The organism is Streptomyces sp. NPDC046557 (assembly GCF_040645975.1).
GTDB lineage: Bacteria > Actinomycetota > Actinomycetes > Streptomycetales > Streptomycetaceae > Streptomyces.
Genome location: NZ_JBEYZH010000004.1, coordinates 166792 through 223234 on the forward strand (window position 1 = coordinate 166792; position 56443 = coordinate 223234).

The window sequence follows — 56443 nt, forward strand, 5'->3', positions numbered from 1 at the left end:
TCTCCTGGGTTGCCAGTTCCCACGTCAGCCTCTCCGTCGACCGTGTGCCGTTCTGGCGCAACTTTACAGGCGCCGGTGGCGCCGGCGGGAGGCCCGGGGGCCGGCTCCGCCGGCGCGGTCACGTGCCGCTGACGTGGAGGCGCAGGGTGAGGCCCGTTTCGAGGGCCCGGATCTCGACGAGGTCACAGAGCTGGTGGATCATCCACAGGCCGCGGCCGCCGTTGCCCGACGCCAGGGAGGGGCGCCGACGGCCCGCGAGGGCGTTGGAGAGGCGGCCGCTGTCCTGGACCTCCGCCACGACGCCGCCTTCGGCCGTGCGCCACAGCCGCAGCGTGCCCTTGCCGCCGCCGTGGGCGACCGAGTTGGCGGCCGCTTCGCTGACGGCGAGGACGAAGTCGCCCCGCCTGGCCGCGTCGAGGGCCGCCCCGCGGACCCAGTTCTCGGTGTGTTCGCGGACTTGGGCGAGTTCGCCGCCGGCGTATTCCACAAGGAGGAGGTCGCGGGCGGGTTGGGGGAGGGGAAGATCACAGTCGGAGCAGACGACGGCGGCGTCGGTGTAGAGGGGGCTGACGCCGTCCAGGCCGTCCTCGATCACCGTGGGGTGGGTGCGCCGGGCGTCGGCCACCACGTTCGCCGGCAGAGCGGAGAGGTCGTACGGACAGAGGATCGTGGCGGGCCGACCGGCGAAGGCGGTGTTGATGAGGGCCTCGTGACGGGTGGCTTCGAGGATCTCTCCTTGGGAGCGGCCCGCCCAGATCGGCTCGCCGACGATACGGGCGGGCCGGCCGGGTTCGCGGTCCGCGAACCCCTGGAGGGCGGACAGGATGCGGCCGGGGTTGCGGCCCAGCTCCCGCATGTCCACGCAGTCGATGCCGTCCGCGTCGCTGCCCAGGCTCTGGCGCAGGGCGTCGAGGTGCGGGCCCGGCACGGCCAGGAGGACCGGCTCCTGCGCTTCGAGGGCCGCGCGCACGAAATCGCCGATGCCGACCGTGTACTCCTCCAGGTCCCGGTAGAAGAGGGCGGGGTGGATGAAGTCCGCGGGCTCCGCGGGGGCCGGAACAGGGGTGACCATCATGCTGCGACCTCCAGCGCGGCACATTCCTCCGGAAACAACTCGGCTACCTTGCGCAGCGAGTACGGGGGCTTGTGGAGAAGGAGGCTCCGGCCCTTCCCGGTCAGTGAGTTCGAGACGTCCACGAGCACGGCGACCGCGCCCGGGTCGAGGTAGGTCACCGCCGACAGGTCGAGGTGGACGATGGGGCCGGGCATCCGCGCGAGGGCGGCGAGCGCCGAGTGCAGGATGTGACGGGTGTCGATGTCGCCGCTGCCGCTCAGCCGGATTCCGGCGCGGTCCCGCATGGGGACGGCGGCCAGGGCCGCGGGCGGCGCTGTGGGCAGGGGGCGGGGGTCGCCGGCCGGGGGGCGGGGCAGTTCGGCACAGGTGGTGTGCGCCCGGGTCAGCAGGTCGGCGGTCGGCGCCGGGATCAGCCGGCGGTCGAACAGGCACAGCCCCGTCAGGGGGAGGTCCGCGTACACCTCGCGGTCCAGGCGCAGTTCCGCTTCCAGGATGCGGTCGATGCCCGCCACCTGACGCGCGGACCAGGACATCTCGCCGAGGACGCGCAGCCCCGTGCAGCCGTCCGCGAGGGCCTCGGCGCAGGCCGCGCGGAACATGGAGATGACCCAGTCGGGGTCGAAGGGGACGCGACGCAGGTACGACAGGTCCGTTCCGGTGACACTCAGGCGGGCGTCCCGGCGCGCCGTGTCGACGTCGACGGCGCCGCGGCGCAGGACGTCGATCACGGCACTCGGCTCGGTGCTGTCGGCGCTATACCAGACGCGTTGCCCGCGTTCGAGGCCGTTGCTCACGAAGCGGACCACGGTGTCCGCCCACGCCAGGTCGTTGTCGTAGGAGAAGAAGGAATGCTCGCCACGGGCGGCCGGAGGCAGACGGTGCTGCGGGAGCGAGGTCACGTTCTTCCCTCCGAGGGGCGGGCGGTTGGCCGGTCGACTGACAAGGCTACAGCCGGCCCGTGGCCGGCACCGGCCCGCCCGCCGGCTCGACGGGAGTATGGGTTACAAGGCGAGCATCCCTGTGCGCAGGCGCGCCAGGGTGCGGGAGAGGAGGCGGGAGACCTGCATCTGGGAAATGCCCAGCTCGGCGCCGATCTCCGCCTGGGTCTTCTCCTGGCCGAAGCGCATCTGCAGGATGCGGCGGTCGCGTTCGTCGAGTTCGGCCAGCAGGGGCGCGAGGGTGTGGAACTCCTCGAAGAGTTCCATCCCGTAGTCGGCTTCGCCGAGGGTGTCGGCCAGCGACCGGGTCCTGCGGCCCGACGCGGAGTCCTCTTCCGAGCCGGAGGAGGCGTCGAGGGAGTCGCTGGTGTAGCCGTTGGCGGCGACCAGCCCCTCCACGACCTCGTCCTCACCGAGTTCGAGGTCCTGGGCGAGTTCCTTGACGGTCGGGGCCCGGCCCAGGAGGTCGGTGAGGGCCTCCCGGCTCTTGGCGAGTTCCGTCCGCAGCTCCTGGAGGCGGCGCGGGACGTGGACGGCCCAGGTGGTGTCGCGGAAGTACCGCTTGATCTCACCGGTGATGAAGGGGAGCGCGAGGGTGGCGAACTCCACCTCCCGCTCGGGGTCGAAGCGGTCGATCGCCTTGATCAGGCCGATCGTGCCGACCTGGAGGATGTCGTCCATGTCGACACCGCCGCCGGCGGAGCGGGCGCGGAAGCGGCGGGCGGCGAAGTGCACCAGTGAGATGTTCATCTCGATGAGGGTGTTGCGCGCGTACTGGTATTCCCGGGTGCCTTCTTCCAGGGACCGCAGGCGCAGCAGGAAGATCCGCGAAAGCTGCCGGGCGTCGGCCGGGGCCACCTCCCGGGCGTCGACGATCTGCGGCAGTCGGCCTTCCGCCTCTTCGGTCGTACGGCCTGTGGCCGGTGCGGCCTTCATGTCTGTCTTGCGGACAGGTTCTACAACTGCGGCGGAGCGAGGCATGGGGGACCTTTCCTCCCGACGACGGACGGCTGACGAGACGCGCTTGCCCCGAGAATCGGACCTCACACGGGCCCATGGGGATTTTCTTCGGGAGACGGTGCTCACGCTCCCGCCGAGGACCTGCGGCGGCCCCGGATGTGGTGGACTACGTCCCGGCGCGAGACGGGAAGACCTCGTCCCGTCCGTGCGAGGTGTCGGGAGATGGTGGGGAAGAACATGACGAACGCTACGGTCACGCAGGACCCGGACCCGGACGCCCCGGTGGCCCCGGGCGCGGTGGGCGAGCCGGAGCTGCGCCAGTTGCTCGCCGGGTTGACGGCGGTGCGTGACGGCGACTTCGGCACCCGGCTGCCCGACGGGGCCGACGGTCTCCTGGGCGAGATCGCGACCGTCTTCAACGGCATGATCGACCAGCTGTCGCTGTTCACCTCGGAGGTCACCCGCGTGGCCCGCGAGGTCGGCACCGAGGGCACCCTCGGCGGTCAGGCCGAGGTCCCGGGCGTGTCCGGGAGCTGGGCGGACCTGACGGACTCCGTCAACGCGATGGCGGGCAACCTCACCACGCAGGTCCGCGACATCGCGCAGGTCGCGACCGCGGTCGCGCGGGGCGACCTGTCGCAGAAGATCGCCGTGGACGCCCGCGGGGAGATCCTGGAGCTGAAGGACACCGTCAACACGATGGTCGACCAGCTCTCCGCCTTCGCCGACGAGGTCACCCGAATGGCCCGCGAAGTGGGCACGGACGGCATCCTGGGCGGCCAGGCCGATGTCAAGGGCGTCTCCGGTACCTGGCGGGACCTCACCGATTCGGTCAATTTCATGGCCGGAAACCTCACCGCCCAGGTGCGCTCCATCGCCCAGGTCGCGACGGCCGTCGCCAAGGGCGACCTCTCGCAGAAGATCCGGGTCGACGCCCGGGGCGAGATCCTGGAGCTGAAGGACACCATCAACACGATGGTCGACCAGCTCTCCGCCTTCGCCGACGAGGTGACCCGCGTCGCCCGCGAGGTCGGCACCGAGGGCAATCTGGGTGGTCAGGCCACGGTGCGCGGGGTGTCGGGCACCTGGAAGGACCTCACCGACAACGTCAACGTCATGGCGTCGAACCTGACCGGGCAGGTGCGCTCCATCGCCCAGGTCGCGACGGCCGTCGCCAAGGGCGACCTCTCGCAGAAGATCACGGTCGAGGCGAAGGGCGAGGTCGCCGCGCTCGCCGGGGTCATCAACACGATGGTGGACACGCTGTCCGCGTTCGCCGACGAGGTGACCCGTGTCGCCCGCGAGGTGGGTACCGAGGGCCGGCTCGGCGGCCAGGCGCGCGTCCCCAACGTGGCGGGCACGTGGAAGGACCTCACCGACAACGTCAACTCGATGGCCAACAACCTCACCGGCCAGGTCCGCAACATCGCCCTCGTGACCACCGCCGTCGCCAACGGCGACCTGTCGAAGAAGATCGACGTGGACGCGCGGGGCGAGATCCTGGAGCTGAAGACGACGATCAACACGATGGTGGACCAGCTCTCCTCCTTCGCGGCCGAGGTGACGCGCGTGGCGCGCGAGGTGGGCAGCGAGGGCCGGCTCGGCGGTCAGGCGGAGGTCGAGGGCGTCGAGGGCACCTGGAAGCGGCTCACGGAGAACGTGAACGAGCTGGCCGGGAACCTGACGCGCCAGGTGCGGGCCATCGCCGAGGTCGCGAGCGCCGTGGCCGAGGGCGACCTGACCCGTTCCATCACCGTGGACGCCTCCGGCGAGGTCGCCGAACTCAAGGACAACATCAACTCGATGGTCGGCTCCCTGCGGGAGACCACCCGCGCCAACCAGGAGCAGGACTGGCTCAAGTCGAACCTCGCGCGCATCTCGGGCCTGATGCAGGGCCACCGCGACCTCTCCGCCGTCGCGGAACTCGTGATGGACGAGCTGACTCCGCTGGTGGACGCCAGCTACGGCGCCTTCTACCTCGCGGAGGAGGCCGACGGCGAGACGTGGCTGTCCCTCATCGGCTCCTACGGCCGACCCGCCGGGAGCCCCGCGTCCGTGCGCCTGCGGCGCGGCGAGACCCTCGTGGGCCAGGCGGCACGCAGCCGGCGGATCATCGTGGCCGACGAGGTGCCGCCGGGCTACGTGGTCTCCTCGGGGCTGGGCCGCTCGGCCCCGGCGGGGCTGATCGTGCTGCCCATCGTCGTGGAGGAGCAGGTGCTCGGCGTCATCGAGCTGGCCACCTTCAAGACCTTCACGCCGGTGCACCGCGACTTCCTGGGCCGTCTGATGGAGACCGTCGGTGTCAATGTCAGCACGATCGTCGCCAACGCCCGTACCGATGAACTCCTCGGCGAGTCGCAGCGGTTGACGGTCGAGTTGCAGGCGCGCTCGGAGCAGCTCCAGGTGCAGCAGGACGAGCTCCAGCGCTCCAACGCCGAGCTGGAGGAGAAGGCCGCCCTCCTCGCGACCCAGAACCGGGACATCGAGACGAAGAACCTGGAGATCGAGCAGGCGCGACAGGAACTGGAGGACCGCGCACAACAGTTGTCGTTGGCGTCGAAGTACAAGTCCGAGTTCCTGGCGAACATGAGCCACGAGCTGCGCACACCGCTCAACAGCCTGCTCATCCTCGCCCAGCTCCTGGCGCAGAACCCCACCCGCAACCTCACGGCCAAGCAGGTCGAGTACGCCGGGATCATCCACTCGGCGGGCTCGGACCTGCTCCAGCTGATCAACGACATCCTCGACCTGTCCAAGGTCGAGGCGGGCAAGATGGACATCAACCCGGAACGGGTGTCCCTCAAGCAACTCCTGGGCTATGTGGAAGCCACCTTCCGGCCGCTCACCACGCAGAAGAGCCTCGAATTCGAGATCGTGACCTCTCCGGGGGTGCCGGTCGACCTGTTGACCGACGACTCGCGGCTGCGTCAGATCCTGCGCAACCTCCTGTCCAACGCGGTCAAGTTCACCGAGCACGGCCGGGTGGAGCTGCGGATCGAACCGGCGGTCGCCGACGAGCTGCCCGTCCACCTGGACCGGGCCGGATCGGTGGTGGCCTTCCGGGTCGTCGACACGGGCATCGGCATCGCCGAGCAGCACCTGGAGTCGATCTTCGCGGCGTTCCAGCAGGCCGACGGCACCACGAGCCGCAGATACGGGGGTACGGGGCTCGGCCTGTCGATCACGAGGGAGATCGCACGGCTCCTCGGCGGTGTGGTCACGGCGCGCAGCGTGCCCGGCGAAGGCTCGGTCTTCACGTTGTACCTGCCCGTCTCCTACGACGACTTCCACGACCGCGTCCTGGAAGGGTCGGCCCTGGAGGCGGGACCGACGGGCGACGCCGAGGCGATCGGCGGCCCCGTCGACGGTGCGGTGGCCGCGTTGCCCGCCGCCGGCGAGGACACGCGCCATCCCCGGCGGCTCCTGGTGATCGAGGAGCGCAACAACGGCCTGCTCAGCCTGGTCGCGGAGAGCGCGGCCCGTGATCTCGCCGCGGGGCGGGCCGCGTCGGGCACGGAGGAGCAGGTGGAGGTGGCGACCGCCGTCACCGCCGTGGAAGCGGCCACCGTCCTCGCGCAGGCTTCCTTCCACTGCGTCGTCATCGACCTGGGCAGCGACGGGGAGGCGCTGCGCTTCCTGGACGCCATGGCGGGCGACTCGGCCCTGGCGTCCCTGCCGGTGCTCGCGCACGACGGGCGCCGGCTGACCGCGGCCCAGCGGTCGGACCTGGCCCGGCACGCCGCCCACCAGCCGCTCGAAGTCCTCTCCAGCCTGGACGAGCTGCGCGAGCGCATAGCGCTGCATCTGTCCGCCGAGCGGCCCGGAGCCGTACCCCCGCTGGTGCGCACGGGCGCGCCCTCGCCGGCTTCCGGCCCCGCGGCGCGCGTCGACGACCGCCTGGCGGGCCGGTCGGTCCTCGTGGTCGACGACGACGCCCGCAACCTGTACGCGATCAGCGGCATCCTGGAACTCCACGGGATCGAGGTCCTGCACGCCGAGAACGGCCGCAAGGGCATCGAGGCACTGGCCGCGAACCCGGGCATCGACCTGATCCTGATGGACGTGATGATGCCGGAGATGGACGGGTACGCGGCGACGGCCGAGATCCGGCGGATGCCCGCCTACGCGGAGCTGCCGATCATCGCGGTCACCGCGAAGGCGATGCCGGGCGACCGGGAGAAGAGCTTCGCCTCCGGCGCGAACGACTACGTGACCAAGCCGGTCGACGCCAACGACCTTATGGCCCGGGTCCGGCGCTGGCTGCTCCCGCAGGAGTCCGCACAGGGGGCCGAGGGTGGCGCCGGTGCCTGACGTCCGACCCCCCTCCCCCGCCGAGAAAGCCGGTCAGCGGTGAACAGCCCCACCTACGCAGGAGACGAGCACGGTGACGTGCCGACCGCGCCGGAACTCCCCCCGCGCCGGGGCGGCGACGGCCCCGGTCCCGGCTTTCCGCCGGCCCGGACCGGCGGCGCGTCCCCGGCGGTGACCGACGCCGGGCGGCTGGCCGCGACCGTCGAGCGGCTGCGCCAGGAGGTCCGGGAGGCCCAGGCCGCCGCGGACGGCCGGGCGCTGGTCGAGATGGCCAAGGGCGTGCTCGTCGGGCGCCTCGGGTGCGGACCGGCGGAGGCGGCACGGCAACTGGCCAAACTGGCCGAGCAGTCGGGGGCGACCCTGCTCGCACTGGCCGTCGACGTGGTCAACCAGGCCGCGCGTGATCACGTGAGCGAGGTCGCGCGGGAGTTCCTGGAACACACCGCCCAGCCGGCTTCCGTGCCGGGCGCGAGCACGCCTGCGGTGCGACTGCGCGCCGCCGAGAGCGGGCTGCTGGCCGCCGCCGACTCCCAGGCGGTGGCCGCGGCCCTGCTGGAGAACGCCTTGGTCCCGTTGGGGGCACAGGGCGTCGCGATCTGGGTGGCGGGCTCGGATTCCTCGCTGACGTTGGTGGGCCACGCGGGCTTCCCCGAGGAGGAAGCGAGCCGCTGGCGCTACGTTCCCCCGGAGGTCGCGACCTGCGCCCATCTGGCCTTGGACAAGCGCGAGCTGACGGTCGTACCTCGACTGAGCGACTCCGGCATCCCCTCCATCGGCCGGCGTCAGCACCCGTCGGGTGGCCGCGTCGTGGTGCCCGCCGGCACCGGCGGTCGGATCCACGGCGTGCTGGAGGTGTGCTGGCCCGATCCGCTCGAACCGCAACCCCCGCAGGTGTTGCGCCAGTTGGAGGCGTTGGCCGAGCTGTGCGCGCACACCCTGGGCGACCAGGACGTGACCCCGTCCGCCGAGCCCGCGGTCAAGGAGCAGGCTTGCGCCGGGGTGGCCGAGATGGTCAACCTCGCCGACAACCTGTATGACCCGGCCCTGGTGTTGACGCCCTGTCTGGACCCGGGCGGCCGGCTCGCGGACTTCCGTGTCCACCACGCCAACGACCGCTTCATCGACCCCGCCGGGCGGCCGCGCTCCTCGGTGTGCGGCTCGTCGTTCCTGGAGGCGTACCCGGCGGCCGCAGAGGACAACGGGCTCTTCGACAAACTCGAACGGGTCTACGCGACGGGCGAGCCCTGCCGGACCCAGCGCATGGCGCTGACCGCGTTCGTGGACGACGTGCCCCTCACGGCGATCGCGGACGCCAGCATCAGCCGGCACGGTTCGGCCCTGCTGCTCATCTGGCGGATAGAGGACGAGACGGCGCGGCTGGCCAGCCTCCTCCAGCACGCCCAGCGCCTCGGTCGGGTCGGCGGCTTCGAGGAGAACATCACGACGGGTGAGATCACCTGGAACGGGCAGTTGTTCACCCTCTACGGGCGGCCCATGACCTCCTCCCCCGTCCCCCTGGAGGAGCTGCGGAGCCACGCCCACCCCGACGACGTGGTCTCCATCAACCGGTTCCTGCGCACGCTCCTGCACCACCTGCGCCAATCCTCGGTGGACTTCCGGCTCCAGCGCCCCGACGGCATCACACGGCACATCCGTCTCGTCGCGGAACCCGTCCTCGACGATCGGGGCAGTCTCCACGCGGTGCGCGGCGCCTACCAGGACATCTCCTCCCAGCACTGGACGGAGGTGGCCCTCGCCGCGACCCGGGACCAGCTCGCCCACACCGAGGCGGAGGCGGCCGAGCGCAGCCGGCTCGCCCTCCAGCTCCAGCACGCCATCATGCCGCCCGCGCCCGCGCCCTTGGAGGTGCCCGGCATCCGCATCGCGGTCCGTTACCGGCCCGCCGAGTCGGAGGCGATGGTCGGCGGCGACTGGTACGACTCGGTCGTCCTGCCCAACGACAAGGTGCTGCTGTCCGTCGGGGACGTCGCCGGACACGGCATCGAGGCGGCCACCGGCATGGTGATCCTGCGCAACGCCCTGCGGGGTCTCGCGGTGACCGGGGCCGGCCCCGCACAGCTGCTGTCCTGGCTCAACACCGTCGCCCACCACCTGACCAGCAACGTGACGGCCACGGCTGTGTGCGGTGTCTACGATCCGCGGACGCGGGTCCTGCGCTGGGCGCGCGCCGGGCACCTGCCTCCGGTCCTGGTGCGGGGCACCGAGGCCCGGGCCTTCCCGATGGCGCAGGGGCTGCTGCTCGGGGCCCTGCCGGAGGCCGACTTCGAGGAGGAGGAGGAGGTTTTGGAGCCCGAGGACACGTTGCTGATGTATACCGACGGGCTCGTCGAGCGCCGCGACGTCTCGGTGACGGACTCCCTGTCGCAACTCCTGTCCCTCGCGGGGCGGGAGGCGGACTCGCTGGACCGGCGGCTCGACCGGCTGCTGACGCACAGCCGGTCGGACACCGACGACGACACCTGCCTCATCGGCATCCAAGTGCGCTGAGGGTCACTCCCGGCGACCGGCCAGTGCCCCGATCCGGGGGAGGACCGGTCGCCGTGTTCATTCGGGGACGGGCTCGGCGTGGGGGGCGGTCACCCCGGCCGGGTGGAAGCAGGCGCTGATGGCCTTGCCGCCGTGGAAGGCGTGGACGTCCAGTGTGTCGGCGAGGGCGTCGACGATCCCCAGGCCCCGGCCGGAGGTGGCGCTCGCGTCGGCCTCCCGGGGCCGGGGCAGCCGTGGATCGGCGTCGGCGACGCTCACGTGCAGGCACTGGCCGTCCCACGTCAGGACGAGGTGCGCGGTCTCGGCCGCGTGCACGTGGGCGTTCGCGACGAGTTCGGAGACGCTGAGCAGGATCGAGTCGACGGTGTCGGGGGCGTGGGGGGCCCAGTCCAGCGTCGCGAGGTGCTGCGCGGTCCACTGCCGGGCCGCGCGAACGCCGTTCGACACCGGAAAGGAACGGGCCCACCCCACTGCCCTCATCGCCATCATCCTCACCGTGTCCCTTCCTCCGTCGGGGTGCCGTTCGCTGCCGACGCGGTTACCCAGCGCAGACCGTGACATCCCCGGGTGCCATCGCCGGAGTCGATGCGCGGGCCAGGTGTAGGGCCGGACAACGGGGGCAACCGAAGGCCAAGATCGTCCGGCTTCCCGAAAGGATCCGCCCATGCTGATGGCCCACCCGGCCGTGCTGTCCGGTCTCGTCGAGCGCTACTGGGCGCTGGCGGTCCTGTGCGCCCACGATGACACCGCGGAGACCCGCGGTCGTATGGAAGACGTCGCGCACACCCTCTGCGTCGCGACGGGCACCTCCAGCGTGGACGCCGCGCTGGCGGCCGCCCGCTACCGGCTCCCCGGCGCCCGCACCTTCGACGACTCGATCCTGGCCGGGTGACGCGCACCCCGTCGGGCGCTCCGCCGTCGAGCGCGCGCCCCGCATGCCGGTGCCCCGCCCCTCGTCGGAGGGGCGGGGCACCGGCATATGGAGGGGCCAGGGCCCGGGGCTACGCGGTGGAGGGGGCGGAGGAGGTGGTGATACGGGCACATTCCCGTACGACCGCCGCCAAGTCCCCGGTGCTGCGCAGGAGTTCCCGTTGGACGCGCGCTCCGTTGCCGCGCGCGAAGAGCTCCTCGACGCCCTGTCGGACCGCCACGGCGTCCCCGTGGTCCTCCAGGGCTTCGCGGACGTGCTCGAACAGCGCGTCCACCACCGCGCGGGCAGGCGCCTCCAGCATCGTCGCCGGGTGGACCAGGGGCCCGTCGATGCCCGAGCGGGCCGCCCGCCACGACGCCAGCCGCAGCAGGCTCACCCCGATGCGCGCCGGGGGTTCGCCGGCCTGCCAGGAGCGCGCCGCCGTCTCGACGAGTCCGCGGACGAGGCTCGCGAGGAGGACCGTGGTGGAGGGCTCCAGACAGACGTCGGCGACGCGGATCTCCACGGTGGGGTAGTTCGCCGCCAGCCGGGCGTCGAAGTAGATCATCCCCTTGTCCCGGAGCACCCCGGTGGCGACCATGGCGGACACCTGCTCGTGGTACCGGTCGGCGCTGCCGAAGAGCTCCGTCGGCCCCGCGGAGGGCCACCGGTTCCACACCCGGCTGCGGTAGCTGCCGTACCCACTGTCCTGGCCCTGCCAAAAGGGCGAGTTCCCGCTGATGGCGGTGAGGACGGGCAGCCAGGGCCTGATGCGGTCGATCACGGCCACCCCCTCCTCGTCGGAGTCGACTCCCACGTGCACGTGACAGCCGGAGGTCAGCTGTTCCTGCGCCGTGAGGCCGAACCGCTCCGCGACCCACCGGTAGCGTTCCCCGGGGCTCGTCGAAGGCAGTACGGCCAGCGGCGAAGTGGCGAGGGCTGCCACCTCGGCGCCGGCCTTCGCCGCGTGCCGGGAGGCCTCCGAACGCCATCGGACGATCTCCTCGGCCAGCTCGCCCATCTCCGTCACCGGTTTGGTGGAGAACTCCAGCTGCTCGCGCATCAGCTCCTTCTCGAAGGTTCCTTCCTCCTCCCCCACACCGTGCCGCTCCGCCTCGGCGAGAACCGCGCCCGACACCGAGAGGGGCTCGCCGCTCTCCGATCCGACCAGGAGGAGTTCTTCCTCCACCCCGACGCTGCGCAGACGCACCCGCACCACTTCCGTTCGTTGCCGCTGTACCGATGGTGGGCGGCTGCCCCGGCTCGTGGCTCCCATGCGCGGCCCGCGGGTGCGGGTGGAGCGACTACGGCTTGTTGGCGATGGCACCGAGGTACTGGTTCACGGCCTCCAGGCGGGCGTCGAGGCGCTCGGCGGTCCCGGCCAGGTCCTGGAGTTCCCGCGCGGCGGCGAGCACCGCGAGGACCAGGGCGCGGGTGGCGGGGTCGCCGACGTCGCGCAGCGCGGTCCTGGCTTCGTCGAGGAGGGGGGACGGGACGGGAACAGTCGATTCCATGTCTGTCTCCTGTGGGTGGTGAGCGGGTGCGCGCCGTCCCTCGCGGGTCAGCGACTGCTCCGCTTGAGGTTGTAGACCAGGATGAGCAGGGCCACGGCCATCAGTGCCAGGTGCAGCCATACCGGGCCTGCCGGGACGTGCTCACCGGCCGTCGTCGTCCACATCCGCGCCGCCTTCCGCCGGGCTCGGCGTTCTGTCATCGCCCTGCCGTTGTCGTGTACCCGCGTATGCCCGCAAACGCGGGGGTGACGCGGCCGGCGACCCCGTACGGGTGAGGTTTCGCCCGTGCGCGAGTGGACATCCGCCTGGCATGAACGACACTCCAGCCGCAAGCGACAGGGGCGACCACGACGGGCGCGGCCGGCCGGCGGCCCCCGCTCCGGGCGACGGCCGCCGGAACGGCCCCGGTGACCGCCTCGGTCACGGCGGCCCCGGTCCCGGCCCCGAGGTGGAGCGCAGGGCGCCGGACGAGCCGACCGACCTGCCCGGCAAGTCCTGGGTCGCCGTGCTGAAACGGACGGTCCGGGAATTCGGGAACGACGAGCTCGCGGACCGGGCCGCCGCCCTCACGTACTACGCCGTCCTGTCGCTGTTCCCGGCGCTGCTGGTGCTGGTCTCGCTGCTGGGCCTGGCGGGCAAGTCCGCCACCCAATCGGTGCTGGACAACCTCCAGAAACTGACGCCCGGCTCGGCGCGCGACATCATCTCGGACGCGGTGCGCCAGCTCCAGGGCGGCGCGGGGCTGGGGTCTGTCGTCGCCGTCGTCGGCCTGATCGCCGCCCTGTGGTCGGCGTCCGGGTACGTCGCCGGGTTCATCCGCGCCTCCAACGCCGTCTACGACGTGCCGGAGGGGCGGCCCGTGTGGAAGGTGCTGCCCCTGCGGTTCGCCCTGACGGTGGGGCTGCTGGTCATGGCGTGCGCGAGCGGGCTGATCGTGGTGTTCACCGGCAGTCTCGCCCGACGTGCGGGGGACGCCCTGGGACTCGGGCAGACCGCCGTCACGGTGTGGTCGATCGCGAAGTGGCCCGTCCTGGTCCTCCTGGTCACGATCATGATCGCGCTGCTGTACTGGGCGGCGCCCAACGCCAAGGGCCGCGGTTTCCGCTGGATCACCCCCGGCAGCTTCCTCGCCCTGCTGATCTGGATGGTCGCGTCCGCCGGCTTCGCGCTGTACGTCGCGAACTTCGGTTCGTACAACAAGACGTACGGCACGCTGGCCGGTGTGATCGTCTTCCTGATCTGGTTGTGGATCACGAACCTGGCCATCCTCCTCGGCCTGGAGTTCGACGCCGAGATGAGCCGGGCGCGGGCGATCGCGGGCGGCCTCCCGCCGGACCGGGAGCCGTACGTCGAACCGCGGGACACCCGTGAGTGGAGCGACGAGGACAAGCGCCGCGCGGAGTGACGCCCCGCTCCGTCCCCGCCGGGATCGGCGTGACGGGGGCGCGGCTCAGCGGGTGTCGGCCAGGGACGCCGTGACGGTGAACAGCGCGCCGTCCGGGTCGCGGAGGGCGGCCCAGCGTTCGGAGGCGTTCTGCTCGATGTCCGACATGATGCGTCCGCCGAGCGCGGCGGCCGCCTCCAGGGCGGGTTCCAGCGCGGGGACCCGGAAGTGGACCCGCCAGCGGGGCCGGACCTGCGGCTGGAGCGCCGCCATCTCCACCGGCCCGCTGTTGAGCCGGGCGACGGGCTCGCCGAGGTGGCGCAGGACGACCTGGTCGTCCTCGTAGGAGATCTCGCAGGGACCGTTGGTCCACTGGAGCACCTCGCCGTAGAACAGAGCCGCGTCGAAGGCGTTGAGGGTGAGCAGTTCCAGCCAGGCCGGGGCGTGGCCGGAGCCCACGCGCCAGCCGGAGAAGACGATGCCCTCCCAGATCCCGAAGACGGCGCCGTCGCGGTCGGTGGCCAGGGCGCCGCGTCCGCCTGTCTCGAAGGAGACGGGCCCGACCCCCACCGTCCCGCCGCGCTCGCGGATGCGGGCCACCGTCTCATCGGCGCTCTCGACGGCGAAGTAGGCCGTCCACGCGGCGGGCACCTCCAGTTCCCCGGCCAGAGCTCCGATGCCCGCGACGGGGGCGCCCTCCACCTCGGCGACGGCCAGGCCCTCGCCGAGTCCGCCCGGGCGGAACGACCAGCCGAGAACCGCCCCGTAGAAGCGCTGGGCGGCCTCCAGGTCCCGCGTCGCCAGGCTCACCCAGCACGGAGCGCCCAGCGCGTCACCCGTCGAATCCCGCACAGCCGCGCTCCGTCCCTCGCCCGATGTGGGGGCGCCGTGGCGGCGGCCCCCCACCAAGAGGTACAGTCCCGGCCGCGCCGGCGCCGTGATGACGCGCCGCATGGCACCCGGGCCGGGGTGCGATCAGCGCACCTGGCCGCGCTCGGGCAGGTCGGCGTCGGCGGGGAGTGCGGCGAAGCCGCGGCGGGGGGCCTGGCCTTCGGTGGCGGCGGGTCGGGTGCCGCAGAAGGCCGCTTCGAGGGCGCCGCCGAGCGCCGTGTTGGCTTGGCCCCGGTTGGAGGTGTTGGCCATGGCGGCGAGGGTGCGGGAGCCGTCGCGGGTCGCGAAGGCGTACGTGTAGAAGCCCTGGACCGTACCCGTGTGCCCGTACACCGAGGTACCGCAGGACAGGTCGTAGCGGCGCAGGCCCAGACCGTAGAAGCGGCTGTTCGTCGCGTCGGTGGGCGTCATCGCGAGCATGGCGTCGAGCGTGCGCGCCGGCAGCAGCCGGCCGCCCAGCAGGGCGGAGACGAAGGTGTTCAGATCGGCCGCGTTCGAGATCAGCGCGCCGGCGGACTGCGCCCAGGAGACGGTCTGCTCGGTGGCGTCGACCGGCTGCGCCCCGGCCTCGTCAGGGTACAGGTAGCCGTGCGCGTGCGGGCCTTTGATCTCGGTTCGGGGGTGCACATAGGAGGTGTTCCGCAGTTTCAGCGGCTTGATGAGACGCCGTTCGTACTCTTCGGCGATCGGGTTCCCGGTGGCCTTCTCGATGAGCATGCCGACGACGACGAAGTTGGTGTTGGAGTACGAGTAGGCCGCGCCGGGCGCCGAGGTGCGCGGCTCGCGCAGGGAGAGGTTCACCAGTTCGCGGTAGTCGAACACCTTGTTCCGTACCGCCTCGAAGCCGGGGACGGTCCGGTCGAACATCGCGTTGGTGTAGTCGGCGAGGCCGCTGCGGTGGGTGAGCAGGTGACGGACCGTGATCCGGGCGTCGGGCAGCAGACCCGGCAGGTAGTGGTCGACGGGCACGTCCAGGCCGATCGCCCCCTCGTCGACGAGTTGCATCAGCACCACGGTGGAGAACGTCTTGGTGACGCTGCCGATGCGCCAGCGGGAGTTGGGGTCCATCGCGGCCCCGGTGGACCGGTCCTGGACTCCGACGGCTCTCGTCCGTACGCCCGAGGGGCCGGTGAAACGGGCCATGGCGCCGGGGGCTCCCGCGGCGGTCGTGTTCCCCAACGCCCGGGTCAGGGCGTCGAGATCGGGCGCCGCCCCGACGCCGCGGAGCGTCGGCGCGGTCGGGACGGCGTGGGCGGTGGTGGCGGGAGCGAGCCCGGTCACCAGCGCGATCAGGGCCGCGCTGACGGCCAGGCGACGGTCCATGGTCAGGGGCACGTTGCTCCTCAACTCGGTTCGCGGGGCGAAGTGGCGGGGGCAGCCTACGGGGGCTCGGCACCCGTTGTGGCGCGCGTGGCCGTGCGGCGCGGGGCGCGCCGCAGGACGCGGGGGGACGTCTCGGGCCGGTACGTTGACGCCCTGCCCGGCGGCGGTCGTCGGTGGATCGTCGGGCCGTGCACCACCGGAGCGGACCAACTCGTTCCCGTTTCAGGCGTACGTTCCGCCCGCGAGGGAAGGTAGGCCCCGTGCCGACGGACGACGAGACCCTCGATGGATTCGCGGCCGAGCTGCGACGCCTGCGCCGGCGGCGCGACGTGTCGCTCTCGGACCTGGCCCGCACCATCCACTACAGCAAGGGCTACCTCAGCAAGATCGAGAACGGGCGGAAGCCGCCCACCCCCGATGTCGCCCGCAGGTGCGACGAGGCCCTCGACGCCGGCGGCGAACTGGTACGCCTCATCCCGCCCGTACCGGCCGTCCCGCCGGCCCGCACCGGGGACGACGGGCCCGACGCGGAGGGTTCCGGCGCGGTCTGCCCCTACCGGGGTCTGGCCGCCTACGGGCCCGGGGACGCCGAGTGGTTCTTCGGCCGCGAGAGCGCCACCGCCGAGTTGACCGGTCGGCTCGCCGAGCGGATCGGTCGGGGCGCGGTGGCGGTGGTGGCCCCGTCCGGCGCGGGCAAGTCCTCGCTGCTGCGCGCCGGGCTGCTTCCCGCAGTGCGCCGCGGGGCGCTGCCGGTCGCCGGGTCGCGGGACTGGCCGGTGGTGGTGTGCGCGCCGGGCGCGCACCCGCTCAAGGAGCTGCTGCGCTGTGCGGCGGACGTGCTGGGGGCGCCGGCGGCGGGGATCACCCCCGAGGAGCTGGTCGACCGACCGGACCGGCTGCCGGAGGCGGTGGCGGGCTCTCTCGGCCGGCCCGGGCTGGTGCTCCTCGTCGACCAGTTCGAGGAGGTCTTCACGCTCTGCGAGGACGACCGGGAACGCGGCGCCTTCGTCCGTGTGCTGCACTCGCTGGCCGGCCGCTCCACCATCGCCGTCGTCATCGGGATGCGGGCCGACTTCTGCGGGCAGTGCCTGGACCATCCAGAACTGGTGGAGGTCTTCACGCACGGCCTGTTCGCCCTCGGCCCGATGTCCGAGGTGCAACTGCGCCAGGCCGTCTGCGAGCCCGCGGCGCGGGCCGGGCTCACCCTGGAGGTCGGCCTGGTCGAACTGCTGCTGCGCGATCTCGGGGACCGCTCGGCGGCGCACGCGGGTTCCCTTCCGCTCCTTGCCCACGCGCTGCTCGGCACCTGGCAGCAACGCTCCGGCAGGACGCTCACGGTGGCCGGTTACGAGATGACCGGCGGGATCCACGGAGCGGTCGCGCGCACCGCCGAGTCCGTCTTCGCCCGGCTGGGGCCCGTCGAGCGGCGCATCGCACGGCACCTGCTGATCCGGCTCGTGCACCTCGCGGACGGTTCGGGTACCCAGACGCGCAGGCCGGTCGAGCGGGAACGGCTGTTGCGGCAGGTGGCGGACGCCGGTGCGGGCGGACGGGTGCTGGACGCGTTCATCGAGGCCCGGCTCGTGACCGCCGACGGGGCCTCGGTGGAGATCACCCACGAGGCGCTGCTGCACGCGTGGCCGCGCCTGCGCGAGTGGATCGAGTCCGACCGGGCGGCCCTGGTGCTGCGCCAGCGGGTCTCCGACGCGGGCGCCGAGTGGGTACGGAGCGGGCGCGACCCCAGCCTGCTCTTCCGGGGCAGCCGGCTCGCCGGGGTCCGGGAGTGGGCCGAGCGGCAGGACCCGTCGCAGCTGGGGCCCGAGGAGAGGGAGTTCGTCGCCGCCTGCGAGGCCGAGGAGGAGCGGCGGCGCCGGGCGGTGCGGCGCCAGAGCCGGATCCGCCGGGCCCTGGTGATCACGTTGGCGGGGTTGCTCGCCGTGGCGCTGGCGGCCGGGGCGCTGGCCTTCCAGCAGCGTGCGCGGGCGCTGGACCAGCGGCGAACGGCGCAGTCGCAGGCCATGGCGGTACGGTCGCGGGCCCTCGCGGCGGGACAGCCGGAGGCGTCCATGCTGCTCGCGGCCGCCGCTTACCGCACGGCGCCCACCGCGGAGGCCCGGGGGGCGCTCCTCAGCAGCCAGGCGCAGTTCTTCGCGGGGCGGCTGCGCGGGCACACGGGGGCGGTCAACTCCGTCGCGTACAGCCCGGACGGGAAGGTGCTGGCCTCGGCGAGTTCGGATGCCTCGGTCCGTCTGTGGGACGCGGACGGGCACCGGCCGCTCGGCACGCTCACCGGGCACACCGGGGCGGTGCAATCGGTGGCGTTCGCGCCCGACGGCAGCCGGCTGGCGACGGCGGGGGCGGACGGGACCGTGCGCTTGTGGGACGTGGGCGCACGGCGGCTCGCCGCCACCCTGATGGGGCATCGGGGGTCGGTCCGTTCGGTGGCGTTCAGCCCGGACGGCCGCACCCTGGTCTCCGGCGGCCTCGACCACACCGTGCGGCTCTGGGACCTGCCGGGCGGCACGGCGCGGGCGGTCCTGACCGGGCATGAGGACGCGGTGATGGCCGTGGCGTTCAGCCCGGACGGCTCGCGTGTGGCCTCCGCCGGCGCCGACCGGAGCGTGATGCTGTGGGACGCGGCCGACCCGGGACGGCCGCAGGTGCTCACCGGTCACACCGACCAGGTGCTCGGGATCTCCTTCGGCCCGGACGGCAGGACACTCGCCTCCGGCGGCGCCGACCGGACCGTACGGCTGTGGGACCTGCCGGGCGGCACGGCGCGGGCGGTGCTCACCGGACACGGTGACGATGTGAACGCGGTCGCGTTCAGCCGGACGGGGGACACCGTGTTCAGCGCCGGCGGTGACGGCACGGTCAAGTCCTGGGACCCGGCCACCGACAAAATGATCAGCACATGGTCGGGTCATACCGACTATGTGCTCGCCGTCGCGGCCGGCCCCGGAGAGCGGCTCGCCACCGGCGGGTTCGACCAGTCCGTGGTGCTCTGGGACCCCGGCCGGGGCGCCCTGGCCACCCGGCCGTTCAGCGAGGCGTGGCAGTCGGCGTTCTCCCCGGACGGCCGGCTGCTGGCGTCGGCTCAGGCGGACCACACCGTACGGGTCTTCGAGCCCGACCGGCGCCGGCTGCGCACCACCCTGACCGGCTCGGGGGGTTCGGTGTTCGCCGTCGCGTTCTCGCCCGACGGGCGCCTGATCGCCGCCGCGGGGGCCGACCGTATGGTCCGGACCTGGGAGGCGGCGAGCGGGAAACCGGCCGCCGTGCTCTCCGGTCACGGCGGCTCCGTCTTCGCGGTGGCGTTCTCCCCGGACGGCCGGACGCTCGCCTCGGCCGGAGCGGACCGCACCGTGGTGCTGTGGGACGTGGGCACGGGCCGGCGGGAGGCCACCCTCGATGCCCACCAGGATTTCGTCAACGCCGTCGTGTTCAGCCCGGACGGCCGGACGCTCGCCTCCGGGAGCGATGATCTGACGGTACGACTGTGGGACGTGGCGGACGTACGGGCCGCCGGACGGGCGCCGCGGGCCGTGCTGCGCGGCCACATCGGCTCCGTCCGCGGCGTGGCGTTCTCACCGGACGGGCGGACCCTCGCCAGCGGGGGGAACGACGGGACGGTCCGGCTGTGGGACACCGCCCGGCTCACCTCGGCCGGTACCCTCGCCGGACACAGCGGGTCGGTGCGGGCGGTGGCGTTCAGCCCCGACGGCACGGTGTTGGCGAGCAGCGGCAGTGACCAGAGCGTGAAGCTGTGGGATCCGCGGCGCGGCGAGCAGACGGCGACGCTGGGCGGCCATACGGGAGCCGTGTGGGGCGTCACCTTCGACCCGGCGCGGCCGGACACGCTGGCGAGCAGCAGCAACGACGGCACGGTGCGGCTGTGGAACACCGGCGTCTCGGAGCGCACGGCCGCGCTGTGCCGCCTCCTGGGGGACACCGGCCCCGCGCGCTGGTCCGAACTGCTGCCCGGGCTCCCCTATCTCCGTGTGTGTCCGGGGGCGGCCGACTGAACCCCCGGGAAAACGAACCCCCCGGGGAAACGGCCCGTTTCCCCGGGGGTTTCCCGTTTCCCGACGGCAAGGGCGACGCGTGGCGTCTCGACAGCGACGCCGGGCACGGCCCAGTCTCGAACCACCGCAGCCGGTGGGCGTGTTCCGACCGAACCACAGTCACCGGCCGACCTGGCGGAGGGTCACGACCCGTCAAGAAGACACGATCCGTCAAGAACTACTACGGGGAACGGGGAACCGGGCATGCGCACCATCCTTGACAGAACGAGGCGGTCCGTCGCGGCGGTCGGCCTGTTGGCGCTCTGCGCCGTGGGGGCCACGGCGCCCCCGGCGGGAGCCGCTCCGGCGGCGCGGGCCGAGCGGGCCGGCCCGGCGGCGGGCGCCCGACCGGCTGCCGCCGAAGCCGGCTGCGACGTCCTCGCGCCGGGTGCGTCCGCCGCCGCTCAGGCCGCGGTGCGGGCCGCCTGCTCGCAGATCGGCGTCTGGTACACGTGGGGAGGCGGCCACGGGCCGCAGCCGGGCGCCACCTACGGGCAGGTGGATCCTTCCGATCCGGCCAGTCAGCACGACCCGGAGCGGCGCGGGTTCGACTGTTCGGGCCTGGTCCGTTACGCCTACGCCCAGGCCACCGGTCAGGACATCCTGGCCGGTACGGCGAACGGCCAGTACCACTCGTCGCGGGTGACGGCGCGGTTCGGCGCGTCCCAGGGCACCGGACCCCTGCTGCCCGGTGACCTGCTGGCCTGGGGCGGGGACAACAGCATCCATCACATCGCCGTCTACCTGGGCGCGGGGAAGATGGTCGAGGCCCGGCAGTCCGGCACCCACGTGATGGTCAGTGACGTCCGGCTCGGCGGCGACTACAACGGGGCCGTCCGCATCGGTGCCGACCCGGGGCAGGGCGGCAACTTCTCCACCTGGGGCACGGACGTGTGGACACATTCCGAACCGTCCACGACCAGCGCGCGGGTCAATAAGTTCGACGGCCCGACGCGGGTGCGGATCGGCTGCCAGAAGCACGCCCAGCCCGTGGACGCCGAGGGCTACCACAACGACGCCTGGTCCTACCTGCCGGACTACCAGGCGTGGATCACCAACATCTACATCCAGGGTCCCGCCTGGCTGGATGGCGTCCCCACCTGCCCCTGACACACCTTCACCCACATCGACACGCCGACTGATCGACACATCCGAGGATACGAGGAGTACACGGTGAACGTACGCAAGAAGATCGCCCTGTTGACCGGTGCGGCCGCCCTCACGGCCACCCTGACCGCCACCGGACTGCCCGCGGCGAGTGCCGCGCCCGCCGCCCCCGCGAAGCCCACCGCCGACTGCGGCGTCCACTCGGACGGCCGGCTCTACTGCGGCAACAAGGTCGGGGCCAAGGGGTACGCGGACCGCTCGTACCGCTCCGCGACCCGCGGCACGCTCACCACCGGCTACAACTGGTTCGTGTGCTGGGGCCACGGCGACCCGCACCAGGGGCAGAACGACATCTGGTACTGGACGCAGCTCGACAACGGCGCCTGGGGCAACGTGCCCGCCGTCGACGTCAACACGAACAACGACCCCGCCTACGGCCTGCGTCAGTGCTGAGCCGCGCCTGAGCCGGACAGCGGAGCCGGACAGCGCTGTGGGGCCCCCTCCCGGTCGGGAGGGGGCCCCACTCGTGTGCGCGTGTGCGGCGGTGCGCTACCAGCGGTACCAGCGTCCGCCACCGCCCGCGGGACGGGCGACGAAGCCGATCAGCCACAGCACCAGGACCGCGATCGCGACCCACCACAGCACCTTCAGCGCGAAGCCCGCGCCGAACAGGACGAGAGCGAGCAGAAGGACGAGAAGCAGGGGAACCATAGTTATCAACCTCCGAAGGAGCCAGTGCCCCGGCCGGCCCTCCCCATGCGCGAGAACCACTCGGTTCTTCGGGCGCCTCCATCCGTTGCCGAAGACGCTGAGCCATGCCCCGAACCACACGCTCGGTCACCGAAAAGGTGCGCCCCGTAGCACGCCGTGGCAGCGTCATGGGCGTGGAGGCCAATGAGGACCTCCGACGAGATCAAGGAGCGTGAACCGTCATGGGCGGTATGCGGGACAAGAACCAGCAGCCGGGCAAGGGCCGCGAGGAGCAGGGGCAGTCGCGCCGGCAGCAGCCCGGCCAGGACCCCGGGTCGATGCGTCCGGGCGGCGGCGGACGCCGGCGCAAGCCGGGTGAGGTGTCGCACGACCGCGCGCTCGGCGACGACATGACGGGCGACGAGGGCATGGAGATGCCCCGCGACGACCGCTGACCCCGCGGCCACACGCACAGGTCTCCGGCCGGTGGCCGACCACCCGCCGGAGTCCGCCGTTCCGGGGCACCGGTGGCGGAAGGCAGAGCGACGGGCCATGCGGACGGGCCTTCCCGGGTAGACGCACCCTCGGGGACCGCGCGCGAGGCCGAAGGAGGCACGCCATGGCCCGGCTGTCGGTGGAAGGGACGGACGTCGTGGTCCGGCTGTCCTTGCGCGAGCGGCTGGCCGTGCGCCGTCGGCGGGACATCCGCGTCCCGGTGGCGGCGGTGCGCGACGTGGCGGTCGAGTCCAGTTGGTGGCGCGTGCTGCGCGGCGTGCCGGCCGCGGGCATCTGGCGCCCCGGCCGGTGTGTGGGGATCAGGCGTTCCCCGGAGGGCGATGACTTCGTCTCCGTACGGGCCAAAGGCTCGGTACTCCGGCTGGACCTCTCCGGCGACGCGGGATTCCGTCGCCTCGCGCTGACGCTCCCCGACGCGGAGACGACGGCCCGCGAGCTGCGCTCCCTGCGCCCGGCGGACCCGCAGGCGGGCGGGACGGAAAGGACGGAAGGGGGCAACGAGGGGCGGGCGGCGCCCCCGCACCGGCCCGCGCTCCAGCACGAGGGCGGAACGGTGGACGACCACGGTCGCGCGCCCGGGGCTCCCTCGCGGACCGGGACGGGCGCGCAGCCCAAGGCCGATGACGAGCGGGTCCGCCGGGCCAACGAGCGCGAATGACCCGAAGGGGCGCCCCCCGCGCCGGACCGTCACAGGCCGGACAGGATCTGCGGCGAAAGGTTTTTGATCATCGTGTTGGCCCAGCGGACCTGCCGCAGCGTCTGCGGATGACAGGAGGACGCGAGCTCCAGGAGGCGGGCGTCCCGGGTGGCCTGCGCCGTCTGCGCCAACATCTCCCAGTACAGCGAGTTCTCCGCGGCGGCCAGGTAGAGGTCCTTCAGGTCGTGCAGCAGGAGCAGGCCGGGTTCGGGTCGTCTGCCCAGGGCTTCCGCCGCCCTCTCCCGCAGCGCCGCGAGGGGACCGCCCGAACCGGGGTGGTCGGGCGGCGCGTCGAGGTCGAGCGAGTAGTGCCGGGCCGCCTCCGACAGACGGGCGGCGTGCTCGCGTGACCACCGGGCGAGGTCGAGGGCGATGTGGTGGACCTCGTGTTCGGTGCGGTGCCGCTCGGCCGCGGCCAGCAGTTCCTTCTCCAGGTGCCGTTCCCCGTGGTGCAGGGTGCGAAGGGTCAGGGTGGTGCCGTTCATGACCGGGCCGCCTCACTCCGTGTGACGTCAGGTCGGGGGCCGTCCGTGCTCTGGTTCGCGTGGGCCTCGGGGCCGCCGCTGGTGGGGCTGATCCCGCGCGGGTCGACCGGCGCGGACGCGGTGGTGGTGGGGGCCGGTGCCGGTACCCCGTCGCCCCGCCGGACCAGGGTGAGGCGGGCCGCGGCGGTCTTGAAGAGCGGCTGCTTGGACACCGGGTCCCAGTCCGTGACGGTGGTCTCGTTCGCCGCTCTGCCCGGCCCGTCCCCCGAGGGGCCATAGCCCTCGGCGGTGTCCCAGTAGCCGTAGTGGAACGGGACGAAGAGCAGGCCCTCGCGGATCGCGGTGATCCGCAGCGTGCCGCGCAGGGAGCCGCGGGGCGTGGTGACGTCCACCAGGTCGCCTTCCGCGAGTCCGCGGGCGGCCGCGTCCACGGCGGACAGTTCCACCCACACCTCGGGCGCCGCCGCGTTCAGTTGGGGGACCCGGCCGGTCTTGGTGCGGGTGTGGAAGTGGTAGAGGGTCCGACCGGTGGTGAGCTGGAGCGGGTACTCCCGCGAGGGTTCCTCGTGGGCCGGCTGGTACTCGGCCGCCTTGATGACGGCCTTGCCGTCCGGGTTGAGCGAGCGGTACTCCACCACTTCCACGGAAGCCCCGGTGACGAGGTCCTTGCCGTAGCTCTCGCAGACGTCCGGGTGGGCCCAGGTGATGCCGTCCGTGTAGAGCCGCTCGGTCCCCTCGGGACGGGCCGCGTCGCACGGCCACTGGATGCCGCTGCCGCCGCGCAGCTTGTCGTAGGTGACGCCGGTGTAGTCGCAGGGCCGTCCGGCGCTGCACCGCTTCCACGCCTCGAACGCCTCCTCCGGCCCGTCCCAGGTCACGAGCGGGCCGCCGTCCTTGTCGCGGAAGTCCATGCGGCGCGCGTAGTCGAGGAAGATCGCGAGGTCGGGGCGGGCTTCGCCAGGGGGCTCCACGGCCTTCTCGCTCAGGTGGACGGTGCGGTCCGCGTTGGTGAAGGTGCCCGTCTTCTCGCCCCAGGTCGCGGCGGGCAGGACGACGTCGGCCAGTTGCGCGGTCTCGGTGAGGTACAGGTCCTGTACGACGGTGAACAGCCGGTCCTGGCCGAGGACGGAGCGGACCCGGGCGAGTTCGGGCAGCGAGACCGCCGGATTGGTGGCGCTGATCCACAACATCCGGATCGAGCCCTGCTCGGCGTAGCGGAAGATCTGCATGGCGTGCGTGGGGGGCGCGTAGTGCGGGATGGTCGACGGTTCGACGTTCCACACCCGGGCCAGGTCCGCGACGTGCCGGTCGTTCTGCCAGTTCCGGAAGCCGGGCAGGTCGCCGTCGGCCCCGCATTCGCGGGTGTTCTCAGCGGTGGGCTGTCCGTTCATCTGGAGCACTCCCGCGCCGGGGCGGCCGAGCATGCCACGGACCAGGTGCAGGTTGTTGACCTGTACGGCGGCGGCGGTGGCCTGGTGGGACTGGTAGACCCCCTGGAGGACGGTGGACAGCAGCCGCTCGGCGGAGCCGAGGAGTTCGGCGGCCTCGGTGATGGCCGTCGCGGGGACGTCGCAGATGGCGGCGGCCCACCGGGGGGTGCAGGAGGCCACGCGTTCTCGGAGTTCCTCGAAGCCGACCGTGTGCGCCCCGACGAACCCGTGGTCGACGCGGTCGGTGCGGATGATCTCGTGCAGCAGGGCGTTGAGCAGGGCCACGTTCGTCCCTGGGCGCGGCGCGAGGTGGACGTCGGCCCTGCGCGCGACGGGGGTGGGGCGGGGGTCCACGCAGATCAGCCGCGGCGGATCGGCTCCGTCGAGGCGATCCAGTACGCGCATCCACAGGACGGGTTGGGTCTCGGCCATGTTGTGGCCGAAGAGCGCGAGGGTGTCGGCGTGGTCGACGTCCGCGTAGGAGCCGGGCTGGCCGTCACAGCCGAAGGACTCCTTCAGGGCCTCCGCCGCGGTGGCGGTGCACAGTCGGGTGTTGCCGTCGAGGTGGTTGGTGCCGATGCCGGCGCGGGCCAGGATCGCCAGGGTGTAGTACTCCTCCAGGTACAGCTGGCCGCTGGTGTAGAAGCCGATGGAGCCCGGGCCGCGCCGGTCCAGGAGGTCTTTGGAGCGGGCCACGATCCGGCCCATCGCGGTGTCCCAGTCGCACGCGACCAGCCGGCCGCCCTCGCGCACGAGGGGGCTGGTGAGGCGGTCCGCGGAGGCGTTGGCCTGCCAGCCGAACAGGTCCTTCGGTCCGAGCCGGCCCCGGTTGACCCGGTCCGCGGCGCGCCCGCGGACGCCCACGATGTGCCGACGCCGCCTGGACCCAGTGGTCGACGTCGTCGACGCCGGTCCCGGACGCCAGGTGCGTGTCGGTCCGTACCGGCCACTCCGCTCCCCGCGCGTAGGGGGTGCGGCCGCCCCACGGGACGGCGATCCGGTCCACCGAGGCTTCCATGGCCCACCTCCGCCGATCTCCGGTGTGTCGATCGGCGCCTACCCGGGGAGTGACGGCTCAAGCAGGGCTTCCGCGCCTTTCGCCCGGAGGGCCGGTGCCCGGCCCGGCCGCCGGGCACCCCTCTTCATGGGGCAGGATGGCACTCCCGTTCCCGAGGCGTCCATCCGCCCGAACCGGGGCCCCCGCACGACGAACTGACAGGTGACAAGGTGACGACACACCCCATACGACGGCCTGCGGCGGCCGTCGCCGCTCCCCCGGTCCGGCGCGGAGCGGAGGGACCGCGTTGACCCGGGGTCTGGTCCTGCACGACTGGCTGGTGGCCGGTATCGCGCTGGCCGCCGGAGGCGTGGCCGCGCTGCTGCTGCGCGGGCTGCTGCGCTGGCTGGCCAAGCACGCGCTGCGGACCAAGTGGACCGGGGACGACATCATCGTCGACGCCCTGCGTACGCTCGCGCCGGGAGCGGCCGTCATCGCCGGCGCCGCGGTGGCCGCCGGGACGCTGCCGCTGACGGCCCGGATCGCGGGACTCGTGAACCAGTCCCTGACCGCCTTGCTGATCCTCTTCGCCACGTTCAGCGCCGCCCGGGTCATCGCGGGCCTGGTCCAGTCCGTGGCGCAGTCGCGGACCGGGGTGGCCGGCTCGGCGACGATCTTCGTCAACATCACGCGCATCGTGGTGCTGACCATGGGCGTGCTCGTCGCGCTCGAAACGATGGGCGTCTCCATCGCGCCGCTGCTCACCGCGCTCGGTGTGGGCGGTCTGGCGGTGGCCCTCGCCCTCCAGGACACCTTGGCCAACCTCTTCGCGGGCGTGCACATCCTGGCCTCGAAGACGGTGCAGCCCGGCGACTACATCCGCCTCAGCAGTGGTGAGGAGGGGTACGTCGTCGACATCAACTGGCGCAACACCGTGGTCCGCAACCTGTCGAACAACCTGGTCATCATCCCGAACGGGAGGCTCGCCCGGACGAACATGACCAACTACACCCAGCCGGAACAGCAGTTGTCCCTGCTGGTCCAGGTGGGCGTGGGGTACGAGAGCGACCTGGAGCACGTGGAGCGCGTGACCCTGGAGGTGGTGGGCACCGTGATGGCCGACATCAACGGCGCCGTCCCCGAGCACGAGGGCGCGGTCCGCTTCCACACGTTCGCGGACTCCAGGATCAACTTCACGGCGATCCTCGGGGTCGGCGAGTTCAGCGACCAGTACCGGATCAAGCACGAGTTCATCAAGCGCCTGCACCAGCGGTTCCGGGAGGAGGGCATCTCGATCCCCGCTCCGACGCGTACGGTCGCGCTACAGCGGGAGGACGCGCCGCTCTCCGCCTCCGCGGCGCCGACCGTGCTTCCGCACCAGCGCGAGGGCGGCCGAACCACGGTTCGCTGACGGGCGGGCGGCCCGGCCGCCCGGTGTCACACGAAATACGGGCCGGCGGGCGCGGCGGGTCGACGCGCCACGCCGCCCGCGCCGGCATCGCGCTCCGCCACCGCGTCGCCGCGGCGCTCACCGGCCGCCCGTAGGGAGTGTCCGAAGAGGCTCTGGTTGGAGCGGTCACCGCTGTGTAATGTCACATCGCATGATGCTCTTACGGCGCGCGGCGTCCGCCGCGTCCCTTCTGTGCGCCCTTCTCCCGATCGCGGTCGCCGCCCCCGCGCAGGCGGCCGACGGCGCCGCCTGCGGCACCTCCCTCACCGTCCCCCTCGACGCCGAGCAGGCCCGGCTCGCGGACGCCCGCACGACGGCGCTCGTCGAGGGCGGCGGTTTCGGGGACTTCGTCCGACGCTTCCCCGCCGCGCTGTGCGGGGTGCGCGGCCCCGCCGAAGCCGGCCGGCTGCTCGACGGCTGGGGCGAGGCCCTGTGGCAGTCCGCCGTACGCCGGGCCCAGGGCCGGCGGCCCGCCGGAGACCTGCCGGCAGCCGACGACCGGCCGCTGTACTGGACCCGCCTGGCGATGACCGTGCAACTGTCGCGCTGGGAACCGGGCTTCCCCGTGGACCGCCCGGCGCTGCGCGGCCGGTTCGAGGACGCCTCGCGCGGCCTCACCGACAACGCGTTCCGGGCCGGCCCCGGCGTACGGCGGGTCTTCATCAGCGGCTTCGACCCGTTCGGGCTCGACGCCGAGCCGCGCCGGGCGAACCCGTCCGGCTCGGCCGCCCTCCAACTGAGCGGCCGGCGTCTCACCCTCGCCGATGGGAGCCCCGCCGAGGTCCGCGCCGTCGTCCTGCCCGTGCGCTACGCCGACTTCGACGCCGGGATCGTGGAGCGGGCCTTCGCCCCGCGGCTGACCGGCGGCCCCGCGTCGGCGGACGTCATCACCACCATCAGCCAGGGGTACCCGGGCATCTTCACCCTGGAGGCGTGGGCCGGTCGGGCCCGCTCGGCGGACCCGTACCCCGACAACACCGGCGCCCTCTCGGGCGGCACCCGCGAACACCCCGTGACCGCCCCCGGCCTCGGCCCGGGCGCCGAGTTCATCGGCACCACGCTGCCCGCCGACTCCGTGACCGGCTCCGTCCAGGCCCCGTACCCCGTCCTGCTCAACACGGAGGTCACCGAGATCCCGGCGGGCGCCGCGGCGCCGGTGGACCGGGCCGACGGCCCCACTCCCGGCTCCCGGGCGGTGGCGGGCGGCGGGGGCGGTTACCTCTCCAACGAGGTGGCCTACCGGTCCAACCGGCTGCGCGGCGAGCTCGCCCCGGCGATGCCCGGCGGCCATCTGCACACCCCGGTCCTCACCGGGCTGCCGGCCGATCCCCGGCTGCTGACCGGCCCGGAGTTCGAGCACAACGAACGGGCGATCACCTCGGAGGTCCGCTCGGTGCTGGAACACGTGGCGGTGCCGACGTCCCGTTGAGGCCCCGGCGGGAGTGCCAGGGGCGGGCGATACGATCCGACGCGTAGCCCGCCCGTCCCGCCAGGATGATGAACAAGGACAGACCGTGACGGTCCACCGACCGGGGGCAGCCCGGTGACCTGCCCGGTCAGGAACTGCTGTGGGCGCGTTGGGCCTTGCTCGCCGTCCTGGAGGCGACCACCGAGGACGAGTGGCGCGGCGTGCACCGCACGGGTCAATGGGTCGGCGGCACCGGCCCGCACCTCGACGACGCCGGCTGCACCTGATGGACCCTGTCCCGCAGGGGCGAGGGCCGCTACGTGCTCTACGGCGAGGACGAGTCGAGCGACGTCAAATGGCCAGACCTCCCCCATGACTTCGGGGAAGCCGTTTTCTGGACCGCGAGCAGGTCCTCGATCTGCTCACCGACGCCGACGGGCCGGTGGAGGGCGTCACGGCGGCGGACCTCCTCGACGCCGCGGAGAGCTACCGTCTGACCCCCGAAGCCCTGGAAGCCCTGGTCGCCGACGACCCCGCCCGGGACCTCCCGGCCATGCTGCGCGCCCTCCACACGTCCGGCCTCTCGGCGGCGCCGCTCCCCCGCCGAACCGTCCCGCGTGGATAACGTCGTCCCATGAACACGTCGTCGCAGCCCTTCGAGATCCTGCTGGTCCCCACCAACGCCGAGAACCCCGGCGAGGCCTCCCCGGCCGGTGGCCCCGTGCGCTCCGCCGTCGTCCGACCGACGGGCGAGACGGGCGCGTCGGGGTACCCGAGGTATGCGGGGGACGGCATGGAGGCGGACATCGATCCCGCCAGCGGCACGGTCGAGGCGCTGCTCGTCGACGGCGCCGAACTGGGCTACGGGCTCACGGCGGTGGCCCGGCCCCACGGCTGACCGTCCCACCGCCGGCGGCGGACGGAGACCTCGGCGTGCCGGCCGGTACGCGCGCTCCCGACCTGTCGCACCGACGCCCGGGCCGTCTCGCCGAGCGCCCCTATGCCGCCCCGAAGTCCGGGAGGGTGAGGCTGCCGTCGTCGGCGAGGGTGAAGCCGGGGTTGTGCGCGATCTCCCAGGGGTGGCCGTCGGGGTCGGTGAAGGTGCCCGCGTAGCCCCCGTAGAACGTCGTCGCCGGCGGGCTGGTGACGGTGGCTCCGGCGTTCCGCGCCGCCGCGACCAGCGCGTCGACCTCCGCGCGGTCGCGCACGTTGTGCGCGAGGACGATCCCGCCGAAACCCCTCGGGCCGGTGTCCTCGATCCCGGAGTCGAGCGCCAACTCGGCGCGGCCCCAGAGGACCAGGGCGAGGCCGCCCGCCTGGAAGAAGACGGTTTCCGCGGTCTCCTGTCCCCGCCAGCCGAGGCTCTCGTAGAACGTCCGGGAGCGGGCCAGGTCCGTGACACCGAGGGTGATCAGGCTGATGCGCTGTTCCATGGCCGGAAGTTACCACCGGCTCAGCCGGGCTTGCTCCGTGCGGGTTGTCTTGCGTGCCCGTTCGGCGGTACCACCCGAGTGGATGATCATCATCAAGGCGTTCCATCGTTTTGCTGGTGTCATCGGGCCGTGGGCGATCCGGGAAGGCTGCGTGGCGATGACATCGGCACACGGGGCAGGACGAAACAGGTGGTGGGGCGCGGCCGCCGCGGTCGCCGGAGCGGCCCTGGTGGTGGCAGCGGCGCCGGGCCGCCCGGTGGGCTCGGATGCCTCGCGGCTCGCCGCGGAGGGCGCGGAGGCGGCGGTCACGCTGCTGGTCAGCAGGGCCCTCGACGAGGGGCGCGACGGCGTCGCCGTTCGGTGCGCGGTGGCCGAGGCTTTCCGCGCCGGGCTTTGCGACGGCCGGCGTCAGCAGCGGGTGTTGGCGACGGCATGGGGCGCCGGGTCGGTCCTCGGCGGGCCGGCCGGATCGGTCGCGGCGCCCACCGTGGCCCTGCCCACGGACGCCGACGGGCCGCTGGAGATCGCGGTCGCCGAATCGGGGCGGCTGACGGACGTCACCGTCCACGACCGCCACGGGCGTTACGTGGGCGGCGCGTTGGACCCACGGAGCCGGCGTTGGACCAACACCGAACCGCTGCGGGCCGGTGAGGAGTACACCGTGCGCGTCGGCGCCCAGGACGCGGTGGGCACACCGGTCGGCGTGACGATGGCGTTCCGTACCGCGCCGCCGAAGGACGACGACCGGCTCACGGTGGAGTTCGGGCCGAAGGAGGGGACGTACGGCGCGGGTCAGATCGTGACGGCCTCGCTCAGCCGCCCCGTTCCGGCCGACGACCGCACGGCCCGGGCCCGGGTGGAGCAGGCGCTCCAAGTGACTTCGGAGCCGGCGGTGGAGGGCGCCTGGCACTGGGTCGACGACTCGACGCTGCACTACCGGCCGCGCGCCTACTGGCCGGCCCACGCCGTGGTGCACGTCCGCAGCGGCCTGGACGGGATCGAGGTCGGCGGACACGCGTACGGCGGCCCCTCGAACGGGCTCGACCTCACCATCGGCGACCGTATCGAGGCGGTCACCGACTCGGCCGCGCACGAGATGACCGTACGCCGCAACGGGCGGGTCATCCGGACCATCCCCGTCACCACCGGCAAGGCCGGGTTCCGAACCCGCGCGGGAGTCAAGGTGGTGCTGGGTAAGGAGTTGGAGGTCCGGATGCGGGGCGACTCCGTGGGCATCAAGCGCGGTACGAGCGAGTTCTACGACATGCCGGTGCGCTACGCGACGCGGGTGACGTGGAGCGGCGAGTACGTGCACGCGGCGCCGTGGTCGGTGGAGGCGCAGGGCGAGGAGAACGTCAGCCACGGCTGTACCGGCATGAGCACGGCGGACGCCGCCTGGTTCTTCGCGACGGTGCGGGAGGGGGACGTCGTGGAGGTCGTGAACAGCGGCGGCGAGAAGATGACGCCGTTCGGGAACGGCTTCGGCGACTGGAACCTGGATTGGCGGGCCTGGCGGGCGGGCAGTGCCCTCGCCGCCGCCCGGGAGGCGTCTTCCACACCACCGGTGGCGGTCCACGCCTCTTCGCGCCTGCGACCCCTGACCTGACGGGTCCGGCGGACTCACCGCTTGTGACGGGGGGAATTCGGGTGGTGATAAATAGATGAATGGCTGACTGAATTACCGTCAACAAGCATGCACCCGATATCTCGATTGGATAACGAGATGTCTATAATTGGCCTGGACCAATGCCGGTTGACGCGCGTAAATTCCTTGTAACGCAAGGGATTTGATGGTTCATCAAATACGGTCGAGTAGGTAACGGTCCGATATCCCGCTCCCCTTTCCCGTATGTCCGAATTCTTCAGGCGGCTCGTCTGGCAGGCTTCCGCGCACCCACTCTTCCGACCACGAGTTGAGGTGCGCATGACCAGACATCGCAGACGAGCCGAACACCGGCGCAAACCCCGGCGGTTCATACTCATCACCGCCGCCATGGCCACGGCGGCGGTGATCGCGGGGGGACTCGCCTACTCCGGACTGGGCGACGGCGCCCAGGCAGCCCAACCCGCACAGGCCGAAGCACTCCCGCAGGCGTTCGCGCCGGCCGCCGCACCGGCCAGGGACCAGGAACCGGCGCCCCTCTCGGGCGCGCCCGCCAACGAGGACACGCGCGGCATGGTCTACGACGGCCTCAACGCCGCGCCCAAGGGCGACCGTTGCGTCGGCGTCTACCGCACGGAAGCGGGGCAGTGCACCCACGGCCCCGACGCGCCGCCCAAGGGCGTCGACATCAAGGCCGAGATACCCCCGGCCGTCAAGACGAAGGCCGCCGCGGCCGATCCGGCCCACCCCGAGGCCGGCGCCCCCGCGAGCACCGGAGGTGACGGGCGTCCTCAGGACGCGCCCGCCGCCGACGCGCGCACCGCGAAGGCGGCCGCCGCCCCGGCGCCCGCGCCGTCGTCCGGTGACCAGGCCGTCGCCGCGGGCCCGGCGGGCCAGACCGTCCAGTGCGACGGCGACGGCAGCACCGGCAACCGCGTCCAGGTCGTCTACGTACACGGCGCCGACCGCGACCGGTACTCCGAGTACGTCGCCTCGTTCCGCAAGTGGGCGGCCGACGCCGACCTGATCTACTCGACGAGTGCCCAGGAGACCGGTGGCGTCCGGCACATCCGCTACGTCACGGCCGCCGACTGCACCCCCACGGTGCTGAACATCGAACTGCCCGCGTCCGCCCTCGCGGAGTTCAGCGCGACCAACAACGCGCTCGCCGGCAAGGGCCTCGACCGCCGCGACCGCAAGTACATGATCTTCGCCGACACACAGGTCTACTGCGGCATAGGCACCTTCAACGGCGACGAGCGGCACGGCCAGGACAACCTGAGCAACTTCGGCCCCTCCTACGGCCGTACGGACTCCGGCTGCTGGGGCGGTCACACCGCCGCCCACGAACTCGGCCACAACCTCGGAGCGGTCAACAACAGCGCGCCGAACACCAGCCGGGGCGCGCACTGCACGGACGAGTACGACGTCATGTGCTACTCGGACACCCCGTACTACCCGCAGATGCGCTACGTCTGCTCCAACCAGGCCGCCGAGAACATCCTGGACTGCAACCACGACGACTACTTCCACACCAACCCCAAGCCGGGCAGTTACCTCGCCACGCACTGGAACATCGCCGACAACCAGTTCCTGATGCGCGCGGGCGGCGGGGGCGGCACCGACCCGAACCCGAAGCCGACCCCGACGCCGACCCCCAGCCCCAAGCCGACCAAGCGGCCCGGCGGCGGACCTACGGTGACGGCCGGTCAGCTCAAGGCGGACTCGGTCGTCGTCAGTTGGCCCAAGGTGGACGGCGCGGTCTGGTACCAGGTGCTGCTGAACGGCAAGCACCTGACCTGGACGCAGTCCCAGGTCCTGCGCATCTACAACCTCCAGCCCGGAACGGACTACAAGGTCGCCGTGTCCGTCCGCGACGGCTCCGGCCGTGACAGCGGCCCCGGCCGCACCACGGCCTTCCGTACGGTGGGCGCCGGCGGCGGCGCCACCACCCCCGGCAGCCGCTACACGCTCGGCAACGGCAGCACCGGCATGGCCGCCGAGCTGTGGGGCGGCCGTACCGCCGACGGCACGGTCCTCGTGGGGGCACGGGCCAACGGTTACGCGCCGCAGCAGTGGTACTTCGACGACGCGGGCGGCGGGCTCGTACGCATCCGCTCGGCGGCCTCCGGCAAGTGCCTCCAGGCCGGCAGCGCCCCGGCCGCCGGCGTGTGGGTCGCGCAGCAGCCCTGCGGGAACAACTCCGCGCAGAACTGGCGGGTTTCCTCGCGCGGGAGCGCGGTGACCGTCGCGGACCCGTCCGGCGGCTACGCCCTGACCGTGAGCAACCGGCCCTACTACGGGGACTGGCTGCTCGACCTCCAGCGCGCGGACGGCCGCGCGACGCAGGTCTGGACGGTCCAGAAGGCGGGCTGACCCGGCCCCGAGCGGTGGAGCGGGGACGGCCGTTCCCGCTCCACCGCTCCCTTTTCCTCTTCTCCACACCCACCGCAATGGGAGCACCATGACGATGCGACGCAGACGACACTCCTTCCAGGCCCTGACCGCCGCCGGCTTCCTGGCCCTGGCCCTCACCCGGGCGCTGGCGGCCCCCACGGCCGCGCAGGCGCACGGTGACACCGTCAAGGTCGTGATCACGGGTCAGCGGGACGGTCATCTCACCACGGACGTCACCTGGGAGAACGACGGGGACGCCGTGGACGAGGCGGTCGCCGCCACGGTGAACGCGACGAGCCCGGACGGCTCCCACACCGCGGGTCCCTGGCGGCTGGTCCGCGATCCCGGCGGCGGCGCGGGTTGGACCACGGCCGAAATCCTTCCGCCCGGCACCTGGAAGGTCGCCGTCGACGTGGGCTTCCCGGCCCTGGGGCACGGCGAGCGGGAGGTCGCCGTACCGGTGGTCGACCCCAGCCCCTCACCGACCGTCCCCGGCCCCTCTCCGACCGTCCCCGCACCGACCGTCCCCGCACCGACCGTCCCCGCACCGGCGCCGACCACACCCGCGGCCGACGCTTCGGGCGACGGGAACGGGTGGTGGTGGACGACGGCCGGCGTCGCGCTGACGGCCCTCGCCGGGACCGCAGTCGGGCTCCGGCTGCGGCGCCGCCGCGGTCGTTAGCGGCGCCGCAGCCGGAGCCGGCGGGGAACAGCGGGCGGCATCAGCGCGCCGGGCAGGTCTTCCAGGCGAAGTGGTACACGGTCCGGATGTCACCGTCGGCGGAGTCCATGGCGACGAAGCTGTTGGTCTTCGCCGGGTCCGATGTGCCCGCGCCGACGCGCAGTTCGGTGTTGATGTTGAAGTTGCGCTGCACGCCGCACGGCGCCCACACCAGTTGGTCCCAGTCGGTGGAGTCCGTGACCTGCCAGTCGTTGTCGAACGCACCGTTGAAGGTGTGGGTCCGGCTCGCCGTGTCGGGCGATCCCTGGAAGTAGTACGACGCCTTCTGCGTCGCTCGCGCACCGCGCTCCAGATGCGCGTAGCCGCGGTAGTCGGCGCTCGCGACGGCGTAGGAGTAGCCCTGCGGGACGTGGACGATCAGGTTGATCTGGCAGTTCTTGCGGAAGTCGGTGGGCTGGGCGCCGAGGCCCACCTGCGCCAGGTACTGGCTGTAGGTGACGGTGAAGGCGGTGTGGTCGGGGGCGAGGGCGACCGCGGCGGTGCCGAGCGGGCAGCCGGAGCCGTTGACGGACGCGACGTCGATCACGATCTTGTCGGGCGGCGGGGTGAAGGGGGTGGGAGCGGCCGGGACCAGCGCTGAGCCGGCGAGGAGCGCGGCGGTCGCACCGCCCACGAATAAGACACCGGGCATGATGCTCCGATCGGTTTGTCGGTGGCCTTGCCTGATGTGGGGGACGTCCGGCCCGTGTGGCGGAGCGGGTTCCGGATCGCATCGGAATAGTAGGGAGCCGAAGCGCGGCGCAGTAGGGCGGATACCGGCCGAACAACCGGGGCCGGCACGGGGTTTGGCGGCGCCGGCTGCCAAGATCGACGGTACGAGGACCCGACCCGCCACGCCGGCGGCACACGAGGAGAACGCATGACGCGGCACACGCCCGACGGCCCGCCCACGGACGGGGCGCCCCTGCCCCGGCCCTTCGACGCGGCGTTCGCGGGAGATCCCCATGCCGTGTACCGGCGGCTGCGCGAGAAGGGATCGGTCCACCGGGTTGCCCTGCCCGACGGCTCCCCGGTGTGGCTGGTCACCCACGAGGCGGACGTACGAGAAGGGCTCGCCGACCCCCGCCTGTCCGTCAACAAACGCCATTCCACCACGGGTTACACCGGATTTTCGCTGCCCTCGGCACTCGACCGCAACCTGCTGAACATCGACCCGGACGATCACCGACGGCTGCGCCGACTCGTGTCCCACGGCTTCACCCCGCGCCGGGTCGAGCAGTTGCGGGGCAGCGTGCAGGACATCGTGGACAACCTCCTGTCGGACGTGGCGCGGGCGATGGACGCCCGTGGTGAGGCGGACGCCGTCGCCGCCTTCGCCAAGCCGCTCCCGCTGCGCGTGATCGGCTCGTTGCTGGGCGTGCCGGACGCCGACCAGGACCGGTTCTCCGGCTGGGTCACCACCATGCTCGCGCCGCGCGGGCGTGAGGAACTGGTGGAGGCGGTCGGCCGGATTTACCGGTTCCTCGTCGCTCTCGTGGCCGACCGCCGTGCCGCTCCGGGGGACGACATGCTCTCCGACCTGATCGCGGCGCGCGACGAGGGGGACCGGCTCACCGAGGACGAACTCGTCTCACTGGCCTTCCTGATCCTCTTGGCGGGCAGCGAGAACGTCCAGCACGTCATCGCCAACGGTCTGCTCACCCTGCTCACGCACCCCGAGCAGCTGGTCGAACTGCGCGAGCGGCCCGCCCTGTTCCCGGCCGCGGTCGAGGAACTCCTGCGCCATGCCCAGCCCATCCAGACGACGATCCGGCGCTTCGCCACCGAGCCGGTCGGGTTCGGCGGCGTCGTGATCCCCGCCGGGGACACCGTGCTGCTCTGCCTGGCTTCGGCGCACCGGGATCCCGCCCGGTATCCGGACCCCGACCGCTTCGACATCCACCGCGCCGACACCGCCCACCTCGCCCTCGGGCAGGGCATGCACTACTGCCTCGGCGCACCGCTCGCCCGGCTCCAGATCACCCTCGCGCTGCGCACGGTGCTCGACCGGTTCCCCGGGCTGTGCACGGCCCGCCCCGCCGACGAGCTGTCCTGGACCACCACGTTCCGCTTCCACGCCCTGCGGGAACTGCCGCTCACGACCGCCCCGTAGGCCGGCCGTCGCGACGCGCCCGGCCGCTCAGCGCGGGTCCGGCTCCACCGGGAGCATCCGGGCCATCAGCAGGGCCACGTCGTCGTGGTCCCCGGGGCGGCGCAGGGCCCGTAGCAGCAGGTCGCAGGTGTCCTCCAGGGGTCGGTGGGGGCCCGCGAGGAGGCTGAGCAGGAGGTCGAGGCGCTCGTCGAGGGACTGGTCGCGGGTCTCCACGAGCCCATCGGTGTAGAGGACGAGCTGGTCGTCGGGGGCCAGGGCGATCCGGGTGGTGTGGAAGGGGACGCCGCCGACCCCGAGCGGGGCTCCGGTGGGCAGGTCGAGCAGTTCCGGCAGCCGTCCGGGGCGCATCAGGACCGGTGGCAGGTGCCCGGCGAGGGAGATGTGGCATTCGGCGCGCCACGGGTCGTACACGGCGTAGGCGCAGGTGGTGATGGTGTGTTCCATGCCCGCCGCCGCCTCGTCGAGGTACTGCAGGACCTGCGAGGGGTCGAGGTCGAGCTGGGTCAGGGTCCGGGTGGCGGTGCGCAGTTGTCCCATGGTGGCGGCGGCGGCGATGCCGCTGCCCATGACGTCGCCGATGACCAGGGCGGTCTTGTCGTCGGCCAGCGGGATGACGTCGAACCAGTCACCGCCGATCTCGCTGGTGGCCCCGGACGGCTGATAGCGGTGGGCGATCTCCAGGCCCAGCCGGTGGGCCGGCTGGTGTGGCAGCAGGTTGCGCTGGAGGGTGAGGGCGGCGTGCCGCTGGTTCTGGAACAGTCGGGCGTTGTCGACGCAGACGGCCGCGCGCGCGGCCAGTTCGACCGCGAGGGTGACGTCGTCCTCGTCGAACGGGGCCGGCGTGCGGGCGCGCATCAGGCCGACGGCGCCGATGACCTCGCCGCGGGCGACCAGCGGGACCGCCAGGTAGGAGTGCACCCCGGCCGCGGCCAGCAGCGCGGCGGCGTTGTCGTCCCGGGCGATCCGGCGCAGGTCCTGGCCGGTCACCCGGGCCACCAGAACGGGGCGGCCGGTGTTCACGCAGTGGGTGACGACGCGGTCGGTGTCGTACTGGGCGAGTTCGCCGGTCTGGTCGGTGGCCTGCGCCGCTCCGGTGGGGTAGGCGGCGACGACCGCCAGGGCCCGGAAGCGGGCCGGTCCGACGGGCTCACCGGTGGTGCGGCGGTCGTGCAGGACGCTGTCCAGGATGTCCACCGTGGTGACGTCGGCCAGTTGCGGTACGCACACCTCGGCCAGTTCCCGGGCGGTCTGCTCCAGGTCGAGGGTGGTGCCGATGCGTACGGAGGCGTCCGCCACCACCGCGAGGCGGCGGCGGGCGCGGGCGGCGTCGTCGGCGGCCCGATGCTGGTCGGTCACGTCGACCACGGAGACGGCCACGCCCAGGACGTGGCCGGCCGGATCGTCGAGCCGGTAGTAGGACACGGACCAGGCGCGGTCCTCGGGGTCGGCCGGGGTGCGCCCGACCACGAACTGGTCCAGCAGCGGCACGCCCGTGGCGAGCACCTCCCGCATGGAGGACTCGATGGTCTCCACGTCCAGGAACGGCAGGGCCTCGCGGATGGTCCGGCCGAGGTGTTCGGAGGCCGGCAGGCCGTTGATCTGCTCCAGCGCCGGGTTGACCAGGACGTACCGCAGCTCGGCGTCGGTCACGCCGAGGCCGATCGGGGACTGGGAGACCAGCCGCAGGGAGAGCGCCAGGTCGCGCTCGACGCGCCGTAGGGTGAGGTGGTCGGTGGCGATGCCGAGGGCGTAGAAGTCCCCCAGGTCGTCCTGGAGGCGCATGTTGCGGAACTCCACCAGGCGGGTGCTGCCGTCCTTGTGCCGGACGGGGAAGCTCCCGGCCCAGCGCCGGCCGCTCTTCATCACCTGGGTGAACAGCTCGACCACCAAGCCGCGGTTCTCCTCCGACACCAGCAGCAGGGCCGCTGGCCGTCCGAGCGCCTCCGGGGCGGAGTAGCCGAACAGGTCCTCCGCCTGCGGGCTCCAGAACACGATGCGGCCGCGGTCGTCCAGGACCACCGCGGCCAGGCTGAGGACGTCGAGCAGGCCGCCCGATGCCGCCGGATCCGCCTCCGTGCTGTGGATCTCGGCCCGGAACGCGTCGGACGTGCTCATGGTCCGAACCCTTTCCGCTCACTCCGTGGCGCCCTGTGCCGGCCCAGGCCACCGGCCTCGTTCCTCCAAACCCTCCCACCGTCTCTCCGCGCCGGCGACCCGGCTCCCGCCGGTCGGGCCGGTGTCGCGCCCACCACGCGCGGTCGCCGGGCCCGCGTGTGCGCGGACCCGGCGACCGGTATCGAACAGGCGAACGAGCGGCTGCGGTCAGCGCGCCACAGAGCAGTCGAAGGCGTGCAGGTACGGGTTGACCGGACGGATGTCGTTCACGGACAGGCCCGCCTCCGTGAGCCTGTCGACCATGCTCTCGGTCGTGTGCTTGGCTCCGCCGACGTTGAGGAGCAGCAGCAGGTCCATGCCGGTGCTGAACCGCATGGACGGGGTGTCGTCCACCAGGTTCTCGATCACCACGACCCTCGCCCGGGGGCCACCTGCCCCGATGACGTTGCGCAGGGTACGCGCGGTGCTGGCGTCGTCCCACTCCAGGATGTTCTTGATGATGTACACGTCGGCCTGCACCGGGATGTCCACCCTGCAGTCGCCGGGCACGATGCGCATCCGGTCGGCCAGCGCCCCTCCCGGCCGCAGCCGCGGATCGGCGTTCTCCACCACGCGCGGCAGGTCGAGCAGGGTGCCACGCATCGCGGGGTACTTCTCCAGCAGGCTCGCCACCACGTACCCCTGGCCACCGCCGATGTCGGCGACCGACGTGGCCCCCGACAGGTCCAGGAACTCCGCCACGTCCTGCGCCGACTGCCGGCTGGAGGTGGTCATGGCCCGGTTGAAGACGTCGGCCGACTCGGGGGCGTCCTCGTTCAGGTACGCGAAGAATTCCTTGCCGAACAGGTCCTCGACGACGTTGTGGTTGGTGCGCACCGCTTCGTCCAACTTGGGCCAAGCGGCCCAGGTCCAGGGCTCCGTGCACCACAGGGCGATGGCGCGCAGGCTGTGCGGGTCGTCCTCGCGCAGCAGCCGGGACGTTCCGGTGTGTGCGAAGGTCCCGTTCGGCTCCTCGGCGAAGACGCCGTAGCAGGACAGCGCCCGCAGCAGCCGCCGCAGCGGCTTCGGCTCGGTCTTCACCGCGGCGGCGAGGTCCGCCACGCTCATCGGGCTGTCTCCGAGGGCGTCGGGGACGCCCAGCCGGACGGCCGCGCGGAGGGCGGCGGTGCACGCCGCCCCGAAGACGAGCTCGCGTAGCCGCATGGACGGCGGGGGAGCCGGACTCGTGGTCGGGTCGGTGGTGCGTGCGGTCGTCATGTGCCGCCCTTCCTGTTCTCGTTCGTGCGGGACGGGCGGGAGGTCAGCACAGTCCCGTCGGCTTCGAGGCGGCGCAGGCGTTGCCCTTGAAGACGTTGTCCCGGCCGACGCTGGTGTCGACGAGATCCGCCGGGGCGTTGTCGCGCAGCGTGTTGCCGGTGATCTGGTTCCGTTCGTTCGTGGCGCCCACGAAGCTCTTGAAGAGGACGATGCCGCCGGACAGCGGGGAGGAGCCGGTGTTGTCCGTGATCGTGTTCCCGGTCACCCGGGTGTCCTCGGTGCCGGTCAGCACGATTCCGCTGCCCTGGAGGAAGGGCAGCCGCGCGGTCTTCGGGCAGAGTTTGTTGTTCGCGACCACCCGGTTGTCGTGCACGGTCAGGTCGCCGGCGCGCGGGTGGTTCTCGTCTCCGACGACGAACAGCCCGGCGCAGTTCGCGGTGATGTCGTTGTGTCCGACGCCGAGGTTGCGAAGGCGGCGTACGGTGAGGCCGATGCGGTTGTCCCGCAGGTGGTTGTGCTCGACCACCGCGCCCCGGGTGTCCGTGGCCCCCGCTTCGGTGGCGATGGTGTTGGCGAGGAACAGGCCCGCGTCGCCGTTGCGGCGCGCGGTGTTGCCCTTGAAGACCCCACGCGTGGAGCGCTCCTGGGCGATGCCCCACTGGCCGTTCTTCTCGGCGATGACGTGCCGTACGGTCAGGTGGTCGGTGCGGGAGGCCCAGAGCCCGTTCTTGGCGAAGCCGGAGAGGGTGAGCGAGGCGACCGTGGTGCCTTCGACGGCACGGCCGTCCACGCCCTCGACGCAGATGCCGTTGCCGGCCCGGGCACAGGCGTCGGCCGACTTCGCGGAGGCCGGCGCGAGGACGGTACGGGGGCCCATGCCACGCAGGGTGAGCCTGGAGGTGGTCACTCGCACGCTCTCGCGGTACGTGCCCTCGGCCAGCAGGACGGTGTCGCCCGGGCGCGCCGCGTCCACCGCCCGCTGGACCGACTCTCCGGGCCGTACGACATGGACGGTGGGTCCTGCGACCGGCGACGCGGCGCCGATCCCCGTGGCGCAGAGCACCGCCGCGCTCGCGCAGTAAAGGATATGACGAGTCTTCATGTTGGATACGTTATGACCTGATATGTCACAGAGGGCCGGGATCGGCCGAACGGTGGCGTGTCATCCGCCGTCGACGGCGGTCCGGCCCGAGGGGGAAGAAGACGAGCAGCGGGCCGAACGTCCGGCCGCCGCCCCGGCGCCGGCGAACCACCGGCCGGCCGGGCCGAGTCCGTGCGCCGCCGCCCGCCGCAGCGCGAGGAAGACGGGGACGAAGACGAGGACGCCCGTGAGGAGGCCGAGGTGGCTCGTGGACCAGGTGAAGCCGGGACCGTGGACGTCGTCGGTGAGCCGGATGAGCCCGTGGACGGTCATGCGGAGCGGTCCCACGACGAATGCGGCCCCCGGCCGCTTGGCGTTGATCATGTTCTGATCACCTGGCCGGGCGCCCGGCACCCGTGCCGGGGACGGCCCCGGCCCGACCCCGAGACGAACCCCGGGCCTCCACCGGGCCGTGTCCCGAGGGCCGCCCGCGCCGGCGGGACCGCCCGTCAGACCTCCCGCCCCACCTTGTGGAGCGGGGGTCGGGCCCGCCAGGAGTTCGCGGGGTGGATCAGCGGCCAGTGGCGGTCCCAGTGGGCGCGGTGGCTGCGGTGATGGTGGCCGTGGTGGAGGTGGCCGTGGTGATGTCCGTGGAGGGCGGGGGCGCTGCGCGCCAGGACGACCAGGGCGGCGGTCAGGGCCGCCAGCTCCATGTGGTCCGGGTTGCCCCGGACCACCTCGATCCGGCCTATCACCAGGTCACCGGCAGCGTCTTGGGTCCGCGGATCAGGGCGCCGGGCTGCCATTCGATCTGCTCCGGCGGGACCGCCAGCGCGAGTTCGGGGTAGCGGTCGAGCAGGGTGGCGACCATGACCTCGGACTCCATCCGCGCCAGCATCGAGCCGACGCAGTGGTGGGGGCCGTTGCCGAAGGCCATGTGCGCGATCGGGCCGCGGTCGAAGTCCAGCGCGTCGGGGTTCGGGAAGACGGCCGGGTCGCGGTTGGCCGCGAGGTAGGAGGAGTAGACGACCTCGCCCCGGCGGATCAGGACCCCGCCGATCTCGATGTCCCTCGTGGCGACCCGTGGGATGCCGACGCCGCTGCGGTGCGGGATGTAGCGCAGCAGCTCGTCGACGGCCTGCGGGATCATCTCCGGTTCGGCCCGGAGTCGGGCCAGGTGCTCCGGATGGGTGAGTAGGGCGTAGATCATGTTGGCGCTGTTGTTGCGTACCGCGTGGGCGCCGCTCACCAGGATCGCGGTGGCGAGGGAGACGGCCTCCGCCTCGGTGATCTCGCTCGCGTCGGCCGCCTCCACCAGGACGGACGCGAGGTCGTCGCCCCGCTCGTCGGCCGGCTCGGCCCTGCGCAGCGCGAGGAGGGCGACGACGCTGTCGCGGACGGTCTTCATGGCGTCGGCGCTGCGCTCCGGTGCCGGACCGGGCGTCATGATCACGTTCGCCCAGGAGGTCATGCCTTCGCGCATGTCCTGCGGCATTCCGAGGAGGTCGGCGACGGCCGCCAGGGGGAAGGGGCCGTGCAGGTGCTCGACGAGGTCGGCGGGCGAGCCGTGACGTTCCATCTCGTCCAGGAGCCGGTCGACGGTTGCCTGCGCGGCCGGCCGCAGCCGCTGCATGCTCTTGCCGGTGAAGGCCCGCGCCACCACGCGCCGCATGTCGTTCAGGCGTGGCGGGTCCGCGTAGTTCAAGGACGCCTTCTGCGAGGCGATCGCGTGCGGCGAGGAACTGGTGATCGCGCGCCCGACCAGTTCCTGCCTGCTGAAGCGCGGGTCGGTCGTCGCCGCCTTGACATCGGCGTAGCGCGCCATCAGCCAGGCGCTGCCCTCACCGAACGGCAACCGCACCCGAGCGGCCTTGTCCTCCAGCAGCCGGGCGTGGAGGAACGGGTCGAATTCCAGGGCTTCGAGGTCATCCAGCTTCCAGCAGTGCACCGGCTCGTCCGGAGCCGGGTCCGTACGCGTCCCGAGAGCCGTGTCGGGGTCTGTCGTCATGGTGCTCTCCCAGCCTTGATGTCACTCCTGGTAGGCGAATGCGCCGGGAATCCGGCTGACGATCCCTTCCCGGCACCGGCTTGCTCCGCTGCCGGCGTCCGCCACTGTCACCCGATCGGCCCCTGTCACCGGCGGATCATTCCGGCGCGCGGAACCGGCGCGGGTCCGTGAGGCTTTGTCGGGAAATGAAAGGAGAGCCGACTGTGGCGACTCTGTGTAGGCCAACGGTGCACGTGCCGGAGCACGTGATCACCATGGAGCAGACCCTGGATCTGGCCCGGTCCGTTCACGCCGATCACCCGCAGCTCGACCTTGCCCTGCGACTGATCCGGAACACCGGCGTCGCGAAGCGGCACATCGTGCGTCCCATCGAGGAGACCCTGAAGCACCCCGGCCTCGAACAGCGCAACGCCGTGTACGAGGCCGAGGCCAAGACCCGGGTACCGGCGGTGGTGCGGGCGGCCCTCGAAGACGCCCAGCTGCGTCCGCAGGACATCGATCTGATCATCTTCGTGTCGTGCACCGGCTTCCTGATGCCGTCCCTGACCGCCTGGATGATCAACTCGATGGGCTTCCGCACCGATACGAGACAGCTGCCCATCGCCCAGTTGGGCTGCGCGGCGGGCGGGGCGGCGGTGAACCGGGCGCACGACTTCTGCACCGCGTACCCGGACGCGAACGCCCTGATCGTCTCCTGCGAGTTCTGCTCGCTGTGTTACCAGCCGAGCGACCTGGAGGTCGGCAACCTGCTCTCCAACGGTCTCTTCGGCGACGGCGTCGGCGCCGCAGCCGTCCGGGGCCGGGGTGGAACGGGCATGGACCTCCACCGCAACGGGTCGTACATCATCCCGGAAACGGAGGACTGGATCATGTACGACGTCAAGGCCACCGGGTTCCACTTCAAGCTCGACCGGCGCGTCCCGGGAACGATGGAACCGCTCGCCCCGTCGCTCAAGCGCCTCGCCAAGGCGCATGGGTGGGACGCCTCGGCCTTGGACTTCTACATCATCCACGCGGGTGGCCCACGCATCCTGGACGACCTCAGCAAGTACCTCGGTGTGCCTGCCGAAGCATTCCGCTTCAGTCGGGCCACACTGACGGAATACGGCAACATCGCAAGCGCGGTGGTCCTGGACGCCCTGCGTCGGCTCTTCGACGAGAACGGCACCGTCGATGCCGCGAAGGGCATGCTCGCCGGGTTCGGACCCGGCATCACCGCCGAGATCTCACTCGGGAGCTGGGTTTCGGAGCCGGCGTCCCCGTGAGGGAGGAATCCGAACCATGCTGAAGGACGGCCCCGACGCCTCAAGGCCACCCGTCACGCACTGGCCCGCCCTGGATCTGGCCGGGGTCGACTTCGACCCCGTCCTCACCGAGCTGATGCGCGCGGGGCCGATCACCCGGATCAAACTGCCCAACGGAAGTGGGTGGGCCTGGCTGGTGTGCCGCTACGACGACGTGCGGATGGTCGCCAACGACCCCCGGTTCAGCCGCAAGCTCGTCATGGAGCACGACGTCACCCGTCTGGCCCCCCATTTCATCCCTGCCCCCGGCGCGGTCGGCTTCGAGGACCCTCCCGACCACACACGACTGCGCCGCACCGTCGCCGCCGCGTTCACCACCGGCGGCGTGGAGCGCCTGCGCACCAAGGCGCAGCGGACGTTGGACGGACTCGTCGACGCGGTCCTGCGCGACGGGCCGCCCGCGGACCTCACCCGGCGGCTGCTCGCGCCGTTCCCGCTCGCGGTCGTCTGCGACCTCATGGGGATTCCGGAGGAGGACCGCCCCGAGGTCCACGAATGGACCGCCATGATCCTGTCCTCCGCGCACGGCGTGGAGCGCAGCGAACAGGCGAAGACGCGGATGTGCGCCTACCTGGGCGAGCGGCTGCGGGCCGGCCGCCGGGCCGCGCCTGACGGCGACGGCGACGGCGGTGAGGGCGGCGACGTCATCGGCCTGCTCGCCGGGGCGGTCGAGGCCGGGGAGGTGACCGAGGAGGAGGCCGTCGGTGTGGCCCTGCTCGTGCAGATCGGCGGCGAGGCCGTCACCAACAACGTCGGCAACATGGTGTTCATCCTCCTCACCCGGCCGGAGCTGATGGAGAAGCTGCGGGCCGCGCCGGACCTGCGGCCCACGGCCCTCAACGAACTCCTGCGCTACATCCCCCACCGCAACTCGGTCGGTCTCTCCCGGATCGCCCTGGAGGACGTCGAGGTCGCCGGTCAGGTCATCCGCGCGGGCGAGGCGGTGTACGTCTCCTACCTCGCCGCGAACCGGGACCCGGACGTCTTCCCCGACCCCGACGAGATCCGGCTCGACCGCACGCCCAACGCGCACGTCTCCTTCGGCTACGGACCGCACTTCTGCCCCGGCAACATGCTGGCCCGCCTGGAGTCCGAGTTGCTCGTGAACGCGCTGCTGGACCGTTTCCCCGACCCGCGGTTCGCGGTGCCGGTGGAGGAACTGTGCTGGCGGCCGGGGGCGCTCATCCGCGGGCCCGAGGCGCTGCCGGTGACCTGGTCATGACAGCGCACGTGGCGCGGGACGGGCTGCTGGTGCCGCCGGGGCACGGGCGCACCCTGCACACCGCCGCCCAGCAGGTCACCTTCAAGGTCACCGGCGAGGACTCCCAGGTCGCCTCCAGCTTCGAGGTCGTCGTACCGCCCGGATTCGATGTCGGGGCGCACCTCCACACGCGGAGCGAAGAACTGTTCTACGTCCTGGAGGGTGAACTCGACGTGATGGCGTTCGAGCCTCGCGTCCGTTCCGGCGACGACTGGCGACGCTGGGAGTCGCTCGACGGCCGCCAGGTCGTCCGGGCGACCCCGGGGACGGTCATCGTCGTACCGCCCGGCTGTCCGCACGCCTTCGCCAACCCCACGGGGGAACCGGCCCGGATGTTCTTCCAGGCGTCTCCCCCGCCCGACCACGAACGGTACTTCGAGGAGCTCCTCGAACTGCTCGACGGCAACGCCTCACCGGACGCCTCGGCGATCCGGGAACTGCGGGCGCGCTACGACATCGAGCAGCTGACACCACTGCGCCACAGCCTGTCCTGACCGACGGGCCGGGCGACCGACGGGCCCGCGGATCCACGGGCCGGCCGACCGACCGACCACGGCCGGGGCACCGCTCCGCCCTTCCAACCCATCACCACGCTCGGGAGACTCCATGCTGCGCACTCGCCGCACGCTTCGCACCGCGACGTATGCCCTGGCCGCCACGGTGGCCACCACCGCCTCGCTCGCCGCGGGGCCGGCCACCGCCGCCGAACCCCTGCCGTCCCACTGGTGCTACGTCAACGGCAAGGAGGCCCGGCCGGGACCGATCGTGGCGGGCACGAACGGCCCCGACACGATCGTGTGCGAGAACGACGTCGAGAACGCCATCATCGACGGCAAGGGCGGCAACGACAACATCCGGGTGAAGGGCATGCTCATCGATGCCCAGGTGCTCGGCGGCGAGGGCGACGACACGCTCCAGGTCAACAACCTCTTCCCGCGCAACGGCAATTCGACGGTGCGCGGCGGCCTGGGCAACGACACGATCATCACCGCCCTCGTCGTCGGCACGGCGGCGCACGGAGCCGCCGTCTACGGCGACCACGGTGACGACAAGATCACCACCGGCAGCGTGATGGGAACCCCGGGCGAGTACGAGCGCGGCGGCGGCCAGGTCTTCGGCAACGACGGCAACGACGTGATCCACACGGGCAACGTCGACCTCGGCGGCCGGGTCCTCGGCGGCGCCAACGACGACATCATCGAGAGCAAGTCGGTGGGCTCGGAGTCCGCCGGCATCCTCCTGGGCGGTCCCGGCGACGACCAGGTCCGCGGCCAGAACGACACCGTCCTGACCATCGGTCCCGGCTACGGGCAGGTCGACGGCGGCATCGGCACCAACCACTGCAAGGTGAAGCACTTCTCGACCGGTGACCGGATCCGCAGCTCAGTCGCGAACTGCCTCTGATCCCGCGTGCTCGGTGGGGCGGCCGTGGCGCCGCCCCACCGTAAGCCCCTCGGGCAGCATGAACCACGTCAGGACGGCTCCGACGGCGAAGATCGCCGCCGAAGCCGTGAACGCGGCGTGACAGCCCTCCACAGCAGCCCGGGCCGCGGTGTGCGGCCCGGGCTGCCGGTGCGTCGCCAGGTAACCGGCGGTGGCGCCGGCCGCGAAGGTGCTCATCAGGGCCGTGCCGACCGAACCACCGATCTGACGCATCGAGTTGACCACGGCGGAGCCGGCGCCGGCCTCGCCGGGCGCGATCCCGGCCGTGGCGAGGTTCATGGCCGCCGCCGTCAACAGCCCCACACCGAGGCCGGCACCGATCTGCGCAGGCAACACCTCGACCAGGTAGGACCCGTCAACCGAGAGGCGGGTCAGCCATGCCATCCCGCACGCCGCGAGCAGCATGCCCCCGGCGACGCGGGTGCGGCCACCCACCTTGCGCAGCCGGGTGCTTCCACTTCCCATCGCACTGAGCATGATGGCGCCGGACATCGGCAGGAAGGCCAGACCGGTCCTGGCCGGCCCGTAGCCCCGGGTGTGCTGGAGGTAGAACGTCAGGAACAGGAACACCCCGAACGTGGCGACACCGGCGATGAACATGGCCAGCAGGGCCGCGCCCCGGACCCGGTCGAGCACGATCCGCAAGGGCAGCAGCGGATGGGGGGAGCGACCCTGCCACACGGCGAACGCGGCGATCAGCAGCACTCCGGCGCAGAGGAGGCCACCGCCGCGCGGAGCGGTCCAGCCGTGGGAGCCCGCCCCGGCAAGCCCGTAGACGACGCAGAACAGGCCCGTCGAGGCCAGGGCGGTACCGGGCAGGTCCAGCCGGGTCCGGGCGGCGGCGGGCTGTGGCGGGAGCAGCAGGAGCGCCCCGATCACGGCGGCGACGGCGAGGAGCACGTTCACGTACAGGGTGGAGCGCCAACCGAGGTGCTCTGTGAGCACGCCGCCCAGCAGCAGTCCCACCGCCCCTCCGGAGGAGGCCAGCGCCCCGTACACACCGAAGGCCCTGCCCCGGTCCGCGGGGGTGGTGAACGTCGTGGTGAGCAGGGAGAGGGCCGCGGGCGCCAGCAGGGCCGCGAACACGCCCTGACAGGCGCGGGCACCGACCAGCAGACCGAAGGTGGCGGCCGAGCCGCCCACCGCGGAGGACAGCGCGAAACCGACCTGGCCGATGACGAAGGCCCGCCGGCGCCCGAAGAGGTCGGCGAGTCTGCCGCCGAGCAGCAGCAGACTGCCGAAGGCCATGGCGTACGCGGTCACCACCCACTGTCGCCGACCGTCGGAGAACCCCAGGTCGACCTGGGCGGAGGGCAGGGCGATGTTCACGATGGTGGCGTCCAGGACGACCATGATCTGGGCAAGGCCGATCACCGCGAGGATCCACCAGCGGCGTGAGTCGGGCCGCGCTGCGGCGCCCGGAACGTCGGCGGTGGTGCTTGTCCCGGGACCGGTGGGTTCTGTCGACAAGGTGGCACTCCGTGGATTCCACTCGTACTGACGGACGGGATGTCTGCTTCGACAGTGGGCGAACGGCGCCCCCGGGCCCGCCCCCTGCCCCGCGCGCCACGCCACGATGCCGTCCGGACGGACCAGCGCGACCGCCCCGGCGGGCCCCGGCCGGGGGCGGGCGCGCGGGCGCGTGGATCGGCGGGGCGGGACGATCCCGTAGGCTCGGCGGATGGCGAAGTACTTCGATGTGCACCCCGAGAACCCCCAGCAGCGCACGATCGGCAACGTGGCCGACAGCATCCGCTCCGGCGCGCTCGTCGCGTATCCGACCGATTCCCTGTACGCGCTGGGCTGCCAGTTGGGCAACCGTGACGGTCTCGACCGGATCCGCTCCATCCGCGACCTCGACGACCGGCACCACTTCACACTCGTCTGCCAGAACTTCGCGCAGCTCGGCCAGTTCGTGCAGATCGACAACGACGTGTTCCGCGCGATCAAGGCGGCCACGCCGGGCAGCTACACCTTCATCTTGCCCGCCACCAAGGAAGTGCCGCGCCAACTGCTGCACCCGAAGAAGAAGACGGTCGGGGTCCGCATCCCGGACCACACGCTGGTCCAGGCCCTGCTCGCGGAGATCGGCGAACCGCTGTTGTCCAGCAGCCTGCTCCTGCCCGACGAGCCCGAGCCGCTGACGCAGGGTTGGGAGATCAAGGAGCGACTCGACCACGTGGTGGACATCGTGGTCGACTCGGGCGAGTGCGGGACGAAGCCGACGACGGTCATCGACTTCTCGGGCGGCGGGGCCGAGATCGTCCGCTACGGCGCGGGCGACACGACCCGCTTCGAGTAGGCCGCCCGCGCCTCGGCGGCCCGTGTCGCGGTGCCTCAGCGGCGGCCCGGCCTCGGGCCCAGTTTGATCCATTGTGCCGCGCTCGGGACGCCCTTGGAGTTGAGCAGGAACAGCATGTAGTACCCGGGCGGGGCGTCGGCCGCCGTGGGCGGGGTGCGCAGGGTGAGGGTGTCGCCGCGGCTCGCGGTCCGGCGCAGCTCCAGGTGTCGCTGGCTGGTGTTCACGGCGTGGGTGACCGTCGTGGGGGCCAGCAGGACGGCCCGTGTCACGTCCCCGGGGGTGGAGGTGCGGACGGTGAACTCCGCGTCGTAGGCCAGTTCGCCGCGCGGTGCCCGGTCGAGGGCCGGCCGGGGACCTCGGTGCAGGTAGGGCGGCTCGTAGAGCTCGACGCTGCCGTCCATCCCGTCCGCGATGTCGGGGTCGTTGGCGATCTGCTGGAGTTCGTCGCCGGTGATCATCACCCGTCCGTCGGGCATCACGAGGGCGTTGGAGTGGTAGCCGCGCGGCAGCCGCTGCGCCGGTCCCAGGCTCCAGTGGCCGTGGGCGTCGCGCAGCTCGATCCGCCGGTACTTGAGGTCGGCCTTCGGGTTGAACGGCCCGTACCCGTAGTTCCTGGTGTCGAGTGCCCCGTTGACGGTCAGGAGGGTGCCGTCCGGCAGGATCAGGGTGTCGTCCTGAGTGCGGCCGAACGCCCGGGGGGTGTCGGTCTTCCAGGCGCCGCCGGACAGCCGGTAGGTCGACGGGTCGTGCGGGTCGCCGCCCAGCACCAGGACGGAGTCCGGCCCGCGCAGACCCGCGGGCAGCGCGACGGCCGAGCCGTAGCCGCGGAAGTCGGCCGGCCGCCGGGGCAGATCCTTGCGGGTCTCCTTCACCGGGTCGAACACCCACTGCTGGTCGGCGTCGCGCCCCAGACCGTAGATCATGCCGTCGCGGAGCGAGAACAGGTGCGGGTAGTCGTTGCGGAACGGGGCGTCCGCCGCGAACCGCTCCGCGGCGACGCCCGCCGGGATGTCGTACGGGCGCCAGGGCACGCGGTGGCCGCGCGCCGGGAAGCGCTCGACCACCGGGGTGGGGTGCCCGGTGCCGCGTTCGTCCTGCCCGGACATGATCAGCTGTCGGCCGTCGGCGCCGGTGACCACGGAGGGGTACCAGCGGCCCACCGCCAGGTCGCGGTTGCGGAACCAGGTCTCGGTCCACGGGTCGAAGACGAAGGAGAGCCTGGCCCCCGTACCGCCCTTGCCGCCGCCGTTGCCGCCGAAGACGCCGACCATGCCGTTGGGCAGGTAGGAGTGACCCGCGCAGAAGAAGGGGGCGGGGCGCGGGACGAACGTGCCGTCCGGCATCAGCACGGTGGGCGGCGGCACCTTTTTGAACGCCGAGCGGCCGGTGCCCTTGGCGGGGTCCCAGAGGTAGGCCCGGCCCGCGTTGGTGCGACCGATCCGGTCGGTGGGGCCGGTCTCCTTGGTGGGGTTGACCTCCACCCGTTCGAAGGAGAAGAGCAGCACCTTCCCGGTGGGGAGCTGGGCCACGTGCACGCCGAAGTCGGGCGAGGGGAAGTAGTCGGTGAAGCGGCCGAAGAGCGGTGCGGCGAAGCCGGCGTTGAGCCGCTGCTGGGAGGCGCGCAGCGAGGCGAGGCCGGCGGTACGCCACGATTGGGGGTACTCGCGCAGGGCGTCGACGGCCCGCCTGCGGCCGGCGTGGGCGCGGGCGTGGTCCTCGCCGAGGACGGCGGCCTCGCCGGGCAGGGCGGGTTCACCGAGGGGGTCGGTGCCGGCGCTGTGGTGGGTTCCTGCGTGGTGGTGGGTGTCGTCGTGGGCGGGGGCCGAGGCGAGGGCGGGCGCGGTGGTGGCGAGGACGCCGGTGGCCACCAAGGCCGTCGCGAACAGGCGCAGCGACGCGGCGGGCCGCCCGCGCGGGGCGGACCGACCGACGGACCGACCGGCGGATACGGGGGATACGGGGGATGGGGACATGGGACTCCTCGCGGCGACCACCGACAAAGCGCCCATAGTAGGAGGATCGGTGCATATGTCCGCGTGTGACCGGGCCGATGACCGGCCCGGTTCCCCGAACGGCCCGCGCCCGCCGGAGGCCCGGGTCGGCCCGCCGGGCCGGGGTCGCCCCACGGTGACCCGGCCAGCCCGCCGTGACCCGCTCGCGGGGGACGGATTCGAGGGCCTCGCGACGCTCCTGGGAGTCCTCGTCCACCCCGACGAGGCTCAGGCGGACGTACACCGGGCCGTGGCCGCGCGACTCGCGCACCCCCTGGGCACCGATTTCGACGCCGACTTCTTCTCGGTCACCCGCGGGGACACCCCGTGGAGGCGGGACGGCCGATACTGGCGGCAGCACAGCGCCCGGGCCACTGACGCCCATCCGCTCGCCGGGGCGCGCGAGCTGACCTTCGCCTCGGTCTGCGCCGACTGGCCGGTCAGCCGGACGCCCCGAGTCAAGGTCACCGGCGAGGGCCTGCCACCCGTGCTCAAGCTGAACTCGACGAACGACCCGGCGACGTACTACGAGTCGGCGGTGCGCGCGCACCGTGGACTGGCCGGCTCGCGGCTGATCACCGTGGACGGCGGTGACCACGGCCAGTTCCAGAACCACGCCCGTGCGTCGACGCCCATGTCGAGGCGTACCCCCTCGACGGCGTCCTGCCCGCCCAGGACGCCCGGTGCGCCGGCGGCCCGCTGCCTGATCCGGAGCCGGCGAGCGGGCGCGCCGGCCACTGACGGCGACTGTGACCGACGGCGGTGCCAGGCGCCGGGGGATGTGACGGCCCCGCCCCGGCGGGTGCTACCAGCGGACGGGCAGCCGGCTGACGCCCCTCATCAGACTGCCCGCCAGCCAGGCCGGGGGGCCGCCGGCCGGGTCCTCGGCCAGGTCCGGGAAACGCTCCAGCAGGCTCCGGATCGCGATGCGGCCCTCCATCCGGGCCAGCGGGGCGCCCAGGCAGAAGTGCAGGCCGTGGCCGAAGGCGAGGTGGCCCTGGGGGGCGCGGTGGATGTCGAAGGTGTCGGGTTCCCCGAACCGGGCGGGGTCGCGGTCGGCAGCCGCCAGCGAGACGAGGACGGTCGCCCCGGCCGGGATGACGGCACCGCCGATCTCCACGTCCTCACCCGCGTAGCGGTAGGTGGCGTTCTGCACGGGGCCGTCGTAGCGGAGCATCTCCTCGACCGCACCGGGCAGGAGCCCGTCGAAGTCGGCCCGTAGCGCGGCGAGTTGAGCCGGGTGTGCGAACAGGGCCCGTACGCCGTTGGAGATGAGGTTGACGGTCGTCTCGTGTCCGGCGACGAGCAGCAGGAAGGCCATCCCGATCAGCTCCTCCTCGGACAGGGAGTCGCCGTCCTCGTCCCGGGTGCGGATCAGGGCGCTGAGCAGGTCCTCTCCGGGCGTCTTGGCCTTGGCCTCGACGAGTTCGGCGAGGAAGGCGCTGAGCTGCTCGTGCGCGGCGCCGGGCACGCTGTCCTCGCCGGGGGCCACCACCTCGTTGGACCACTGGCGGAAACGCTCGCGGTCCAGGTCGGGCACGCCCAGCAGTTCACAGATGACGGTCATGGGCAGCGGGAACGCGAGTGTCTTGATCAAGTCGGCGCTGCGCTCCGGCCGGGCCGCCATGTCGTCCAGCAGTCGGTCGGTGATCTTCTGGACCCGGGGCCGCATCGCTTCCATGCGGCGTGCGGTGAACTCCCGTGCGACCAACCGGCGCAGCCGGGTGTGGTGCGGCGGGTCGGATTCCAGCATGTTCGCGTTGGCGGCCGTCACCACGACGTCCGGGAACATGTCGGTATCACGCCAGTCCTTGAGCAGCGCGGGGTGATTGAGGGCCTGGCGCGCCTCGTCGTGTCCCACGACGAGCCAACTCGGCTCCCGCAACCGGTCGTTCATCACGACCTGGTGGACCGGGCCCCTTTCGCGCAGCATGGCGTAGAAGCTGTACGGATCGGCATGGAAGTTCTCGGCGCCGGAACTGATGTCTACTACAGGCATTACTCCACAGTACGGCGGCCACGCCCGCCTGAACGCGCTGTTTCCGGCCAGGCGCAGCCACCGGCGCGGTGTCAGGCCAGTACGCTCACCCGCTGGTCGGCGAGTCGGTAACGGGCGGCGGCCACCGCGAGTTCGCCCGTCGCGATCCGCCGGGCGATGTCCGGGTCGGCGGACAGCAGGTCGCGGGTGCGCCGGGCCTGGGCGTCGATGGTGGCGTCGACGCGGGCGTCGCCGTGCTGCGTGTGGTCGATCGAGGGTCGTATCTGGTCGGCCAGGTACTGGATGTGCGCCGGCAGCGGCTCGCCGGTCTCCTCGGCGTGGACGGCGGCCCCGACCGCCCCACAGGACTGGTGGCCCAGGACCAGCACCAGGGGGATCGCCAGTTCCAGGACGCCGTAGGCGACGCTGCCGCGCACGGCCTCGTCCAGCACCTCGCCCGCCGACCGTACGGTGAGCAGGTCGCCGAGCCCCTGGTCGAAGACGAGCTCCGGGGGGACGCGCGAGTCGACGCAGCCCAGCACGATCGCGAACGGGTGCTGCGCCCGGGTCAGCCGCACGCGCAGGGAAGCGGACTCGTGCGGGTGTTCCTGACGGTAGTTCCGCCAGCGCCGGTTGCCGGCCGCTAGTTCGCGCAGGGCCTGGTCCGGGGCGTTCGGGCGCTGTCCCGCCGGGGGCGCGGCGGGCGTGGCGGGGGCGGGGAAGGCCGAGCCGAGGCCGAGCACCGAGCCGGTGGCGGCCGTTCCGGCGACGGCGGTGCGCAGCACGGTCCGGCGGCTGGGCGCACGCGTCGCGAGCCCGGAGGCGTGCACGGACGCACGCTCGAACGAGGGGAATCTGTTCGAATTCATCGGCGGACGGTATCCGGTCGGGACGGCGTACGACCCGCCCGCGGGTGGCGATTGGCGCGATCGTTCCCGGGACTCGGCTCGATCCCGTACGACGTCTCAGCTCGTGGACGGGGTGTGCCGGGGATGCCGGCCGGCCCGGGCGGCATCCGGTTGGGGCACCGGGGGCCGGGCACTGCCACCGGCGCCGCCGGGGCCCGAAAAAACGAGGTGCGCTCGGACTCCACCCGCCGGCAGGCTGCGCCGGTGGACCGTGAACAGATATCCCGCATCGCCCATGCCGACCACCCGATCAAGGCTCCGCTCGACGACGGGTCGGTGCGCCGGCTCCTGGAACGCGGTGTCCCCCGCGCCGACGCCCGCGTGCTCGACCTCGGCTGCGGCACCGCGGAGTGGCTGCTGCGCGCCCTCGAAACGCATCCCCGCCTGCACGCCGAAGGCGTCGACGTCTCCGAGGACGCCTTGGCGCAGGCCGGCCGGGCCGCGAGTCGCCTCGGCGTTCGCGAACGCCTCGTCCTCCACCACCGGTCGGCCGCGGATTTCGCCCCGGCCGAGCCGTTCGACCTCGTGCTCAGCGTCGGGGCCACGCACGCCTTCGGCGGCCTGCTGCCCACCCTCGCCGCGGCACGTCGGCTCCTGGCTCCCGGCGGTCGCGTCCTGATCGGGGACGGGTTCTGGGACCGCGAACCCTCGCCTGAGGCCATCGAGATGCTCGGGGAGTTCACCGACCTGGCGACCACCGTGGACCGTGTCGTCGCCGACGGGTGGACGCCCGTCGACGGGCACGTCAGCACGCGTCGCGAGCTGGACGACTACGAATGGTCCTGCTGGGGATCGCTCGCGTCATGGGCCCTTGACCGGCCCGCCGATCCCGATGCCGCCGAGGCCCTCGAAACGGCCACCGCCCGGCGCTCCGAATGGCTGCATGTCTACCGGGACACCTTCGGCTTCGTCTCCCTGGTCCTGCGACGGACGTCCGACCAGTAGCGGCCCGGTCCCCGGTCCGCGCCGGCCCTCGCCGCTCCCTTCAACCAATGAACTCCCTTACTACCTGCGGGCTTTGACGGTTCCATCTCTTGACGGTCCTCGTGCCGGGGAGCACAGTGGCGGGCGATCGCCGTTCTGAGAGCGCTCTCAGGACGGCGGCCGCAGCCCGCACTTCCCCCCACCGCGCCCCGAGGGCGCACGCAGAGAGGGCCCCCACCCATGCGTGAGACATCCGGCAGAAGGCGCCGTCCCCCCACCCGCCGTTCCGTCACGGCCGCCCTGAGCACGCTGGCCATGGCGGTGGCGGCAGCCGCGGCCGTGGCCGTCACCCCGTCCGCCAACGCCGCCGCTCCCCCGGCCCCGGCCGGCTGGTCCCGGGTGTTCCTGGACGACTTCGACGGCGCCGCCGGCTCCGGCGTGAACACCGCCGACTGGCAGTACACGACCGGCCGCGGCTACCCCGGCGGCCCCACCGGCTTCGGGACCGGCGAGATCGAGACGATGACGGCGGACCCGTCGAACGTCTCGCTCGACGGCGCCGGCAACCTCCGGATAACCCCGCGTCGGGACGCGGCCGGCAACTGGACCTCGGCCCGGGTGGAGAGCAAGCGCTCCGACTTCCGGCCCCCGGCCGGAGGCACCCTGCGGACCGAGGCCCGCATCCAGATGCCGAACGTGACCGGCGCCGCGGCGAAGGGCTACTGGCCGGCGTTCTGGATGCTCGGGGCCCCGTACCGGGGCAACTGGTGGAACTGGCCGGGCATCGGCGAGTTGGACATCATGGAGAACGTCCAAGGGCTCAACAACGAGTGGGCCACCATGCACTGCGGGACCAGTCCGGGCGGTCCGTGCAACGAGACCTCGGGGATCGGCGGCCAGCGCGCCTGCACCGGCTCCACCTGTCAGGGCGGCTTCCACACCTACG

General features: G+C 72.5%; 48 protein-coding genes and 2 pseudogenes (1 of these 50 cut by a window edge). 25 read left to right on the forward strand and 25 right to left on the reverse strand.

Annotated features, from left to right (window positions below):
- Window positions 1–118: 118 nt before the first annotated feature.
- The 3 genes from ABZ934_RS11960 to ABZ934_RS11970 form a co-directional block, all read right to left on the reverse strand.
- Window positions 119–1075, reverse strand: a complete 957-nt coding sequence (locus tag ABZ934_RS11960) for a sensor histidine kinase (RefSeq protein ID WP_361311828.1) — start codon at window positions 1073–1075, stop codon at window positions 119–121.
- A complete protein-coding gene (locus tag ABZ934_RS11965) occupies window positions 1072–1974 on the reverse strand; it encodes an MEDS domain-containing protein (protein ID WP_361311831.1) in 903 nt (300 codons plus the stop codon). The genes ABZ934_RS11960 and ABZ934_RS11965 overlap by 4 nt, the downstream gene beginning before the upstream one ends.
- Window positions 1975–2076: 102 nt before the next feature.
- Entirely contained in the window at window positions 2077–2949 is an 873-nt protein-coding gene (locus ABZ934_RS11970; RefSeq protein WP_361311834.1) for a SigB/SigF/SigG family RNA polymerase sigma factor, read from the reverse strand.
- Between the two features lie 261 nt (window positions 2950–3210).
- Between ABZ934_RS11970 and ABZ934_RS11975 the strand changes: the two genes are divergently transcribed.
- Both ABZ934_RS11975 and ABZ934_RS11980 read left to right on the forward strand, forming a co-directional pair.
- Entirely contained in the window at window positions 3211–7284 is a 4074-nt protein-coding gene (locus ABZ934_RS11975; protein WP_361311836.1) for a HAMP domain-containing protein, read from the forward strand.
- A 39-nt stretch (window positions 7285–7323) separates the two neighbouring features.
- The gene (locus ABZ934_RS11980; RefSeq protein WP_361311839.1) at window positions 7324–9792 is read left to right on the forward strand and encodes a SpoIIE family protein phosphatase; all 2469 of its coding nucleotides are present in this window, start codon (window positions 7324–7326) and stop codon (window positions 9790–9792) included.
- 57 nt (window positions 9793–9849) lie between these two features.
- On the opposite strand, the gene ABZ934_RS11985 is transcribed toward ABZ934_RS11980, so the two are convergent.
- Window positions 9850–10272, reverse strand: a complete 423-nt coding sequence (locus tag ABZ934_RS11985; RefSeq protein WP_361311842.1) for an ATP-binding protein — start codon at window positions 10270–10272, stop codon at window positions 9850–9852.
- Between the two features lie 184 nt (window positions 10273–10456).
- On the opposite strand from ABZ934_RS11985, the gene ABZ934_RS11990 reads away from it, so the two are divergent.
- Window positions 10457–10684, forward strand: coding sequence for a DUF5133 domain-containing protein (locus ABZ934_RS11990; RefSeq protein ID WP_361311844.1), 228 nt, complete (start codon window positions 10457–10459; stop codon window positions 10682–10684).
- Window positions 10685–10793: 109 nt separating this feature from the next.
- Here the strand turns inward: ABZ934_RS11990 and ABZ934_RS11995 are convergent, their stop codons facing one another.
- From ABZ934_RS11995 to ABZ934_RS12005, 3 genes are all read right to left on the reverse strand, one after another.
- Window positions 10794–11906 carry a glutamate--cysteine ligase gene (locus ABZ934_RS11995; protein WP_361312186.1) on the reverse strand — a complete coding sequence of 371 codons (1113 nt, stop codon included), beginning with the start codon at window positions 11904–11906 and terminating at the stop codon, window positions 10794–10796.
- A 100-nt stretch (window positions 11907–12006) separates the two neighbouring features.
- On the reverse strand, window positions 12007–12216 hold the full coding sequence (locus tag ABZ934_RS12000) for a hypothetical protein (protein WP_361311845.1): 210 nt from the start codon (window positions 12214–12216) through the stop codon (window positions 12007–12009).
- 47 nt (window positions 12217–12263) lie between these two features.
- Window positions 12264–12416, reverse strand: coding sequence for a hypothetical protein (locus ABZ934_RS12005; protein WP_361311847.1), 153 nt, complete (start codon window positions 12414–12416; stop codon window positions 12264–12266).
- Between the two features lie 110 nt (window positions 12417–12526).
- On the opposite strand from ABZ934_RS12005, the gene ABZ934_RS12010 reads away from it, so the two are divergent.
- The gene (locus tag ABZ934_RS12010) at window positions 12527–13621 is read left to right on the forward strand and encodes a YihY/virulence factor BrkB family protein (RefSeq protein ID WP_361311848.1); all 1095 of its coding nucleotides are present in this window, start codon (window positions 12527–12529) and stop codon (window positions 13619–13621) included.
- A 45-nt stretch (window positions 13622–13666) separates the two neighbouring features.
- Here the strand turns inward: ABZ934_RS12010 and ABZ934_RS12015 are convergent, their stop codons facing one another.
- Window positions 13667–14452, reverse strand: coding sequence for a VOC family protein (locus tag ABZ934_RS12015; protein WP_361311850.1), 786 nt, complete (start codon window positions 14450–14452; stop codon window positions 13667–13669).
- Between the two features lie 123 nt (window positions 14453–14575).
- Entirely contained in the window at window positions 14576–15826 is a 1251-nt protein-coding gene (locus ABZ934_RS12020) for a serine hydrolase domain-containing protein (protein ID WP_361311852.1), read from the reverse strand.
- A gap of 248 nt (window positions 15827–16074) precedes the next feature.
- Here ABZ934_RS12020 and ABZ934_RS12025 point away from each other — a divergent pair, with 248 nt between their 5' ends.
- From ABZ934_RS12025 to ABZ934_RS12035, 3 genes are all read left to right on the forward strand, one after another.
- A complete protein-coding gene (locus tag ABZ934_RS12025) occupies window positions 16075–19839 on the forward strand; it encodes a helix-turn-helix domain-containing protein (protein WP_361311854.1) in 3765 nt (1254 codons plus the stop codon).
- A gap of 243 nt (window positions 19840–20082) precedes the next feature.
- The gene (locus ABZ934_RS12030; RefSeq protein WP_361311856.1) at window positions 20083–20988 is read left to right on the forward strand and encodes an NlpC/P60 family protein; all 906 of its coding nucleotides are present in this window, start codon (window positions 20083–20085) and stop codon (window positions 20986–20988) included.
- Between the two features lie 63 nt (window positions 20989–21051).
- Window positions 21052–21438 (forward strand): hypothetical protein, encoded by a 387-nt coding sequence (locus ABZ934_RS12035; protein ID WP_361311858.1) that lies wholly within the window; start codon window positions 21052–21054, stop codon window positions 21436–21438.
- 96 nt (window positions 21439–21534) lie between these two features.
- On the opposite strand, the gene ABZ934_RS12040 is transcribed toward ABZ934_RS12035, so the two are convergent.
- Window positions 21535–21696, reverse strand: coding sequence for a hydrophobic protein (locus ABZ934_RS12040; protein WP_361311860.1), 162 nt, complete (start codon window positions 21694–21696; stop codon window positions 21535–21537).
- A gap of 221 nt (window positions 21697–21917) precedes the next feature.
- Between ABZ934_RS12040 and ABZ934_RS12045 the strand changes: the two genes are divergently transcribed.
- Window positions 21918–22130: a hypothetical protein gene (locus ABZ934_RS12045; protein WP_361311862.1), complete on the forward strand. Its 213-nt coding sequence runs from the start codon at window positions 21918–21920 to the stop codon at window positions 22128–22130.
- A 164-nt stretch (window positions 22131–22294) separates the two neighbouring features.
- Window positions 22295–22849 (forward strand): hypothetical protein, encoded by a 555-nt coding sequence (locus ABZ934_RS12050; RefSeq protein WP_361311863.1) that lies wholly within the window; start codon window positions 22295–22297, stop codon window positions 22847–22849.
- A 29-nt stretch (window positions 22850–22878) separates the two neighbouring features.
- Here ABZ934_RS12050 and ABZ934_RS12055 read toward each other — a convergent pair whose 3' ends face one another.
- Together ABZ934_RS12055 and ABZ934_RS12060 are read right to left on the reverse strand one after the other, a co-directional pair.
- Window positions 22879–23373 (reverse strand): hypothetical protein, encoded by a 495-nt coding sequence (locus tag ABZ934_RS12055; RefSeq protein WP_361311864.1) that lies wholly within the window; start codon window positions 23371–23373, stop codon window positions 22879–22881.
- Window positions 23370–25821, reverse strand: a pseudogene (locus ABZ934_RS12060) (nitrate reductase). Before ABZ934_RS12060 ends, ABZ934_RS12055 begins: the two are co-directional and overlap by 4 nt.
- 286 nt (window positions 25822–26107) lie before the next feature.
- On the opposite strand from ABZ934_RS12060, the gene ABZ934_RS12065 reads away from it, so the two are divergent.
- The 4 genes from ABZ934_RS12065 (at window position 26108) to ABZ934_RS12080 (ending at window position 29556) form a co-directional block, all read left to right on the forward strand.
- Complete coding sequence (locus ABZ934_RS12065) at window positions 26108–27211, forward strand: mechanosensitive ion channel family protein (protein WP_361311866.1); 1104 nt, start codon at window positions 26108–26110, stop codon at window positions 27209–27211.
- Window positions 27212–27401: 190 nt separating this feature from the next.
- On the forward strand, window positions 27402–28679 hold the full coding sequence (locus tag ABZ934_RS12070; protein ID WP_361311867.1) for a pyroglutamyl peptidase: 1278 nt from the start codon (window positions 27402–27404) through the stop codon (window positions 28677–28679).
- A 421-nt stretch (window positions 28680–29100) separates the two neighbouring features.
- Entirely contained in the window at window positions 29101–29283 is a 183-nt protein-coding gene (locus ABZ934_RS12075; RefSeq protein ID WP_361311868.1) for a hypothetical protein, read from the forward strand.
- Window positions 29284–29292: 9 nt separating this feature from the next.
- Window positions 29293–29556: a hypothetical protein gene (locus ABZ934_RS12080; protein WP_361311870.1), complete on the forward strand. Its 264-nt coding sequence runs from the start codon at window positions 29293–29295 to the stop codon at window positions 29554–29556.
- 100 nt (window positions 29557–29656) lie between these two features.
- Here the strand turns inward: ABZ934_RS12080 and ABZ934_RS12085 are convergent, their stop codons facing one another.
- Window positions 29657–30091, reverse strand: coding sequence for a VOC family protein (locus ABZ934_RS12085; RefSeq protein WP_361311872.1), 435 nt, complete (start codon window positions 30089–30091; stop codon window positions 29657–29659).
- Window positions 30092–30248: 157 nt separating this feature from the next.
- Between ABZ934_RS12085 and ABZ934_RS12090 the strand changes: the two genes are divergently transcribed.
- The 3 genes from ABZ934_RS12090 (at window position 30249) to ABZ934_RS12100 (ending at window position 34773) form a co-directional block, all read left to right on the forward strand.
- Window positions 30249–31697: an Ig-like domain-containing protein gene (locus tag ABZ934_RS12090; RefSeq protein ID WP_361311874.1), complete on the forward strand. Its 1449-nt coding sequence runs from the start codon at window positions 30249–30251 to the stop codon at window positions 31695–31697.
- 318 nt (window positions 31698–32015) lie between these two features.
- Window positions 32016–34070 carry an RICIN domain-containing protein gene (locus ABZ934_RS12095; RefSeq protein WP_361311876.1) on the forward strand — a complete coding sequence of 685 codons (2055 nt, stop codon included), beginning with the start codon at window positions 32016–32018 and terminating at the stop codon, window positions 34068–34070.
- Window positions 34071–34164: 94 nt separating this feature from the next.
- On the forward strand, window positions 34165–34773 hold the full coding sequence (locus ABZ934_RS12100; RefSeq protein ID WP_361311877.1) for a hypothetical protein: 609 nt from the start codon (window positions 34165–34167) through the stop codon (window positions 34771–34773).
- Window positions 34774–34813: 40 nt separating this feature from the next.
- Here ABZ934_RS12100 and ABZ934_RS12105 read toward each other — a convergent pair whose 3' ends face one another.
- Window positions 34814–35464, reverse strand: coding sequence for a DUF4360 domain-containing protein (locus ABZ934_RS12105; protein ID WP_361311878.1), 651 nt, complete (start codon window positions 35462–35464; stop codon window positions 34814–34816).
- Between the two features lie 228 nt (window positions 35465–35692).
- On the opposite strand from ABZ934_RS12105, the gene ABZ934_RS12110 reads away from it, so the two are divergent.
- Complete coding sequence (locus ABZ934_RS12110; protein WP_361311879.1) at window positions 35693–36925, forward strand: cytochrome P450; 1233 nt, start codon at window positions 35693–35695, stop codon at window positions 36923–36925.
- A 27-nt stretch (window positions 36926–36952) separates the two neighbouring features.
- Here the strand turns inward: ABZ934_RS12110 and ABZ934_RS12115 are convergent, their stop codons facing one another.
- The 6 genes from ABZ934_RS12115 to ABZ934_RS12140 form a co-directional block, all read right to left on the reverse strand.
- Complete coding sequence (locus tag ABZ934_RS12115) at window positions 36953–39040, reverse strand: SpoIIE family protein phosphatase (protein ID WP_361311881.1); 2088 nt, start codon at window positions 39038–39040, stop codon at window positions 36953–36955.
- Between the two features lie 207 nt (window positions 39041–39247).
- Window positions 39248–40297 (reverse strand): methyltransferase, encoded by a 1050-nt coding sequence (locus ABZ934_RS12120; protein ID WP_361311883.1) that lies wholly within the window; start codon window positions 40295–40297, stop codon window positions 39248–39250.
- A gap of 43 nt (window positions 40298–40340) precedes the next feature.
- Window positions 40341–41399, reverse strand: coding sequence for a right-handed parallel beta-helix repeat-containing protein (locus tag ABZ934_RS12125; protein WP_361311885.1), 1059 nt, complete (start codon window positions 41397–41399; stop codon window positions 40341–40343).
- Window positions 41400–41459: 60 nt separating this feature from the next.
- Window positions 41460–41762 (reverse strand): hypothetical protein, encoded by a 303-nt coding sequence (locus ABZ934_RS12130; protein WP_361311887.1) that lies wholly within the window; start codon window positions 41760–41762, stop codon window positions 41460–41462.
- A gap of 125 nt (window positions 41763–41887) precedes the next feature.
- Window positions 41888–42133: an acyl-CoA carboxylase subunit epsilon gene (locus tag ABZ934_RS12135; protein ID WP_361311889.1), complete on the reverse strand. Its 246-nt coding sequence runs from the start codon at window positions 42131–42133 to the stop codon at window positions 41888–41890.
- Window positions 42130–43386 (reverse strand): cytochrome P450, encoded by a 1257-nt coding sequence (locus ABZ934_RS12140; protein WP_361311891.1) that lies wholly within the window; start codon window positions 43384–43386, stop codon window positions 42130–42132. Before ABZ934_RS12140 ends, ABZ934_RS12135 begins: the two co-directional genes overlap by 4 nt.
- 203 nt (window positions 43387–43589) lie before the next feature.
- Here ABZ934_RS12140 and ABZ934_RS12145 point away from each other — a divergent pair, with 203 nt between their 5' ends.
- The 4 genes from ABZ934_RS12145 to ABZ934_RS12160 all read left to right on the forward strand — a co-directional run bounded on the left by ABZ934_RS12145 (window position 43590) and on the right by ABZ934_RS12160 (window position 47355).
- Window positions 43590–44651 carry a type III polyketide synthase gene (locus ABZ934_RS12145; RefSeq protein WP_361311893.1) on the forward strand — a complete coding sequence of 354 codons (1062 nt, stop codon included), beginning with the start codon at window positions 43590–43592 and terminating at the stop codon, window positions 44649–44651.
- 16 nt (window positions 44652–44667) lie between these two features.
- Window positions 44668–45912: a cytochrome P450 gene (locus tag ABZ934_RS12150; protein WP_361311895.1), complete on the forward strand. Its 1245-nt coding sequence runs from the start codon at window positions 44668–44670 to the stop codon at window positions 45910–45912.
- On the forward strand, window positions 45909–46445 hold the full coding sequence (locus tag ABZ934_RS12155) for a cupin domain-containing protein (RefSeq protein WP_361311897.1): 537 nt from the start codon (window positions 45909–45911) through the stop codon (window positions 46443–46445). Before ABZ934_RS12150 ends, ABZ934_RS12155 begins: the two co-directional genes overlap by 4 nt.
- Before the next feature lie 112 nt (window positions 46446–46557).
- Window positions 46558–47355: a hypothetical protein gene (locus ABZ934_RS12160; RefSeq protein ID WP_361311898.1), complete on the forward strand. Its 798-nt coding sequence runs from the start codon at window positions 46558–46560 to the stop codon at window positions 47353–47355.
- On the opposite strand, the gene ABZ934_RS12165 is transcribed toward ABZ934_RS12160, so the two are convergent.
- Window positions 47335–48864 (reverse strand): DHA2 family efflux MFS transporter permease subunit, encoded by a 1530-nt coding sequence (locus tag ABZ934_RS12165; protein WP_361311900.1) that lies wholly within the window; start codon window positions 48862–48864, stop codon window positions 47335–47337. The genes ABZ934_RS12160 and ABZ934_RS12165 overlap by 21 nt on opposite strands.
- A gap of 211 nt (window positions 48865–49075) precedes the next feature.
- On the opposite strand from ABZ934_RS12165, the gene ABZ934_RS12170 reads away from it, so the two are divergent.
- Entirely contained in the window at window positions 49076–49696 is a 621-nt protein-coding gene (locus ABZ934_RS12170; protein WP_361311902.1) for an L-threonylcarbamoyladenylate synthase, read from the forward strand.
- Between the two features lie 35 nt (window positions 49697–49731).
- Here the strand turns inward: ABZ934_RS12170 and ABZ934_RS12175 are convergent, their stop codons facing one another.
- A complete protein-coding gene (locus tag ABZ934_RS12175) occupies window positions 49732–51669 on the reverse strand; it encodes a galactose oxidase early set domain-containing protein (protein ID WP_361311904.1) in 1938 nt (645 codons plus the stop codon).
- 55 nt (window positions 51670–51724) lie between these two features.
- Between ABZ934_RS12175 and ABZ934_RS12180 the strand changes: the two are divergent.
- Window positions 51725–52243 (forward strand): annotated as a pseudogene (locus ABZ934_RS12180) (alpha/beta hydrolase); the annotation flags it as partial.
- Here ABZ934_RS12180 and ABZ934_RS12185 read toward each other — a convergent pair.
- The 3 genes from ABZ934_RS12185 to ABZ934_RS12195 all read right to left on the reverse strand — a co-directional run bounded on the left by ABZ934_RS12185 (window position 52213) and on the right by ABZ934_RS12195 (window position 54534).
- On the reverse strand, window positions 52213–52425 hold the full coding sequence (locus ABZ934_RS12185; RefSeq protein WP_361311906.1) for a hypothetical protein: 213 nt from the start codon (window positions 52423–52425) through the stop codon (window positions 52213–52215). The pseudogene ABZ934_RS12180 and the gene ABZ934_RS12185 sit on opposite strands and share 31 nt — an antisense overlap.
- 67 nt (window positions 52426–52492) lie before the next feature.
- Window positions 52493–53686, reverse strand: a complete 1194-nt coding sequence (locus ABZ934_RS12190; RefSeq protein ID WP_361311908.1) for a cytochrome P450 — start codon at window positions 53684–53686, stop codon at window positions 52493–52495.
- Between the two features lie 71 nt (window positions 53687–53757).
- A complete protein-coding gene (locus ABZ934_RS12195) occupies window positions 53758–54534 on the reverse strand; it encodes a carbonic anhydrase (protein ID WP_361311910.1) in 777 nt (258 codons plus the stop codon).
- A gap of 243 nt (window positions 54535–54777) precedes the next feature.
- On the opposite strand from ABZ934_RS12195, the gene ABZ934_RS12200 reads away from it, so the two are divergent.
- Both ABZ934_RS12200 and ABZ934_RS12205 read left to right on the forward strand, forming a co-directional pair.
- Complete coding sequence (locus ABZ934_RS12200; protein ID WP_361311912.1) at window positions 54778–55518, forward strand: class I SAM-dependent methyltransferase; 741 nt, start codon at window positions 54778–54780, stop codon at window positions 55516–55518.
- 219 nt (window positions 55519–55737) lie between these two features.
- Window positions 55738–56443, forward strand: the beginning of a protein-coding gene (locus ABZ934_RS12205; protein ID WP_361311913.1) for a glycoside hydrolase family 16 protein. 740 nt of this gene lie beyond the right edge of the window; only the first 706 of its 1446 coding nucleotides appear in the window; the start codon lies at window positions 55738–55740; its stop codon lies beyond the right edge, outside the window.

Excerpts from the sequence above, each read along its gene's own strand:
- ABZ934_RS12160 (WP_361311898.1), top strand. The coding sequence starts at position 46,558 with ATGCTGCGCACTCGCCGCACGCTTCGCACCGCGACGTATGCCCTGGCC.
- ABZ934_RS12095 (WP_361311876.1), top strand. The coding sequence starts at position 32,016 with ATGACCAGACATCGCAGACGAGCCGAACACCGGCGCAAACCCCGGCGG.
- ABZ934_RS12175 (WP_361311904.1), bottom strand. The coding sequence starts at position 51,669 with ATGTCCCCATCCCCCGTATCCCCCGTATCCGCCGGTCGGTCCGTCGGT.
- ABZ934_RS12030 (WP_361311856.1), top strand. The coding sequence starts at position 20,083 with ATGCGCACCATCCTTGACAGAACGAGGCGGTCCGTCGCGGCGGTCGGC.
- ABZ934_RS12100 (WP_361311877.1), top strand. The coding sequence starts at position 34,165 with ATGCGACGCAGACGACACTCCTTCCAGGCCCTGACCGCCGCCGGCTTC.
- ABZ934_RS12040 (WP_361311860.1), bottom strand. The coding sequence starts at position 21,696 with ATGGTTCCCCTGCTTCTCGTCCTTCTGCTCGCTCTCGTCCTGTTCGGC.
- ABZ934_RS12050 (WP_361311863.1), top strand. The coding sequence starts at position 22,295 with ATGGCCCGGCTGTCGGTGGAAGGGACGGACGTCGTGGTCCGGCTGTCC.
- ABZ934_RS12170 (WP_361311902.1), top strand. The coding sequence starts at position 49,076 with ATGGCGAAGTACTTCGATGTGCACCCCGAGAACCCCCAGCAGCGCACG.
- ABZ934_RS12130 (WP_361311887.1), bottom strand. The coding sequence starts at position 41,762 with ATGATCAACGCCAAGCGGCCGGGGGCCGCATTCGTCGTGGGACCGCTC.
- ABZ934_RS12140 (WP_361311891.1), bottom strand. The coding sequence starts at position 43,386 with ATGACGACAGACCCCGACACGGCTCTCGGGACGCGTACGGACCCGGCT.
- ABZ934_RS12080 (WP_361311870.1), top strand. The coding sequence starts at position 29,293 with ATGAACACGTCGTCGCAGCCCTTCGAGATCCTGCTGGTCCCCACCAAC.
- ABZ934_RS12010 (WP_361311848.1), top strand. The coding sequence starts at position 12,527 with ATGAACGACACTCCAGCCGCAAGCGACAGGGGCGACCACGACGGGCGC.
- ABZ934_RS11990 (WP_361311844.1), top strand. The coding sequence starts at position 10,457 with ATGCTGATGGCCCACCCGGCCGTGCTGTCCGGTCTCGTCGAGCGCTAC.
- ABZ934_RS11975 (WP_361311836.1), top strand. The coding sequence starts at position 3,211 with ATGACGAACGCTACGGTCACGCAGGACCCGGACCCGGACGCCCCGGTG.
- ABZ934_RS12155 (WP_361311897.1), top strand. The coding sequence starts at position 45,909 with ATGACAGCGCACGTGGCGCGGGACGGGCTGCTGGTGCCGCCGGGGCAC.
- ABZ934_RS12045 (WP_361311862.1), top strand. The coding sequence starts at position 21,918 with ATGGGCGGTATGCGGGACAAGAACCAGCAGCCGGGCAAGGGCCGCGAG.
- ABZ934_RS12090 (WP_361311874.1), top strand. The coding sequence starts at position 30,249 with ATGACATCGGCACACGGGGCAGGACGAAACAGGTGGTGGGGCGCGGCC.
- ABZ934_RS11970 (WP_361311834.1), bottom strand. The coding sequence starts at position 2,949 with ATGAAGGCCGCACCGGCCACAGGCCGTACGACCGAAGAGGCGGAAGGC.
- ABZ934_RS12000 (WP_361311845.1), bottom strand. The coding sequence starts at position 12,216 with ATGGAATCGACTGTTCCCGTCCCGTCCCCCCTCCTCGACGAAGCCAGG.
- ABZ934_RS12105 (WP_361311878.1), bottom strand. The coding sequence starts at position 35,464 with ATGCCCGGTGTCTTATTCGTGGGCGGTGCGACCGCCGCGCTCCTCGCC.
- ABZ934_RS12120 (WP_361311883.1), bottom strand. The coding sequence starts at position 40,297 with ATGACGACCGCACGCACCACCGACCCGACCACGAGTCCGGCTCCCCCG.
- ABZ934_RS12150 (WP_361311895.1), top strand. The coding sequence starts at position 44,668 with ATGCTGAAGGACGGCCCCGACGCCTCAAGGCCACCCGTCACGCACTGG.
- ABZ934_RS12115 (WP_361311881.1), bottom strand. The coding sequence starts at position 39,040 with ATGAGCACGTCCGACGCGTTCCGGGCCGAGATCCACAGCACGGAGGCG.
- ABZ934_RS12005 (WP_361311847.1), bottom strand. The coding sequence starts at position 12,416 with ATGACAGAACGCCGAGCCCGGCGGAAGGCGGCGCGGATGTGGACGACG.
- ABZ934_RS12125 (WP_361311885.1), bottom strand. The coding sequence starts at position 41,399 with ATGAAGACTCGTCATATCCTTTACTGCGCGAGCGCGGCGGTGCTCTGC.
- ABZ934_RS12070 (WP_361311867.1), top strand. The coding sequence starts at position 27,402 with ATGATGCTCTTACGGCGCGCGGCGTCCGCCGCGTCCCTTCTGTGCGCC.
- ABZ934_RS12190 (WP_361311908.1), bottom strand. The coding sequence starts at position 53,686 with ATGCCTGTAGTAGACATCAGTTCCGGCGCCGAGAACTTCCATGCCGAT.
- ABZ934_RS12055 (WP_361311864.1), bottom strand. The coding sequence starts at position 23,373 with ATGAACGGCACCACCCTGACCCTTCGCACCCTGCACCACGGGGAACGG.
- ABZ934_RS11960 (WP_361311828.1), bottom strand. The coding sequence starts at position 1,075 with ATGATGGTCACCCCTGTTCCGGCCCCCGCGGAGCCCGCGGACTTCATC.
- ABZ934_RS12110 (WP_361311879.1), top strand. The coding sequence starts at position 35,693 with ATGACGCGGCACACGCCCGACGGCCCGCCCACGGACGGGGCGCCCCTG.
- ABZ934_RS12085 (WP_361311872.1), bottom strand. The coding sequence starts at position 30,091 with ATGGAACAGCGCATCAGCCTGATCACCCTCGGTGTCACGGACCTGGCC.
- ABZ934_RS12195 (WP_361311910.1), bottom strand. The coding sequence starts at position 54,534 with ATGAATTCGAACAGATTCCCCTCGTTCGAGCGTGCGTCCGTGCACGCC.
- ABZ934_RS11985 (WP_361311842.1), bottom strand. The coding sequence starts at position 10,272 with ATGAGGGCAGTGGGGTGGGCCCGTTCCTTTCCGGTGTCGAACGGCGTT.